Source organism: Caulobacter sp. DWR2-3-1b2 (assembly GCF_049896345.1).
In the GTDB taxonomy this organism is placed as follows: domain Bacteria; phylum Pseudomonadota; class Alphaproteobacteria; order Caulobacterales; family Caulobacteraceae; genus Caulobacter.
Genome location: NZ_JAFCUC010000001.1, coordinates 1 through 55,261, shown reverse-complemented (window position 1 = coordinate 55,261; position 55,261 = coordinate 1). Strand labels below are relative to the sequence as shown.

Annotated in this window: 57 protein-coding genes (1 of these 57 cut by a window edge); 32 read left to right on the top strand and 25 right to left on the bottom strand. The window is 65.9% G+C overall.

Going from position 1 to position 55,261, the window contains the following annotated elements; all coding sequences use genetic code 11:
* On the bottom strand, positions 1–299 hold the beginning of the coding sequence (locus tag ACP694_RS00285) for a LysR substrate-binding domain-containing protein (RefSeq protein WP_426009377.1). 595 nt of this gene lie to the left of the window's left edge; the window shows 299 of its 894 coding nt (coding positions 1–299); it begins with the start codon at positions 297–299; its stop codon lies beyond the left edge, outside the window.
* Positions 300–426: 127 nt separating this feature from the next.
* Between ACP694_RS00285 and ACP694_RS00280 the strand changes: the two genes are divergently transcribed.
* Positions 427–558: a hypothetical protein gene (locus ACP694_RS00280; RefSeq protein WP_426009374.1), complete on the top strand. Its 132-nt coding sequence runs from the start codon at positions 427–429 to the stop codon at positions 556–558.
* A gap of 84 nt (positions 559–642) precedes the next feature.
* Here the strand turns inward: ACP694_RS00280 and ACP694_RS00275 are convergent, their stop codons facing one another.
* A complete protein-coding gene (locus tag ACP694_RS00275) occupies positions 643–1,584 on the bottom strand; it encodes an electron transfer flavoprotein subunit alpha/FixB family protein (RefSeq protein ID WP_426009371.1) in 942 nt (313 codons plus the stop codon).
* Positions 1,584–2,330 carry an electron transfer flavoprotein subunit beta/FixA family protein gene (locus tag ACP694_RS00270; protein ID WP_426009369.1) on the bottom strand — a complete coding sequence of 249 codons (747 nt, stop codon included), beginning with the start codon at positions 2,328–2,330 and terminating at the stop codon, positions 1,584–1,586. Before ACP694_RS00270 ends, ACP694_RS00275 begins: the two co-directional genes overlap by 1 nt.
* Before the next feature lie 253 nt (positions 2,331–2,583).
* On the opposite strand from ACP694_RS00270, the gene ACP694_RS00265 reads away from it, so the two are divergent.
* Positions 2,584–2,847 (top strand): hypothetical protein, encoded by a 264-nt coding sequence (locus ACP694_RS00265; protein ID WP_426009366.1) that lies wholly within the window; start codon positions 2,584–2,586, stop codon positions 2,845–2,847.
* Positions 2,848–2,889: 42 nt separating this feature from the next.
* Here the strand turns inward: ACP694_RS00265 and ACP694_RS00260 are convergent, their stop codons facing one another.
* Entirely contained in the window at positions 2,890–3,468 is a 579-nt protein-coding gene (locus tag ACP694_RS00260) for a cob(I)yrinic acid a,c-diamide adenosyltransferase (protein WP_426009364.1), read from the bottom strand.
* Between the two features lie 110 nt (positions 3,469–3,578).
* Positions 3,579–3,776: a twin transmembrane helix small protein gene (locus tag ACP694_RS00255; RefSeq protein WP_426009361.1), complete on the bottom strand. Its 198-nt coding sequence runs from the start codon at positions 3,774–3,776 to the stop codon at positions 3,579–3,581.
* Between the two features lie 344 nt (positions 3,777–4,120).
* Between ACP694_RS00255 and ACP694_RS00250 the strand changes: the two genes are divergently transcribed.
* The 3 genes from ACP694_RS00250 (at position 4,121) to ACP694_RS00240 (ending at position 5,684) form a co-directional block, all read left to right on the top strand.
* Positions 4,121–4,354, top strand: a complete 234-nt coding sequence (locus ACP694_RS00250) for a hypothetical protein (RefSeq protein WP_426009358.1) — start codon at positions 4,121–4,123, stop codon at positions 4,352–4,354.
* Positions 4,351–4,998 carry a TetR/AcrR family transcriptional regulator gene (locus ACP694_RS00245; RefSeq protein WP_426009356.1) on the top strand — a complete coding sequence of 216 codons (648 nt, stop codon included), beginning with the start codon at positions 4,351–4,353 and terminating at the stop codon, positions 4,996–4,998. The genes ACP694_RS00250 and ACP694_RS00245 overlap by 4 nt, the downstream gene beginning before the upstream one ends.
* A gap of 83 nt (positions 4,999–5,081) precedes the next feature.
* Positions 5,082–5,684: a TetR/AcrR family transcriptional regulator gene (locus tag ACP694_RS00240; protein WP_426009354.1), complete on the top strand. Its 603-nt coding sequence runs from the start codon at positions 5,082–5,084 to the stop codon at positions 5,682–5,684.
* Here the strand turns inward: ACP694_RS00240 and ACP694_RS00235 are convergent.
* Both ACP694_RS00235 and ACP694_RS00230 read right to left on the bottom strand, forming a co-directional pair.
* Positions 5,681–5,866 carry a hypothetical protein gene (locus ACP694_RS00235; protein WP_426009351.1) on the bottom strand — a complete coding sequence of 62 codons (186 nt, stop codon included), beginning with the start codon at positions 5,864–5,866 and terminating at the stop codon, positions 5,681–5,683. The two genes, ACP694_RS00240 and ACP694_RS00235, sit on opposite strands and share 4 nt — an antisense overlap.
* 97 nt (positions 5,867–5,963) lie before the next feature.
* Positions 5,964–7,568 (bottom strand): serine hydrolase, encoded by a 1,605-nt coding sequence (locus ACP694_RS00230; protein ID WP_426009349.1) that lies wholly within the window; start codon positions 7,566–7,568, stop codon positions 5,964–5,966.
* Positions 7,569–7,695: 127 nt separating this feature from the next.
* Between ACP694_RS00230 and ACP694_RS00225 the strand changes: the two genes are divergently transcribed.
* Positions 7,696–8,667, top strand: coding sequence for a sugar phosphate isomerase/epimerase family protein (locus ACP694_RS00225; RefSeq protein WP_426009346.1), 972 nt, complete (start codon positions 7,696–7,698; stop codon positions 8,665–8,667).
* Positions 8,668–8,786: 119 nt separating this feature from the next.
* Here ACP694_RS00225 and ACP694_RS00220 read toward each other — a convergent pair whose 3' ends face one another.
* Both ACP694_RS00220 and ACP694_RS00215 read right to left on the bottom strand, forming a co-directional pair.
* On the bottom strand, positions 8,787–9,629 hold the full coding sequence (locus ACP694_RS00220; protein ID WP_426009343.1) for an alpha/beta hydrolase family protein: 843 nt from the start codon (positions 9,627–9,629) through the stop codon (positions 8,787–8,789).
* A gap of 407 nt (positions 9,630–10,036) precedes the next feature.
* Entirely contained in the window at positions 10,037–11,731 is a 1,695-nt protein-coding gene (locus ACP694_RS00215) for an acyl-CoA dehydrogenase family protein (RefSeq protein WP_426009340.1), read from the bottom strand.
* A 118-nt stretch (positions 11,732–11,849) separates the two neighbouring features.
* Between ACP694_RS00215 and ACP694_RS00210 the strand changes: the two genes are divergently transcribed.
* Positions 11,850–12,476, top strand: coding sequence for a glutathione S-transferase family protein (locus ACP694_RS00210; RefSeq protein ID WP_426009337.1), 627 nt, complete (start codon positions 11,850–11,852; stop codon positions 12,474–12,476).
* 45 nt (positions 12,477–12,521) lie between these two features.
* Here ACP694_RS00210 and ACP694_RS00205 read toward each other — a convergent pair whose 3' ends face one another.
* Positions 12,522–12,743: a hypothetical protein gene (locus ACP694_RS00205; RefSeq protein WP_426009334.1), complete on the bottom strand. Its 222-nt coding sequence runs from the start codon at positions 12,741–12,743 to the stop codon at positions 12,522–12,524.
* A 215-nt stretch (positions 12,744–12,958) separates the two neighbouring features.
* On the opposite strand from ACP694_RS00205, the gene ACP694_RS00200 reads away from it, so the two are divergent.
* A complete protein-coding gene (locus ACP694_RS00200; RefSeq protein WP_426009332.1) occupies positions 12,959–13,549 on the top strand; it encodes an SH3 domain-containing protein in 591 nt (196 codons plus the stop codon).
* Positions 13,550–13,779: 230 nt separating this feature from the next.
* On the opposite strand, the gene ACP694_RS00195 is transcribed toward ACP694_RS00200, so the two are convergent.
* The 4 genes from ACP694_RS00195 to ACP694_RS00180 all read right to left on the bottom strand — a co-directional run bounded on the left by ACP694_RS00195 (position 13,780) and on the right by ACP694_RS00180 (position 17,686).
* The gene (locus ACP694_RS00195; protein ID WP_426009329.1) at positions 13,780–14,268 is read right to left on the bottom strand and encodes a CPBP family glutamic-type intramembrane protease; all 489 of its coding nucleotides are present in this window, start codon (positions 14,266–14,268) and stop codon (positions 13,780–13,782) included.
* The gene (locus tag ACP694_RS00190) at positions 14,265–14,858 is read right to left on the bottom strand and encodes a hypothetical protein (RefSeq protein ID WP_426009327.1); all 594 of its coding nucleotides are present in this window, start codon (positions 14,856–14,858) and stop codon (positions 14,265–14,267) included. The genes ACP694_RS00195 and ACP694_RS00190 overlap by 4 nt, the downstream gene beginning before the upstream one ends.
* 41 nt (positions 14,859–14,899) lie before the next feature.
* A complete protein-coding gene (locus tag ACP694_RS00185; protein WP_426009325.1) occupies positions 14,900–16,009 on the bottom strand; it encodes a Rieske 2Fe-2S domain-containing protein in 1,110 nt (369 codons plus the stop codon).
* Positions 16,010–16,213: 204 nt separating this feature from the next.
* Positions 16,214–17,686 carry a M20 family peptidase gene (locus ACP694_RS00180; RefSeq protein WP_426009322.1) on the bottom strand — a complete coding sequence of 491 codons (1,473 nt, stop codon included), beginning with the start codon at positions 17,684–17,686 and terminating at the stop codon, positions 16,214–16,216.
* A gap of 226 nt (positions 17,687–17,912) precedes the next feature.
* Between ACP694_RS00180 and ACP694_RS00175 the strand changes: the two genes are divergently transcribed.
* The gene (locus ACP694_RS00175; RefSeq protein WP_426009319.1) at positions 17,913–18,878 is read left to right on the top strand and encodes an NAD-dependent epimerase/dehydratase family protein; all 966 of its coding nucleotides are present in this window, start codon (positions 17,913–17,915) and stop codon (positions 18,876–18,878) included.
* A 97-nt stretch (positions 18,879–18,975) separates the two neighbouring features.
* On the opposite strand, the gene ccrA is transcribed toward ACP694_RS00175, so the two are convergent.
* The gene (ccrA, locus tag ACP694_RS00170) at positions 18,976–20,262 is read right to left on the bottom strand and encodes a crotonyl-CoA carboxylase/reductase (RefSeq protein WP_426009316.1); all 1,287 of its coding nucleotides are present in this window, start codon (positions 20,260–20,262) and stop codon (positions 18,976–18,978) included.
* 354 nt (positions 20,263–20,616) lie between these two features.
* On the opposite strand from ccrA, the gene ACP694_RS00165 reads away from it, so the two are divergent.
* The 3 genes from ACP694_RS00165 to ACP694_RS00155 all read left to right on the top strand — a co-directional run bounded on the left by ACP694_RS00165 (position 20,617) and on the right by ACP694_RS00155 (position 22,235).
* Positions 20,617–21,357 (top strand): enoyl-CoA hydratase/isomerase family protein, encoded by a 741-nt coding sequence (locus tag ACP694_RS00165; protein ID WP_426009314.1) that lies wholly within the window; start codon positions 20,617–20,619, stop codon positions 21,355–21,357.
* A 71-nt stretch (positions 21,358–21,428) separates the two neighbouring features.
* On the top strand, positions 21,429–21,605 hold the full coding sequence (locus tag ACP694_RS00160; protein WP_426009311.1) for a hypothetical protein: 177 nt from the start codon (positions 21,429–21,431) through the stop codon (positions 21,603–21,605).
* A 3-nt stretch (positions 21,606–21,608) separates the two neighbouring features.
* Entirely contained in the window at positions 21,609–22,235 is a 627-nt protein-coding gene (locus tag ACP694_RS00155) for a hypothetical protein (RefSeq protein ID WP_426009308.1), read from the top strand.
* A 54-nt stretch (positions 22,236–22,289) separates the two neighbouring features.
* Here the strand turns inward: ACP694_RS00155 and ACP694_RS00150 are convergent, their stop codons facing one another.
* Together ACP694_RS00150 and ACP694_RS00145 are read right to left on the bottom strand one after the other, a co-directional pair.
* Positions 22,290–23,822: a response regulator gene (locus ACP694_RS00150; RefSeq protein ID WP_426009305.1), complete on the bottom strand. Its 1,533-nt coding sequence runs from the start codon at positions 23,820–23,822 to the stop codon at positions 22,290–22,292.
* Between the two features lie 177 nt (positions 23,823–23,999).
* Complete coding sequence (locus ACP694_RS00145; protein ID WP_426009302.1) at positions 24,000–26,828, bottom strand: TonB-dependent receptor; 2,829 nt, start codon at positions 26,826–26,828, stop codon at positions 24,000–24,002.
* Positions 26,829–27,287: 459 nt separating this feature from the next.
* Between ACP694_RS00145 and queC the strand changes: the two genes are divergently transcribed.
* The 6 genes from queC (at position 27,288) to ACP694_RS00115 (ending at position 30,922) form a co-directional block, all read left to right on the top strand.
* Positions 27,288–28,082, top strand: coding sequence for a 7-cyano-7-deazaguanine synthase QueC (gene queC / locus ACP694_RS00140; RefSeq protein ID WP_426009300.1), 795 nt, complete (start codon positions 27,288–27,290; stop codon positions 28,080–28,082).
* 196 nt (positions 28,083–28,278) lie between these two features.
* A complete protein-coding gene (gene queE / locus ACP694_RS00135; RefSeq protein ID WP_426009297.1) occupies positions 28,279–28,911 on the top strand; it encodes a 7-carboxy-7-deazaguanine synthase in 633 nt (210 codons plus the stop codon).
* Positions 28,912–28,985: 74 nt separating this feature from the next.
* The gene (locus tag ACP694_RS00130) at positions 28,986–29,351 is read left to right on the top strand and encodes a 6-pyruvoyl trahydropterin synthase family protein (RefSeq protein ID WP_426009294.1); all 366 of its coding nucleotides are present in this window, start codon (positions 28,986–28,988) and stop codon (positions 29,349–29,351) included.
* Between the two features lie 96 nt (positions 29,352–29,447).
* A complete protein-coding gene (locus ACP694_RS00125) occupies positions 29,448–29,819 on the top strand; it encodes a YciI family protein (protein ID WP_426009292.1) in 372 nt (123 codons plus the stop codon).
* A gap of 117 nt (positions 29,820–29,936) precedes the next feature.
* Positions 29,937–30,389 carry an antitoxin Xre/MbcA/ParS toxin-binding domain-containing protein gene (locus ACP694_RS00120; RefSeq protein ID WP_426009289.1) on the top strand — a complete coding sequence of 151 codons (453 nt, stop codon included), beginning with the start codon at positions 29,937–29,939 and terminating at the stop codon, positions 30,387–30,389.
* On the top strand, positions 30,386–30,922 hold the full coding sequence (locus ACP694_RS00115; protein ID WP_426009287.1) for an RES family NAD+ phosphorylase: 537 nt from the start codon (positions 30,386–30,388) through the stop codon (positions 30,920–30,922). The genes ACP694_RS00120 and ACP694_RS00115 overlap by 4 nt, the downstream gene beginning before the upstream one ends.
* A gap of 30 nt (positions 30,923–30,952) precedes the next feature.
* On the opposite strand, the gene ACP694_RS00110 is transcribed toward ACP694_RS00115, so the two are convergent.
* A complete protein-coding gene (locus tag ACP694_RS00110) occupies positions 30,953–31,180 on the bottom strand; it encodes a hypothetical protein (protein WP_426009284.1) in 228 nt (75 codons plus the stop codon).
* Positions 31,181–31,213: 33 nt separating this feature from the next.
* Positions 31,214–31,534: a hypothetical protein gene (locus ACP694_RS00105; RefSeq protein WP_426009281.1), complete on the bottom strand. Its 321-nt coding sequence runs from the start codon at positions 31,532–31,534 to the stop codon at positions 31,214–31,216.
* Positions 31,535–31,724: 190 nt separating this feature from the next.
* Here ACP694_RS00105 and ACP694_RS00100 point away from each other — a divergent pair, with 190 nt between their 5' ends.
* Positions 31,725–31,943, top strand: coding sequence for a hypothetical protein (locus tag ACP694_RS00100; protein ID WP_426009278.1), 219 nt, complete (start codon positions 31,725–31,727; stop codon positions 31,941–31,943).
* A 100-nt stretch (positions 31,944–32,043) separates the two neighbouring features.
* Here ACP694_RS00100 and aroC read toward each other — a convergent pair whose 3' ends face one another.
* Complete coding sequence (aroC, locus tag ACP694_RS00095; RefSeq protein WP_426009275.1) at positions 32,044–33,165, bottom strand: chorismate synthase; 1,122 nt, start codon at positions 33,163–33,165, stop codon at positions 32,044–32,046.
* 186 nt (positions 33,166–33,351) lie between these two features.
* Here aroC and ACP694_RS00090 point away from each other — a divergent pair, with 186 nt between their 5' ends.
* Positions 33,352–33,804, top strand: a complete 453-nt coding sequence (locus ACP694_RS00090) for a hypothetical protein (protein ID WP_426009272.1) — start codon at positions 33,352–33,354, stop codon at positions 33,802–33,804.
* A 60-nt stretch (positions 33,805–33,864) separates the two neighbouring features.
* On the opposite strand, the gene ACP694_RS00085 is transcribed toward ACP694_RS00090, so the two are convergent.
* Positions 33,865–35,235, bottom strand: coding sequence for a pectate lyase (locus ACP694_RS00085; protein ID WP_426009269.1), 1,371 nt, complete (start codon positions 35,233–35,235; stop codon positions 33,865–33,867).
* 441 nt (positions 35,236–35,676) lie between these two features.
* On the opposite strand from ACP694_RS00085, the gene ACP694_RS00080 reads away from it, so the two are divergent.
* From ACP694_RS00080 to rplL, 3 genes are all read left to right on the top strand, one after another.
* On the top strand, positions 35,677–36,774 hold the full coding sequence (locus ACP694_RS00080) for a methyl-accepting chemotaxis protein (protein WP_426009266.1): 1,098 nt from the start codon (positions 35,677–35,679) through the stop codon (positions 36,772–36,774).
* A gap of 344 nt (positions 36,775–37,118) precedes the next feature.
* The gene (rplJ, locus tag ACP694_RS00075) at positions 37,119–37,637 is read left to right on the top strand and encodes a 50S ribosomal protein L10 (RefSeq protein ID WP_426009264.1); all 519 of its coding nucleotides are present in this window, start codon (positions 37,119–37,121) and stop codon (positions 37,635–37,637) included.
* Positions 37,638–37,682: 45 nt separating this feature from the next.
* Positions 37,683–38,063 (top strand): 50S ribosomal protein L7/L12, encoded by a 381-nt coding sequence (gene rplL, locus ACP694_RS00070; RefSeq protein WP_426009262.1) that lies wholly within the window; start codon positions 37,683–37,685, stop codon positions 38,061–38,063.
* A 129-nt stretch (positions 38,064–38,192) separates the two neighbouring features.
* Here rplL and ACP694_RS00065 read toward each other — a convergent pair whose 3' ends face one another.
* The gene (locus ACP694_RS00065; protein ID WP_426009259.1) at positions 38,193–38,972 is read right to left on the bottom strand and encodes an EAL domain-containing protein; all 780 of its coding nucleotides are present in this window, start codon (positions 38,970–38,972) and stop codon (positions 38,193–38,195) included.
* 133 nt (positions 38,973–39,105) lie between these two features.
* Here ACP694_RS00065 and ACP694_RS00060 point away from each other — a divergent pair, with 133 nt between their 5' ends.
* From ACP694_RS00060 to ACP694_RS00040, 5 genes are all read left to right on the top strand, one after another.
* Complete coding sequence (locus ACP694_RS00060) at positions 39,106–39,264, top strand: hypothetical protein (RefSeq protein WP_426009256.1); 159 nt, start codon at positions 39,106–39,108, stop codon at positions 39,262–39,264.
* Positions 39,265–39,608: 344 nt separating this feature from the next.
* On the top strand, positions 39,609–43,691 hold the full coding sequence (gene rpoB, locus ACP694_RS00055) for a DNA-directed RNA polymerase subunit beta (protein WP_426009254.1): 4,083 nt from the start codon (positions 39,609–39,611) through the stop codon (positions 43,689–43,691).
* Positions 43,692–43,792: 101 nt separating this feature from the next.
* Positions 43,793–47,980, top strand: a complete 4,188-nt coding sequence (rpoC, locus tag ACP694_RS00050) for a DNA-directed RNA polymerase subunit beta' (protein WP_426009251.1) — start codon at positions 43,793–43,795, stop codon at positions 47,978–47,980.
* 193 nt (positions 47,981–48,173) lie between these two features.
* Positions 48,174–48,467 (top strand): hypothetical protein, encoded by a 294-nt coding sequence (locus ACP694_RS00045; protein ID WP_426009248.1) that lies wholly within the window; start codon positions 48,174–48,176, stop codon positions 48,465–48,467.
* A complete protein-coding gene (locus ACP694_RS00040) occupies positions 48,468–48,596 on the top strand; it encodes a hypothetical protein (RefSeq protein ID WP_426009246.1) in 129 nt (42 codons plus the stop codon).
* A 208-nt stretch (positions 48,597–48,804) separates the two neighbouring features.
* Here the strand turns inward: ACP694_RS00040 and ACP694_RS00035 are convergent, their stop codons facing one another.
* The 3 genes from ACP694_RS00035 to ACP694_RS00025 all read right to left on the bottom strand — a co-directional run bounded on the left by ACP694_RS00035 (position 48,805) and on the right by ACP694_RS00025 (position 51,267).
* Positions 48,805–49,581 (bottom strand): hypothetical protein, encoded by a 777-nt coding sequence (locus ACP694_RS00035; protein ID WP_426009244.1) that lies wholly within the window; start codon positions 49,579–49,581, stop codon positions 48,805–48,807.
* A 187-nt stretch (positions 49,582–49,768) separates the two neighbouring features.
* Positions 49,769–50,479 (bottom strand): hypothetical protein, encoded by a 711-nt coding sequence (locus ACP694_RS00030; protein ID WP_426009242.1) that lies wholly within the window; start codon positions 50,477–50,479, stop codon positions 49,769–49,771.
* Positions 50,480–50,607: 128 nt separating this feature from the next.
* On the bottom strand, positions 50,608–51,267 hold the full coding sequence (locus ACP694_RS00025; protein ID WP_426009239.1) for a hypothetical protein: 660 nt from the start codon (positions 51,265–51,267) through the stop codon (positions 50,608–50,610).
* 375 nt (positions 51,268–51,642) lie between these two features.
* Between ACP694_RS00025 and rpsL the strand changes: the two genes are divergently transcribed.
* The 4 genes from rpsL to ACP694_RS00005 all read left to right on the top strand — a co-directional run.
* Positions 51,643–52,014, top strand: coding sequence for a 30S ribosomal protein S12 (rpsL, locus tag ACP694_RS00020; RefSeq protein ID WP_007661566.1), 372 nt, complete (start codon positions 51,643–51,645; stop codon positions 52,012–52,014).
* Between the two features lie 12 nt (positions 52,015–52,026).
* A complete protein-coding gene (gene rpsG, locus ACP694_RS00015) occupies positions 52,027–52,500 on the top strand; it encodes a 30S ribosomal protein S7 (protein WP_426009236.1) in 474 nt (157 codons plus the stop codon).
* Between the two features lie 114 nt (positions 52,501–52,614).
* Positions 52,615–54,693, top strand: coding sequence for an elongation factor G (fusA, locus tag ACP694_RS00010; protein WP_426009233.1), 2,079 nt, complete (start codon positions 52,615–52,617; stop codon positions 54,691–54,693).
* A gap of 77 nt (positions 54,694–54,770) precedes the next feature.
* Positions 54,771–55,261: GTP-binding protein (locus tag ACP694_RS00005; RefSeq protein WP_426009230.1), on the top strand; the 491-nt coding region annotated here is incomplete at its 3' end.

The following is a 55,261-nucleotide window of genomic DNA, read 5'->3' as shown; positions in this document are numbered from 1 at the left end:
GCGGCGCTGCTGCTGATCACCAGAGGACCGCGCGTCGCCTCGCGGGCGTCATCGACCCCGGCGCGCAGAGTGGCCAGCGCCGCTGTGACCTGATCGGCCAGGCGCTGGCCGGTGGCGGTGGGGATCATGGCGTTGCCCCGGCGGACGAACAACTTTGTTCCCAGCTCGTCCTCCAGCTTACGGATCTGCTGGCTGACCGCGCCGTGGGTGACGAACAACTCCCGCGCCGCGCGGCTATAGCTGCGGTGCCGGGCGGCGGCCTCCAAGGCGGTCAAGGTCAGGAACGGCGGCAGGCGCATCGCGGCTCAGGCTTGTTAGTCGGGCTGACAAGTTCGCCCAGATACCGTCGTTCGTAAACCCCGCTTTGTCGGAGCATCTTAGCGGCACAGGCCGACGAGGCTGACATTCTTGCTCACAGGTGCTCCGATGAAACTCCTCCTGATCGCCGCCGTCGCCGTTCTGTCGCTGCTGGTTGCCGCCGGCGACAAGGTCGGCCCGCCGCTGCGGGACGGCGACGCGGTGTGGTCGGCCACCATGCCGATCCACAGCCCGAAGTGAGGGGCCCCGCCTTCATCGCAGCGCCCAAAGAAAAAGGCCCGGGATCGCTCCCGGGCCTTCTCTATTCCGCTATCCGCGAAAGCCTTACTTACCAGCCGCCGTCAGGGCGTCCATCAGTTCGGGTACGACGGTCTTGTAGTCGCCCACCAGGCCGTAGTCGGCGACCTGGAAGATCGGGGCGTCGCTGTCCTTGTTGATGGCGACGATGATCTTGCTGTCCTTCATGCCAGCCAGGTGCTGGATGGCTCCCGAGATGCCGATGGCGATGTACAGCGCCGGGGCGACGACCTTGCCGGTCTGGCCGACCTGGTAGTCGTTCGGCGCATAGCCCGCATCGACTGCCGCACGCGAGGCGCCGACGGCGGCGCCCAGCTTGTCGGCCAGCGGCTCGATGACCTTGGAGAACTCCTCTGCCGACCCCATGGCGCGACCCCCGGAGACCACGATCTTGGCGGCCGCCAGTTCCGGACGGTCGGACTTGACCATCTTTTCGCTGACGAACCGGGCCTGGCCGGCTTCCGCGCCGCCGACGGTTTCCACGGGGGCCGAGCCGCCTTCTTCCGCCGCCGCGAAGGCGGTGGGGCGCACGGTGATCACCTTCTTGGCGTCCGAGGTCTGGACGGTCTCGAGGGCGTTGCCGGCATAGATCGGGCGGGTGAAGGTGTCGGCCGAGACGACCTCGACGATCTCGCTGATCGGGGCAACATCCAGCTTTGCGGCGACGCGCGGCGCGAAGTTCTTGCCGCCCGAGGTGGCGGGCACGAGGATCGCGTCGTAGTTACCCGCCAGGGCCAGCACGGCGTCGGCCTGCGCCTCGGCCAGACCGTGGCCGAGAGCGTCGCTCTGGGCCAGCAGCACCTTGCGCACCCCGGTGATCTTGGCCGCTTGGGCGGCCACGGCGTCGGCGCCCGACCCCAGAACCAGCACGTCCACCTCGGACGACAGTTTCAGGGCGGCGGTGACCGTCTTGTGGGTGCCATCGCGCAGGTGCGCGTTGTCGTTATCGGCGACGACGAGAACGGCCATCAGAGCACCCCCGCGGTTTTCAGCTTGGAAACGAGATCGGCGGCGGTTTCGAGCTTGACGCCCGCCGAACGCTTGGCGGGCTCGGCGACCTTGACCACCTTGAGACGCGGCGCGACATCGACGCCGTAGTCGGCGACGGTCTTGCTGGCGATCTCTTTCTTCTTGGCCTTCATGATGTTGGGCAAGGAGGCGTAGCGCGGCTCGTTGAGGCGCAGGTCGGCGGTGATCACGGCCGGCAGATCGACGTCCAGCACCTGCAGGCCGCCATCGACCTCGCGGGTGACCTTGGCGGTCGAACCGGAAACCTCGACGGCCGAGGCATAGGTGGCTTGCGGCCAGCCCAGCAGGGCCGACAGCATCTGGCCGACGGCGTTGTTGTCGCCGTCGATGGCCTGCTTGCCCATCAGGATCAGGTTCGGCTGTTCCTCGGCGGCGACGGCGGCCAGCAGCTTGGCGACGGCCAGCGGCTCGGGATCGGCGTCGGTGACGATCAGGATGCCGCGATCGCCGCCCATGGCCAGGGCGGTGCGAATGGTTTCCTGCGCCTGTTGCGGACCAATGCTGACAACCACGATCTCGGTGGCGACGCCCTTTTCCTTGAGACGCACGGCTTCCTCGACCGCGATCTCACAGAAGGGGTTCATCGACATCTTGACGTTCGCAAGGTCGACGCCGGTCTGATCGGGCTTCACCCGGACCTTCACATTGTAATCGATAACCCGTTTGACCGGGACCAGAACCTTCATCGGTCTACGCCGCCTCCTGGCTAGTTTTTCCTGCCTGCGCCGACGGAATTAGCGCGTTGCGGCAGGTTTGCAAGTTTCCCCTGACGTAAGCGTAATGCATTATCGGCCGAGGCGTTCAAACAATCGTAGGCCACTTGCGCGGCCGCGTCTGCTGCGCTGCACACCGAAGCTGAGGATTGGCGTGGCGCCGCGCTGGCGCGGGTGTGCGTAGAACCCTCTGGCCACTGGCTCGGCGGGCGATTATGAGGCGTTCATGAAGAGCAACATCATCCAGCTGCAGAAGATCTTCTTCGGCATCTTCCTGGTCTCGTGCGCCAGCGTCTTCGCCTACCACTATTTTTATGTGTGGCCGAAGGAGCGCTGCGGCGAGCGCGGCGGCGCCTGGGCGGAGAAGTGGATGAAGTGCGGCACGGTCTACCCGATCGAGCGCCTGACCATGCGGCCGTCGAACCTTCCGCCGATCAATACCGACCCGCAGAAGATGGAAGGTCCGTCGGTGTCTCGGCCGGCGAAGTAGATAAGACCCTTTCCCTCTGGGAGAGGGTTTCTCGAACGCCCCCTACCGCGTCGCCCCCGGCTTCCACAGCACGTCTGCCGCGCCGTCGTCATTGGCCCGGCGCGAGGCCACGAACAGCAGGTCCGAAAGGCGGTTCAGGTACTTGAGCGCCGGCTCGCTGACGATTTCGCCCTCCACGCTCATCAGCTCCACGACCGAGCGTTCGGCTCGCCGGCAGACAGTGCGGGCCACGTGCAGGGCGGCCGAGGCGGGCGAGCCGGCCGGCAGCACGAACGAGGTCAGGGGCGAGAGTCTGGCGTTGATCATGTCGATCTCGCGCTCCAGCCGCTCGACCTGGCTGTCGACCACCCTAAGCGGCTCCCATTCCGGCTTTTCGTTCTGCTCGGGGGTGGCCAGGTCCGCGCCCAGGTCGAACAGGTCGTTCTGGATGCGCTCAAGCAGGGCGTCGAGTTCGGCGTCTGCCTTCGTGTGCTGGCGCGCCACGCCGATACAGGCGTTGGTCTCGTCGACTCCGCCATAGGCCTCGACCCGTATCGACGCCTTGCTGACCGGCTGTCCGGTCGAAAGCCGGGTCAGACCCTTGTCGCCGGTGCGGGTGTAGATGCAGTTGAGCGTCACCATGGGTCGAAGGTTCCGTGTTGGCCGCGCCAGTGGCAAGGCGCCCTGGGGCAAGATGTCCTAGCGCGAATGGCGCAACCCTCTGGCTTACTCGACCATTAGGGGAGTCTGGTTTAGCGACCGCGCCACCAGAAGGCGGCCATCAAAACCACCACCGCCAGGAACTGCAGCGCCACGCGCAGGCGCATCAGCTTGTTGGAATGGGAACGTCCGAAGTCGCCGCCCTTGAACAGGGCGAAGATGCCGAAGCAGAGCGTGATCAACACGGCGCCAAGGGTGACGGGGACGAGAAGGTCGAACAGTTTGTCCATGGCGGCAAACTAGGCGCTCGCTCCAGGCTTGGCCAGAGCGTCTCGCAGCGCACCGAGAAGGGGAGGGTCCCCGACCGCCGTTTGATCCGGCGTACCGATCCGACACTGCGTTCGTCGACTCTGTTCGTTGAGTGCATTTGTCGCAGTGACGCAGATCTACCGGTACCATACACAGCTCAAACGCTGCTGTTCGGCGATTTTAGTTCAGTTCCGAGTTGCAACCCCTTGAAGCTGAGGGTACACGCGCCAACTTCGAATTTCCGTACGCGTTCGCTGAACATGATCAATTCCTCACCGCAGGTCATGTCAGCGCCATTTCCCAGCGGCGAGGCAGGAGAGACCCGATGGCTCAGAGCGCCCGCAGCGCCGACGCCGCCGCCGATTTTTCCGCGTCCGAGCGCGATGAAGCCATGGTGGAAGTCCGCCAATTGATCACCGACCTGCGCGACGCCGCTCAGGATGGCCGCGCCCTGGCGCTCCGATACGCCGAGGTTCTTCAGAACGTCGTCGATGAATATTGCATTGAATTCGAGAAGCGCGCGGAAGCCGCGCTTGCTCGCCTGGAGTCCGTCGCATGAGTTTTGTTGCTTTGAATCCCGGGTACAACACCGAAACCCCGATCAAGATGACCCGCCGGGCGCTGGCCAAGCAGCACACCCGCGAGCGCGTCCTGTCGGCCGCCCGCCGCCTGTTCACCGAGCGTGGCTATGAGGGGGCGACCATCCGCGATATCGCCCAGGCCGCCGGCATGTCGACGGGCGCCGTCTTCGCCAGCTTCGCCGACAAGAGCGAGTTGTTCGACGAGATCCTGACCGCCGACTACGAGGTCATCTACGCTCAGATGAAGCAGGCTGGCGCCAATGCCGTCAGCGTCGAGGAAGGCGTGATCGGCATGTTCGCCGTCGCCTACGGCTTCCATGTTGAGCAACTGCCCCTGTTGCAGGCCAGCATCGCCGTGTCCTGGACCCGGTCGGAAACCGCCGAGCGCCGTAACCGCGGCCACCTGAAGCACATCTTCACTTTGCTGAGTGACGTGCTGATCCGCGGCGTCGAACGCGGCGAGCTTAAAGCCGCCGCCGACACTAAGCTGCTCGCCGAGATCATCTGGGACGTGTATGTCGCCAACTATCGCCGGGCGATCTTCGACGCCTGGACGGTTGAGGCACTGCTGTCGCGACTTTCGGATCAACTGAAGGTCATTCTGGCGGGCGCGCGCGCTTAAGAACCGACCGGGGGCGGCCGCCCCTTGCCGGAGAGGCCGCTCCCAGATGCATTTGTGACGCAGGCTATCCGGGGGGACGGTGCTTGGGCGTACGGGAAGAGCAGAAACAGGCGACGCGTGAGAAGGTCCTCGAGGCCGCGCGAGACCTGTTCAACGACACGGGCTACGACGAGACGACGATCCGCGCGATCGCCGAACGGGCGGGCGTTTCGGTCGGCAGCGTCTTCACAACCTTCGCCTCCAAGGCCGAGGTGCTGAGCCACGTCATGGAGACGCGACTGGCCGACCTCTACGCCGAGTTCGACCGGGTGGTGCCGTTCCTGCGCGGTGCGACCGCCGACCGTCTGTCCTCGATCTTCGCCATCCACTACGCGTTCGAGACGCGCCGGGTGAAGCTGTTCCTGGCCCACATCGCCGCGTCCTACAGCCCCTCCAACGACCCTGGCGTCACCCCTTACGGCCGCAATGTAAGGCTCAATTCCATGCTCCGCGAGGTGCTGGACGACGGAAAGACGCGCGGCGACGTACGGCTCGATCTTGACTCCGACCTGACCATCAATGTGCTCAAGGCCGCCTATGCCTGGAACTATCGCCTGGCTGCGGCCAACGGGGCCCAGGCCAACGAGCTAGCGGCCGCCATGGACCAGCAGATCGTGTTCATCGCCGAAGGCTGGCGGCCGCGTTAAGACAGCGCGCGGATCAGGGTGTCAAAGGCTTGCCGCGTGGGCTGGACCAGCTTCACGACCCCGGTCCCCTTGAACGCGTAGACCATCACCGCCGTCAGGCTGAGCAACAGTGCGTTTTCCACGGCCGAAGCGGCCCTGGTGTCTTGGGCGAAAGCGCGCAGACGTCGATATGGGCGGGGCATCAGTGTCCTTTTTCGGGATCGAGAATCCTCCAGCCGGCAAGTGTGAGGCCGCACGTCGTGAACCCTCTCCCGCTGGGAGAGGGTTTCAAATTGCAGGCTAAACCTTTGTCAGCCGCAGATCCTGATAGTCATACGAGAAGTCCGCCAGCGGCGAGACCGCCCGCATCGTGGCCCCCACAACCACCCCGGCCTTGACCTCGAACACCATGAACGCGTCCTCTTGCGAGCGGTCCTCGAACCGCGTGCGGAACGTATCCCCATCGAAGGTTTCCAGCGTGCCGCGCAGAGCGGGGGTCTTGTCGAAGGCGATCTTGAGCCCCTTCTTCACCACGCTGACCGTGATCGTGCCGTACCAGGGATCGCGGTAGGTCCCGACATAGGCGGCCAGCGGTAGGCTTGGCTTGACGCCGCCGCCCTTGGGGGTGACGGCCTCGGCGGCGTCCTTGATGGTCTTGGCGTCGGTGGTGGCCTGGACTCGCTTGGACGAGCCGATCCAGTCGAAGTCGGCGCGGCCCTGCAGCCGATCGGGGCCGCCATAGCGCAACGCCCGGAAGAGCGGGGCCTCCTCCGCGTTGGTCATCACCATGATCCCCGACTTCCGGCCCGGCAGCAGACCCGTATAGGAGATGAAGCCGGCCAGACCGCCGGTGTGCGACAGCAGCCGCTCGCCGCGATGGTCCTGGATGAACCAGCCCAGGCCATAGGCCTGCATCGTCGGGCGCACGGGGTTGTCGGCGGTAGGGCCGTCGGCCCAGGCGGTGATGGTGTGGGGCTTCCACATCTCGCGCGACGAGGCCTCGGTCCACAGCTTTAGCCCGCCGGGCGTCGCGCCCAGCCCCAGCTGGACCTGCAGCCACTTGCCGATGTCGCGCGCGGAGGTGTTGAGACCGCCCGCCGCTCCAGCGGCGCCGAAACTGCCGTCGAACGGCAGCACGGTCTGCGGTCCCAGGCCCCGCACCGGCGGACCCATCCGCGCATGCGGCTCGGCCCGCGATCGATCGCCGATCATTGAGGGCAGGGGCACGCTGTCGCTCATGCCCAGGGGATCCAGGATCCGCGTCTGGATGAAGTCTTCCCAGGGCTTGCCGGTGACGGCGGCGATCACCTCGCCGGCCACCACATAGAGCACGTTGTCATAGGCGTAGCCGGTGCGGAAACCCTCGCCCAGCGGCAGGTGCTTCATGCCGGCCACGATGTCGGCGCGGCTGTGGGTGGGGTTGGGCCAGATCATCAGGTCGCCGGCCCCCAGGGTCAGGCCGCTGCGGTGGCACAGCAGGTCGCGCACCGTCATCAGCTTGGTGACCACCGGGTCGCTCATCTCGAAACTGGGCAGATAACGCGTGACCGGCGCATCCCACTCGACCTTGCCGGCCTCGACCAGCATGGCCAAGGCGGCGGCGGTGAAGGCCTTGGTGTTGGACGCCACGCCAAACAGGGTGGAGTCGGTGACCCTGTCGGTCCCGCCCATTCGCTTGACGCCATAGCCCTTGGCCAGGGTGATCTGGCCGTCCTCGACCACGCAGATCCCCAGGCCCGGCTCGTCTGGGAACGCGGCCATCACCTGCTGGGCGTAGAGGTCGATCGCGGCGGCGGCCTGGCCGGTCTCGGCGGCCCGCGCCGAACGCGGCGTGGCGACCAGGGCGCCGGCCCCGACGGTGGCGAAGGCCGACAACAGGGCGGCGCGGCGGGTGGTGGCGATCATGCGGGGTCCTCGTATAGAGGCCGCAGCTAAGCCTGCGTCGGTGTTTGGGGCAAGGCGCGCGGCGCGCGACGGCCATCGACGCGGCGCGGGATCAATGCATAGTCCGAGGAAGATGCAGGAAACGGAAATGCTTGACCTCACGCGACGCGGCCTTGTCGGGGCCATTGGCCTCGGCGCAGTGACCTTGCCCGGCGTCGGCCTGGCCGCCGCCCAGCCGTTCTTCGCCCGCACCGGCCTGCCGATTGGGTTGCAGCTCTACACCCTTGCCGACCAGGCCAAGGCCGATCTGGAGGGCACGCTGCGCGCCGTCGCCGCGATCGGCTTCAAGACCATCGAACTGGCGGGCTATCAGGGCCGCACCCCGGCTCAGCTGCGCGCTGCGATGGACGCCGTGGGGCTGAGCACGCCCAGCGCCCACGTCCAGGTCCAGGCCCAAGGCGGCGAGTCCAGCCTCGACGGCGACCTGTCGCGGCTGGCCGACGAGGCCCACATCCTGGGGGTCAAGCGGATCGTCATGCCGATCTTCTACACGCCCGCGCGCTTCGACCTGAAGCCCCGCTCGGGCGAGGCGTTCGGCCAGGTCCTGGGCCGGATCGGCGGCGCCATGACCGCCGACGACTGGAGCTTCAACGCCGACTTCCTCAACGCCAAGGGCGCGGTGCTGGCCAAGTCCGGGCTGAGGCTGGCCTATCACAATCACAATCCCGAGTTCCGGCTCCTAGCGGACGGCAAGCCCGGCGCACGCACCGGCTACGAGATCCTGCTGGCCCGCACCGATCCGACCCTGGTCGAGTTCGAGATGGACGCCGGCTGGGTCGCCGCGGCGGGCCAGGACCCCTTCGCTCTGCTGAAGGCCCACCCGGGCCGGTTCACGGCCATGCACGTCAAGGACATCAAGGCGACGACCAAGCCCAACTTCGTGTTCGTCCAGGACCCGACCGAGGTGGGCTCCGGCATGATCGACTGGACGCGGTTGCTGCCGGCCGCCTACGCCGCCGGGGTGCGCGACTTCTTCGTCGAGCAGGAACCGCCGTTCGCGCACTCGCGGCTGGAGTCGGTGGGGGTTAGCTATGGGTATCTGGCGGGGTTGAGGGCGTAGGGTCGAGGCACTGTGAATGGGTGTCGGGTTTTGGCGCCCCAGCCTTGGCCCGCTTTCGACCCCATAGCGGACATTTGATCGCAACGGGGTCCTCGCGCTTGAGCCGACGACTAGCTGGGTCAATCGGCAAAGCAGCTCCGTTCAATGAAGCTCTGTGCGGCGGCCGAGGCTTCAGACGGATTATGCCCACCGTCGAACTCGAGGGCCGTAAACGGCGCCTTGGCTGCGCGAAGAGCCTCCACCAGCGGTACATAGTGGTCGGCGAACGGGGCTGCGGGATCGTGACGACCGCCTGCGACGAAGATCGGACGATCCGCCAGATCAGCGGCGCGCTGGGCCAAGCCTGATGTGCCGGACTCCAGGGTAATCGCGTTCATAAAGCCGTCGACGCCATCCGGTCCGAAGCGGGTCGAGGCGGGATCGGCAGCGACGGCGTCCAGATCAGTCTTCCAGGCCGTCCGATAGCTTGCGTCGGAGCCCCAACGCGCACCGATCACGCCCATGTCGGCGGGAACGAGAACCACAGCGCACCGTACGCTGTGGTCTGCCGCCGCCGTCTGCAACGCGACCCAGCCGCCATAGCTAACGCCGAGCACGCCGATCTCAGTCGGATCCACCCCGCTGGCGGCGTCCTGCTTGAGCCAGTTTACGGCGGCGGCCCCGTCCTCGCGCGAGTGTCGCAGGCTGATGGCCCCGCCCGATGACCCCGTGCCCCGATATTGGGGTAGCAACACGGTATAGCCGGCGGCTTGCAGGTCGGTCGCTATGCGAGGGATATTTGGCCCCGCAGGAAAGCCGTTAAACAGGACGATGGCCGGACGCGGCCCTTCACCGACGCCACCCAGAATGCGGGCTGAGAGCGTGGTGTCGCCGGATGAAATCGTCACCTCCCTTACGGGCTGTTGTGCAAAGGCAAGCCCGGGGAGCGCCAGTAGGGCGATGGCGGCGACGAACGATTTCAAGGGATGCCTCGGGCTCAGGAACGCCAGTGCAGATCGCGCCGACCAAGCGTGACCTTAATAGCGGGACCCGCACCATCGCAACTTAAGCTTTTGTCATGACACAGCGTTCATCGACATGTGGCGAGGGATCCGGTGGCTTGGCGACGTCCGCTAACCACCCTTCCCAGTCCTTCGAAAGGTCCGCTTTCTGGCCCCAGCCAGCATCCGCCCCGGATGCGGCCCGCCGTGGCCGGCGGGTGGGAAGGGGCTGGACATGTCCTGCTTGAGGCAGCCAAAAGCAGCTGCCACCCCGGACGAACGCGTAGCGCGCTGATCCGGGACCGGGGCGTGAACGGAGGCGCTTCCGGCGGTCCCGGATCGGCGGCCCCTCGGGCCTTGTCCGGGATGACAGGATGGGAGCGGCGGGGCTAGTTCCCCTCCTCCAGCAGCCGTCTCGCGATCACCTGCGCCTGGATCTCGCCGGCGCCTTCGAAGATGTTGAGAATCCGCGCGTCCGCCAACAACCGGCTCGCCACGTACTCGACGGCGAAGCCGTTGCCGCCGTGGATCTGCAGGGCGTTGTCGGCGGCGGCCCAGGCGACGCGGGCGGCGATCAGCTTGGCCATGCCGGCCTCGAGGTCGCAGCGCTTGCCCTCGTCCTTCTGGCGGGCGGCGAAATAGGTCAGCTGGCGCACGCCCATGATCTCGGCGGCCATCATCGCCAGCTTGTTGTGGACGCGGGGGAACTCGAAGATCGCCTGGCCGAACTGCTGGCGGTCCAGGGCGTAGGCCAGGCCGGTTTCCAGCGCCGCCTGGGCCACGCCGACGGCGCGGGCGGCGGTCTGGATGCGGGCGCTCTCGAAGGTGGCCATCAGCTGCTTGAAGCCCTGGCCGGGCACGCCGCCCAGCAGGTTCTCGGCCTTCACCGTGAAGCCGTCGAAGGCCAGCTCATATTCCTTCATGCCGCGATAGCCGATCACCCCGATCTCGCCGCCGCTCATGCCGTCGGCGGGGAAGGGCGCCTCATCCGTGCCGCGCGGCTTCTCGGCCAGCAGCATTGACAGGCCGCGATAGTCGCTGGTGTCGGCTTCGGTGCGGACCAGCAGGGTCATGACGTCGGCGCGGGCGGCGTGGGTGATCCAGGTCTTGTTCCCGGTCACTAGATAGGCGTCGCCGGTCAGGGTCGCACGGGTGCGCAGGCTGCCCAGGTCCGACCCGGTGTTGGGCTCGGTAAAGACGGCGGTCGGCAGGATCGAGGCGTCGGCGATCTTCGGCAGCCAGTAGTGCTTCTGCGCCTCGGTGCCGCCGGTCAGGATCAGCTCACCGGCGATCTCCGAGCGGGTAGCCAGCGAGCCGACGCCGATCCAGGCTCGCGACAGCTCCTCGGAGACCACGCACATGGCCATCTTGCCCATGCCGGCCCCGCCATATTCCTCGGGGATGGTCAGGCCAAACACCCCCAGGGCGCCCAGTTCCTCGACCAGTTCGATGGGGATCAGCTCGTCCTTCAGGTGCCATTGGTGGGCGAAGGGCGTGACCTTCTCCTCGGCGAAGGCGTGGAACTGGTCGCGGATCATCTCGAAGGTTTCGTCGAGGCCGGTGTTTTCCAGCGTAGGGCGACCTCGGGCCTCGGCCAGTCGCCGGGCGATGCGGGTCTTCACCGCCTGGGTGCCGCCCTCGACCATCAGCTTCATCAGGCCGTTGGAATAGAGCCGGTTCAACACGGCCCGGTCGGTGACCAGATGAGCGGGACGGACGATCTCGCCCTGGTTCATCGGCACGCCGCCGACCAGCTGGGCGCAGTATTCGGAAAACAGCAGTTGGGCCAGCAGGGCCTCGATCTCGCCGAACCGGCCCTCGGCCTCCAGCCGCTCGGCCCAGCCGGCGACCTGGTTCAGCAGCTCGGCATAGGCGGCGTACCAGCCATAGCCGTGCACCTGGTGCTGCTTGTCGTCGGCCAGCTTGCGGTCGATCTTGCCGCCTGCGCCCGTGATCGCGGCCTTCACCGCCGGCTTGGCCTCGGCGACGAACAGCTGGGCGGCGCTGGCGGCTTCGCGCAACAGCACGGTCAGACCCGGCAGGATCAAGCTTTCCGAAGTTTCCTGAACGACCGTATCGGTCATGGCTTGCTCCCGTGCGCCAAACAGTTGTTTTCTTTTACTCTGGAGCCTTTCGCACCTGCGAGCAATGCCGCAGTGCAACATAATGAGGGGCCAAAGGCTAAAAAGGCAGGGAACAAGCATGCTCGTCGTCCATCACCTCAACGAATCGCGCTCGCAGCGGATCCTCTGGCTGCTGGAGGAGCTCTCCCTGCCCTACGAGATCCGGTTCTACGAACGCGACAAGCAGACCCGCTTGGCGCCGCAAGCCCTGCTGCACGTGCACCCGCTGGGCAAGTCGCCGGTGCTGACCGACGGCGACGCCACGATCATCGAGAGCGGGGCGATCACCGACTATGTCATCCGCCGCCACGCCGGCGGCAAGCTGGCGCCCGATCCGGCCTCGGCCGACTACGACGCCTATCAGCAGTGGCTGCACTATGCCGAGGGCTCGGCCATGCTGCCGATGCTGCTGCGGATGTATGTCGGCCGGCTGGGCGAGGCCGGCGCGCCGCTGCACCCGCGCATCGAGAGCGAGATCGCCAATCATCTGGCCTATGTCGAGGGGGCGCTGGAGGGCCGCGACTTCTTCGTCGGCGACGGCTTGACCGGCGCCGACATCCAGATGAGCTTCATCGCCGAGGTCGCCAAGGCGCACGGCAAGCTCGCCGACTATCCGAACCTGGCCGCCTGGATCGAGCGCATGCATACGCGTCCGGCCTGGCAGGCGGCGCTGGAAAAGAGCGGGCCGTACAAGCTGGGGGAATAGGACGCTCTGAAACCCTTTCCCGGACGGAGAGGGTTTCGCAAGTCCTCAACCCACCTGGAAGTAAGCCGTGTCGCTGCCCTCGGAGTGGGCGACCACCATCACATCCATCTCGACCCCGTCGTCGAGGGTCAGGCGGGCGCGGCCGGCGCGGAAGGCTTCGCGCATGGCGTCGGGGTCGCCGGTGACGGCCCCCTTGCCGCCCCGCGAGCCGTTCAGTTCATTGACGAGATGGACGGCGAATTCGACGGGGCGGCTTTCGCGGGCCACGAGGAGCGCGCCGGTACCGATGCGCGCGGGCTTTGAAGGTTTAGGCATGAATGGTGAACGGCCGAGGCGGCGTTTAGCTGCACCACGCCCAACGCGGAAAATTCTTAGATGAACGAAATCTGTCGGCGCCCCGCCCGACGCCGTTCAGCTTCACCTTGTCATGGTGTGTCTCAAGGGGCCGGGACGCTCCGCACCATTCGCAAGGGACCACGACCATGAGCATCATCATCCTGACCAAGAAGATCGGCCTCAAGCAAGTTGGGATGGGCCTGGCCATGACCGCCACCGCCCTGACCCTGGCTGTTGCTCCCACCACCGCCAGCGCCATGTCGCAGAAGCTGGGCGGCGTCATCGGCTGCAACGCCTCGGGCGGCAAGCAGGAAGTCGGCGCCGTGATCGGCGGCCTGCTGGGCGCCGTCGCTGGCAACAGGCTGGCCAAGCATGACCGCAGCACGGGCACCGCCATCGGCGCCGTGGTCGGCGCGGGCGCGGGCTCCTATGCCGGCTGCCAGATGCAGAAGACCCGCGCCGCGGAAAATGCCGGCGGGGCCTACACCAGCGACGGCATCCGCCTCGCCGACTCGGTCGAGGCCGCGCCGATGACCGCGATCAAGGGCAAGTATGTCGCCCGCTCGACCCTGAACCTGCGCGGCGCGGCCTCGACCCGCAGCGCCAAGATCGGCTCGGTCCAGGCCGGCGAAGTGTTCCAGGCCCTGGGCCGCACCGGCGACGGCAAGTGGATCCTGGTCGGCCAGGACGGCGTCGGCGTCGGCTATGTCAGCAGCGCCTACGTCTATCGCGCCTAGGCCCCAACCGGTTCTGGCGGGCCGCGTAGCCTAGAGGCCCGCCCGTGCGGCAAGCCCGTCTGTCCCCCGGCAGGCGGGCTTGTTGGTGCCCTCAGATTCCACTCATCCCGACGAAAGTCGGGACCCAAGCCGAGATTGGGGTTTCGCTCGGACAGGACGGCCCGCGCCGCTTGGGTCCCGACTTTCGTCGGGATGAGCGGAGAGAGGGGGCCTGGTGAGCGATGAAGACCCTACAGCCGCACGCCGCCCAACCAAGTCTGCCACACTATCACGAACCCGCCGTGCAGGATCACCGCCGGCCATAGCGAGCCGGTCCGCCAGCGCATCACGGCGCAGGCCAAGCCCAGGATCGCCGTACAAACGAGGAAATCCGCTCGCAGGAACATCGTCGCCCGGGGCAGGAAGGTCAGCGCCTCCAGCGGGTGCCAAGCGACATAGAGCGCAGTCGAGATCGTGATCGCCGGCCAAGGCCGCTTGGCCTCCGGTCCGGGGACCAGCAACCCGCGAAACGGGATCTCCTCTCCCAGGGCGGGCACGAACAGCACGGTCAGCAGCCGCAGCGGCAGGCCGGGAACGGCGGGGGTCAGGGTGTAGAGGCCGGTGGTGAAGCCGATGGCGGCCATCAGGGCGGCGGTCGCCAGGCCGATCAGCCCGCACAGCGCCCAGCCGCGCGCGGTGGGCAGGGTGGTTAGGGATCGAAGAACACCACGGATGGTCATCGACCGCCGCGCGGCGTCCCCGTAGGGCGCGACACGACAAAGATGACTAGCGCGATTAGCGCGCCCGCTCCCGTGATCCAAGGCCAGGTGAAGGTCATCCTGCCGGATGTAAAGGCGATAGCGAACCCTATGATTCCGATGAAGGCGGCAAGGTTCGGCAGCCGTTTCGTCCATGGCTGACGCTCGCGCGGCGGCGCCACGATCGGCCTACGATCGGCCCCGCGATTGACGCGCTGGACCAGCCGGATGAGTGGGAGCAGGCCAAAGACAAGCAGAGCCACGAACAGGCCCACTGGCGCCAACAGCACGGAGGCGATGATTACGTTATTGCGCAGGGGGCTGGCGGGCCAGATTCCGAGGGCGGCATTTATCAGGACGAACTCAACGAGCGCGATGGCTAGGATTCCGACCACCGTCAAAAGAAAAATTTGCCATAGTACAGGCTTGGCCTTGCGATGGGCCGCCACATAGGCATCGCGTTCCTCGGTCGAGAAGAGCGCCCCGCCCCGCCGCGTGAAGACGATGTAACCGCCCGGATGAGGTTCAAACCTAGCACCGAACGCTCGGTGCTGATCGTCTTGTGCCCGCATGCGGATCCTCACAGCCAAGCCATGAAACTAGCCGCTTGCCCCTAGGTCCGCCACCGCAGCGTCGTCTCTTCCACCGGGTTCTGGAACGGCCGGCGCTCGCGGTGGGCCGCGGCCCATTCGCGTTTGAGCTGGTGGTACCAGCGGCCCTGCTGGTCGGCGTCGCCGACCCACATCAGGGCGGGGTTGTCGCGCAGGCCGCGGGTCTGGGCGGCGACGATCTTGCCGTCCTGGCGCAGGAAGGTCCGGGCCGCCAGGCGGATCACCGGATAGAGCAGGGTGAAGGCCGGGTGGTCGGACCAGATGATCTGGTTCATCCGGGTCTTGCCAGCGTTGATCGGGGTCATGGCCGACAGGGCCAGCACCTGCTTGTCGCCGACCTTCACATGCTCCCAGCGCAGGCCCGGGAGGCGGAAGGTGATCTCGGTCAGGGGCTCGCCGCCGAGGATGGCATAGGCCTTGGAGTTCTTGCTTGGCTCGTGGCGCACCATGGTGAAGCCGGCCTCGCTGGGGGCGAACGTCTTGTGCTTCTCGTGTTGGCTGGCGGCGGTGCGCCACCACCACTGCTGGTGCACGAACGGGCCGTGGGCCGGGTCGATCAGGCCCAGCACCGCGTGGTCGATATGGATGTCGTAGTCCAGGTGATCGACCAGCTTGGGCTTGCCGCCGACGATCCCGGGGATCACCGGGGGCGAGCAGGGCGGCTGGCCGTCGAAATGGACGTCGCCCGACATCCAGATCCACACCAGGCCCTGGCTCTCGACCAGCGGATATTTCCGCACCCGCACCTTGCTGATGTCGAGCGGGTTGTCGGCGGTCAGCGACGGGATCTTGGCGCAGCCGCCATCGGTGTGGAACCGCCAGCCGTGATAGGGGCATTCGACCGTCTCGCGGCCGTCATCCTCGGTCCGCACCTTGCCGGCCGACAGCTTGGCGGCGCGGTGCGGGCAGACATCGCGCAGGGCGTAGACCTCGCCGCCCTTGGTGCGGCCAATGACCACCGGCTCGCCGAGATATTCGCGGCTTTCCATCTTGCCGGGCTTCAGCTCGGGCGACAGGGCCGCGACGTACCAGGCGTCCATCACGAAGCCTTCGCCGAACTTCACGGCTTTCGAAGTTGGCCGCGCGGCCTGCATTTGCGCATCGTCAGCCATGTGTAGCGTCGTCCGACTGTGCAGCCTGTTCACGCAAAATCCGACCCCGCGCGAGGCGGTCCCCGGATCAGATCTCACGGCAAGCTATTCCCAAGGGCGCAATAGGCCCCATCACGACGCTGGCGTCCAGAGCGGCGCGGTATCGCTGCGCGTGAACAATTGGCGACAGTTGCGACCCTCTCCCCTCCGGGGGATGGCTATTTTTCACTTCGCCGCCGTCTCGACCAGCCGCTGATAGAACCGCACCATCCGCTCCACATTGGCCAGGGTCATGTGCTCGTTGGTGCCGTGGATCATCTCGGTGTCCTTCACCGATAGCAGCAGCGGCTGGAAGCGGTAGATGTCGTCGGCGATGGGGCCCATGTAGCGGCTGTCGCTGGCGGCGGTCATCAGGGCCGGCGCGACGGGAGCCTTGCTCTCGTCGCCGGCCAGGGCCGACAGGGTCTTCCAGCCTTCGGACGACGTGGACGACACCTTGCTCGGCTCGTCCGGCGTCTTGACCCAGGCCAGCTTGACCGGCAGGTCGCCGACCGCGCGCTTGGCCCGCGCCATCACGTCGGCCGAGGTGTCGCCGGGGGCGATGCGGTAATTGATCCAGGCCTCGGCGTCCTGCGGCAGAACGTTTTCCTTGGGCGAGCCCTTAAGCATGGTCGGGGCGATGGTGGTGTGCAGCATGGCCGCGCCGGCGGGTGTACGAGACGTCTCTTTCACCAGAAGAGGCGAGAACAGCCAGGTGTTGGCGGCCGCCATCTTGACGGTCGGCGAGGCGTGCGGGGCCAGGCTTTTGAGCATGTCGGCGCCGGGGCCGGAGAACCTCATCGGGAAAGGCTTGTCGGCGATGGCCAGCACCGCCTTGGCCAGGGTGGCGACCCCGGTCTGGGGCGGCGGGGCCGAGGAGTGGCCGCCGACGGCGGGCGCGGTGACGGTCAGGGTCGCGTAGCCCTTCTCGGCCAGGGCGATCAGGGCCACCGGGGCGTGGGTGACCGGGTGGTCGGCGACCACCACCATGCCCTCGTCGAGCACGAACTGCGCCTTGACGCCGCGCGCCTTGAGCAGGGCCGCCGCCGCGCGGGCGCCGCCGCCGCGCACCTCCTCGTCATGGCCGCTGACCAGGATCACCGTTCTACGCGGCGTGAAGCCGGCCTTGGCCAGGCCGTCCAGGGCCTCGAACAGGGTGACCAGCGAGCCCTTGTCATCGATCGAGCCCCGGCCCCAGACCGCGCCGTCGGCGACCGCGCCGTCGAACGGCGGATGGGTCCAGGCGCCCTCGCTGCCCGGCGTCACCGGCACCACGTCCTGGTGGGCCATCAGCACGATCGGCGGCAGGGCCGGGTCGGTTCCTTTCCAGGTGTAGACCAGGGCGTGGCCGTCCACGACCTCGCGGGTCATCACCCGGTGGGCGTCGGGATAGGTCGCCTGCAGCCAGGCGTGCAGCCTGTCCCATTCGGCCGGTTGGTCTTCCGCCTTGTCCTGGTGGCTGACGGTCTGGAAGCGCACGGCCTCACCCAGATGCTGGGCGGCCATGGCCACGTCGACCGGGCGGGGGGGCGCCAGGCGGACGCTCGACAGATCGACCGCCGCCGGGGCCTTGAAGGTGGCGGTGCGCACGGCCACCACCCCGGCCACGACCAGCACCGCGCCCACGGCGGTCAACGCCGCCTTGCTCTTCCAGCCCATGTTTCACTCCCCCGAACACTTGTTGGGGCTGACTGTGCGACGGGTTCCAGCGGTTGCCAATCACCGAATGGGATTGGGGACATGCCCATGGGCATGTCCCCAGCCGGATCCGCCCACGCTCATCCGGAACAGGCTTCAAGACGCCGGCGCAAGCGGCGGCCGATTTGCCTTGAACCCGTGGCTCGCGCATAGGCTGGCGGCGCTGGCAGAGGAGTTCGCGATTGGCATGAGCGTCCTGGTCCTGGGGGGAACAGGTTTCATCGGCGGGCCGCTGGTCGCGCGGCTGCTGGCCGACGGCGTCGAGACCGTGGTGGTTCATCACGGGCGCCGCGCCGTATCGGCCGGCGCGCGCTCGCTGGTGCTCGATCGCGGCGACACGGCCGCCGTGCTGGCGGCCGTGCGCGAGATCGGCGCGACCACGGTCATCGACCTGCTGGCCTACACGGCCGCCGACACCTTGCCGCTGCTCGACGCCCTGGTCGGCCAGGTCGAGCGCTACGTGATGGCCAGCTCGATCGACGTCTACGCCAACTACGAAGGCCTGCACCGCAAGGGTCGGCCGAGCCCGATCTGGGACCGTTTGACCGAGGACGGGGCCTTGCGCGCCTCGCGCCACCCCTACCGCCTGGCCAAGCCCCGCCCGGCCAGCGACCCCCAGGCCTGGATGGACGACTACGACAAGATCCCTCTTGAAGAGGCGGCTCGCGCCGCTGCGGGGCTCGAAGCGACCATCCTGCGCCTGCCGATGGTGTTTGGACCCGGCGACCGCCAGCGGCGGTTTTCCTGGGCGATCCGGCCGATGGTCCAGGGCCGGGCGCGGTTCAACATCACCCACCCCTGGGCGGCGTGGCGGGCGACCTTCGGCTATGTCGACGACGTGGCGGCGGGCATCGCCCTGGCCGCCGTCCACCCGAGGGCCGGCGGCCAGACCTACAATCTGGGCCGCGCCAACACCCCGACCAACCTGGCCTGGGCCGCGACCTTCGCCGAACATCTGGGCTGGCCAGGCGAGGTGGAGCTGGTCCATCCCGACGTCGCGCGCGGCGCCCTGGCGGCGGCCGTGGCGGGGCTGGACCTGAGCTACCCGCTGTTCATCGACAACGCCAAGATCCGGCGACGGCTGGGATTTTCGGAGGTCACCGAACTGGACGACGCGCTGGCGCGAACGGTGGCCGACGAGTTGGGGCGGTAGGGGGGTCAGTCCGCCCGGGGACATGCACTTGTGCGTGTCCCCAAACGCCGCTGGGCCTGTGGGGACACGCACAAGTGCATGTCCCCGACCCTTGCCCTCACAGCCCCTCGCTGATCTCCACCACTTCCTCGAACGTCCGCAGGCCCGGCCGCTGGGCGCAGACCAGCACCGCCATGTTGCCGGGCAGGTGCTGGTTGGCCAGCATCTTCTCGTGGGCGGCGGGGATGTCTTCCCAGGGGAAGACTTCCGACAGGCAGGGATCGACCCGGCGGTCGATGACCAGCTGGTTGGCGGCGCTGGCCTGCATCAGATTGGCGAAGTGGCTGCCCTGGACGCGTTTCTGGCGCATCCACAGGAAGCGGGCGTCCATGGTCAGGTTGAAGCCGCTGGTGCCGGCGCAGATGGCGACCATGCCGCCGCGCTTGACCACGAACACCGAGACCGGGAAGGTCGACTCGCCTGGGTGTTCGAACACCAGGTCGACGTCCTTCTTGCCGGTGATCTGCCACAGCGCCTTACCGAACTTGCGGCTCTCGGCCATGTAGTCGTTGAACTCGGGGCCGTTGACGGTGGGCAGCTGGCCCCAGCAGTTGAATTCCTTGCGGTTCAGCACCGCCTTGGCGCCCATCGACAACACGAAGTCGCGCTTTTCGTCGTCGCTGACCACGCCGATGGCGTTGGCGCCGACGACGGCGGCCAACTGCACGGCGAACACCCCCAGCCCGCCAGAAGCGCCCCAGACCAGCACGTTCTGGCCGGGCTTCAGCTCATGCGGCGTGTGACCAAACAGCATGCGATAGGCGGTGGCCAGGGTCAGGGTGTAGCAGGCGGCCTCCTCCCAGGTCAGGTGCTTGGGGCGCGGCATCAACTGGCGCGACTGCACCCGGCAGAACTGGGCGAAGCTGCCGTCCGGGGTCTCGTAGCCCCAGATGCGCTGGCTGGTCGAGAACATCGGGTCACCGCCGTTGCACTCCTCGTCGTCGCCGTCGTCCTGGTTACAATGGACGACCACCTCGTCGCCGAGCTTCCAGCGCTTGACCTTCTTGCCCACCGCCCAGACGATGCCCGAGGCGTCGGAGCCGGCGATGTGGTAGGGCTGCTTGTGGCCGTCCAGCGGGCTGATCGGCTCGCCAAGGGCGGCCCACACGCCGTTGTAATTGACGCCGGCCGCCATCACCAGAACCAGCACCTCGTCCTCGCCGATCTCCCAGGTGGGCACGACCTCGACCTGCATGGCCTGGGTCGGCTTGCCATGGCGCTCCTTGCGGATGCTCCAGGCGTACATGGTTTTCGGCACATGGTAGGCCGGCGGGATCTCGCCGATCTCGTACAGGTCTTTCAGCGCGGTCTTTTCACCGGCCTCGTCTAGCGTCGCGGTCGTCATGTCACTCCCCGTTCTTCGGCGCTGCAACACAACGCTCAACTAGCTCTCTGCGCTCCGTGGATCGTTCCGCGCGGGTCATTCGCTGCGTCGATCCCTCGTTTTGGGCTCCGTAGCGGAGGTTTCCACCCGGCAGGGCCCTAAGCTGTGACAACTGTTTAAATCTGGCAAGCGGAAAGTTGTTGCGATGCAGCATGGTTGCGCGTGAAACGATAGGTTCTTGTCCCGCCTCTCCCAAACGGCTGTCATCCCGGATCTTCGCGCTGCGCGCTCGTCAAAGATGACAAACCGACTTGAAGGGTTGGGAAGGGAGCGAGGCGCTTTCCAAACCCGCCCCCGTCCGCCACGGTCGCGCCCATGAGCGCCACGATCCACGTCAGCCGCCCCACCGGCTCCATCCTGCTGGTCGAGCTGGACGCCCCGCCAGCCAACGCCCTGGGCCTGCGGGTCCGAGCCGAACTGGTTAGAATCCTCGATGAGATCGCCGCCGCCGACGACGTCCGCGCGGTGGTGCTGACCGGCCGGGGCGGGGTGTTCTGCGCCGGTGATGATCTGCGCGAGGCCTCGGCGCGCCAGGGTCCCGAGGCGCTGGAGGCGGTGCAGGACTTCAACCGGCTGATGGACAGGGTCGAGGCCGTGCGCGCGCCGGTGATCGCCGCCATCGACGGTTGGTGTTTCGGCGGCGGGCTGGAACTGGCCCTGGCCTGCGACATCCGCCTGGCCAGCGACCGGGCGGTGTTCGCGGCGTCTGGCGTCAATATCGGGCTGATGGCCTCGGTCGTGCGCCTGCCCCGGCTGATCGGCGTGGCGCGAGCCAAGGTCCACCTGCTCACGGGCGCCCAGTTCGGCCCCGAGCGGGCCCTGACCGACGGCCTGGTCAACGCCGTCCACGCCCCCGACCGCCTGCTGCCCGAAGCCTTCCGCCTGGCCGAATGGATCGCCTCGCGCGCGCCCCTGGCGGTGGAGGCGACCAAGCGGGTGGTCGACGGCCGGTCCTATGTCGAGGAGGAGCTGCCGGCTCTGGTGGCCAGCGCCGACCACCGAGAAGCGGTGGCGGCGTTCATGGCCAAGCGCGCGGCGGAGTTTCGGCGGGGGTAGGGGCGAACGCGCGCTACAATTATACTCGCCGCAGACTTGCATGGAGCCCGAACGCCACGCACATTGGGCTCATGGCCGCCAAGATCGCATCGTCATCCGCGACGTTCTCCAAGCAGAGCGATACCGTGTTGGGTCGCAGCGCGGCGACGGGTCGTTTTGTGCTCAAGCCAGCTTCGAAGTCGGGGACTATTTCGCTGAAACAGGCCAAGGCGGCGGTGGCCAACGTTCGAAACAATAAAAAGACATAGAGCTTGGCTGGGCGCGACCGCACATCAGCCGACGATGTTTTTATCAACTGTCCCTTTGACGACGACTATGCGCCAACGTTTCGCGGACTGATTTTCACGATCTATGCCTGTGGCTTCAGACCCCGTTCGGCGCGCGAACTAGATGACGCTGGGCAGACACGTATCGATAAACTCTACGCCTTGATCGAGGAATGCCGATACGGGGTTCACGACCTGTCACGAACTGAGCTTGACCCGATTAATCAGCTTCCCAGATTCAACATGCCTCTTGAACTTGGCATTTTCATGGGAGCGAAGCGTTACGGTAGGACCGGGCAAAAGGCCAAGCGCGTGCTTGTCCTTGATACCGAGCAATACCGGTATCAGCGGTTCATCTCCGATTTGGCCGGCATGGATATCCATGAGCATCACGCTGATCCCGTGCGGGCGCTGCGCGTGACACGTGACTGGCTAGCAAACGTCTCTCGTAGGGTACTTCCGAGTGCGGATCGGCTCGCTCGCCTTCACGAAGGCTTTCTCGCTGAGCTACCGGCGGTGGCCACTGCGCTGGAATTTGATCCTGATCAGATCCCGTATGTCGACTACGAGCGGATAGTCGTCGAGTGGCTGCTGCAGGCCGCGCCGCCTTAAGGATCGGCTCGCCAGCAGCCTCATGCGGGTCCAGGACGTCATGCTGAACTCGGCCTAAGCCGCCGCCTCGGCCGTCGCTCCCTCGTCCTCGCCGCCGAGCAGCTTGCTGAGCACCACGGCCAGCCGCTCCGGCTTGATCGGCTTTTCCACCACGTCCTGCATGCCGGCGGCGATGTAGGTGGCGACGTCGGAGGGGTCGGCGTTGGCGGTCAGGGCGACGATCGGGGCGCTGCCGGCCCGGCCCGGCAGGTCGCGGATGGCGCGGGTGGCGGCGACGCCGTCCATGCGCGGCATCTTGATGTCCATCAGGATCAGGTCGAACCGACCGCTGCGCGCGGCCTCGACGGCCTCGACCCCATCGACCACCTGTTCTGAAGTGCAGTCGAACATCTCGCACAGGGCCTCGGCGACCATGCGGTTGGTGGCGTTGTCGTCAACGATCAGGATGTGGGCCGAGCGTGCGTCCATCGTCGGCTCGTCGTGGGTGTCGAGCGCCAGCCAGGCTTCGGGAACGACGATCGCGAAGTGCAGGGTCAGGCCACAGCCGGTGTTGGCCTCGGTCTTCAGCGAGCCGCCCATGGTGCGGGTCAGGCCATGGGCCAGGGCCATCCCCACGCCCAAGGCCAGTTCGCTGCGGTCCTCGATGCGGTCTGCGCCCAATGGGTCGAACACCCGGGCCAGGCGCTCCTGGGGCGAGCCGCTGGTGTTGTCGCGCACACGGCCTTCCAGCCGCAGGCCACCCTCGACGGGGCGGGCCTTGAGGCTGGCCTCGATGACGCCGCGGCCGCTGGCCAGGGCGCTGTCGATCAGGGCGTCAAAGATCTGCAGCACCCGGTCGGCGTCGATCAGGGCGGTGGTTTCGGGGGCGCCGTCATAGGAGAACAGCAGGGTGCTACCGCACTGCGACGCGCGGGCGCTCCAGCGGGCCCCGACGGCGTCCGACAGGTCGCGCAGCAGGGTCGGGGCGGGATTGAGCACCAGGCCGCCGACATTGGCGCGGCGCAGATCCATGGCCCGGCTCAGCACGCCGCTCATATCGCGGCTGGTTTCGCCGATGGCGCGGACATAGGCGCTGGCGTCGGGCGTCAGGCGCGTTTGCTCAAGCCGCTCGGTGAAGGCCATCACGCCTTCCAGATGATGGCTGATATCGGCGGCCATGCGCTCGACCAGGGCCATGGCCTCGCCGGCTTCGCGGTCCTTGCGGCGGTGCGAGGCGACCAACGAGGTCAGGCCGCCGACGCCGATATAGCCCCCGGCCTGATCGACGCCGATATAGGCGCTGCGGAACACGGGGATGGCGCTCTGGGCGATGCGCTCGACGAAGGCGCTGGCCTCGATGGACGCCTCGACCAGGCGCGGTTCGCGGTCCATCACCTCACGCACCGGACGGGCGTTGAGGGCGTCGGCGGCGACGGACATCTGACCCAGCAGCACGTCGCGATAGACCAGGCCCACGGGCCTGCCTCCTTCGACGACGGCCAGGGCGGCGGCGTGCGACTCGGCGAGGAAGATCGCCAGGACGTCCGCGCACGGGGTCTGGGGAGCGATCGGAGCTCGGCGGTCAATAAAGCGAGCGAGCGTGTCCATGCAGCCGTTCGGGCAGGCGTCTATCGGGGATCGCATCATCACCCGCTGGGCGTTGCGGAGTCGTGAATGGACCAAGATTTGATATGGCGGGCCATGCCAAAAGGGCGGCGGATCACTCCGCCGCCCTCCTGGTCGATGTTGCAGCCCCGCGAGGGGCCGCTTTTTTGACGCGCTTGACTAGAACGACTTCTGGATGCTGACGCCGTAGGTGCGCGGCTCCAGGGTGATCAGGTTGGTGAACAGGCCCGAGCTGTCGTCGGTGGTGTAGGCGTCGGTGATCGGGGTGTCGTCCATCAGGTTCTTGACGTAGGCGTCAAACTGCAGACCCCATTCAGGCTTCTCGACCTTGAGGGTGATGTTGGCGTTCTCCCACGACTTCAGACCGTCATAGGCGGTGTTGTAGACGCGGGTGAACTGCTTGCTCTGGCGGTAATAGTCGCCGCGCAGGGTGGCCGACCAGCCGCCCGAGAAGTCCCAGGTATATTGAGCGCCGACCGAGGTGGTCCAGTGCGGCGAGTTGGGCAGATCGTTGCCGCTCAGGTTGGCCGTCGTGCCTTCGATCGAATAGCCCGCGCCGTAGTTGTAGAGGCCGGTGGCGTTGGCCAGGAAGGCCGCCGTGCCCGCCGGCAGGCCCGCGCCGCCCGCAGCGGCGGGGGTCGCCAGGAAGCCCTGGAAGACCGCCGCGCCGCCGCAAGCGAACGGAACGGTCGCCCCGGCCCCGGCGGCGATCAGGGTCGCCACGCCAGCGGTGGTGAGCACGCAGTTGGATCCGACGGCGGCGTTCGGCAGGCCGGGGCCCGCCTTGACCAGGGTGTAGGCCGGGTTGCTCTGGGTGCGGTTCATGGTGTCGATCGACGACACGCCGTCGGCGATCTTGGTGTGCAGATAGCCGATATTGGCGTTGAGCTTCAGATTGTGGATCGGCGACCAGACCGATTCCAGTTCCAGTCCGTAGACCGTGGCGTCGATGTTCTCGTTGACCGAGGTGCGGTTGACGATCTTGGAGATCTGGTAGCCCTTGTAGTCGTAGTAGAAGCCCGTGGCGTTCAGCATCACGCTGCCGCCGGCCAGGGTGTTCTTCGACCCGATTTCGTAGGCGTTGACGAATTCAGGATCGAACTGCGCCTTGACGCTGGCCGAGCCGGTGGCCGCCGGCGGGTTGGAGCCGCCGCCCTTGTAGCCCTTGGAATAGAAGGCGTAGAGCAGGTTATCGTCGGTGAGCTTGTAGTCGAAACCGAAGCGGCCGGTCAGCTCGTCGAAGACCGACTTTGCCGTCGGGGTCGTCGTGCTCTGCTTGAGGCCGATGCCCGGCGACAGCAGCACGGTGTCGAACACGTCCAGGCGCTTGTCGTCGTGGGTGCGGCGCAGGCCCAGGGTGAACTTCAGCTTCTCGTTGGCCTGCCAATACAGTTCGCCGAACAGGGCGTTCGACTTCAGGTGATAGGGCGAGCGGTTGTCATAATAGTTGTGGCCGCTGCCGTCCGGCGTGGCGTTCGGGTCGATGCCGATACAGTTGGTCGGCAGGGTCACGGGGTTGCAGTTGGGATTACCGGTCCTCTGGAAGTTCAGCGCCAGGGCCGACAGGGTCAGCGAGTTGCCGATCACATAGTAGTCGGTGGTGGTCTTATAGTCGAAATAGATGCCGCCGATGTTGAAGTTCAGCGGACCGTCAAATGCCGACTGCAGCCGGAATTCCTGGCTGAACTGCTTGGAGTCGCCCGAGGACACGTCCAAGGTGGTGAACTTGTTGGTCGTGCCGACCTGCGGGTCGGCGAAGACGCCGCCCGGCGTCAACGGCGTGTTGTTGAACGGCACCGTCGACACGTTCCGGTTGTAGTCCAGCTTCGTATAGACATTGCCCTTGCTGTACGAGGTCATGGCCGTGAAGGTCAGCTTGTCGCTCAGGTCATAGGCTAAATTGAATTGGTAGATGTCCGACTTTGATTGGTAGATCGGGTCGAACAGCGTCTCGATTTCGCGAAGGCTTCGGCTGGCGGTGTCGCCGGCGTTGGTGTCGCCGCTGGTGAAGCCGAAGATATTGCCCAGCTCACCGGTCAGGGTGCCCGAGGTGTTGACCGTGCCATAGGCGCTGTTGCCGTACAGCGAGGCGGGCAGGCAGCCCTGGGTCAGGAAGGCGCGGGCCGCGCCGGTGGGCACGCCGCCGACCGTGGCCGGGCCGTTGTCCTTGGTGCAGAGCTGCTTGCCGACGCGGGCGCGGCTGTCGTCCTCGTTGAAGTGCTCCCACATGAAGTTGGTGCGCAGGCTGTCGACCGGGTTGAACATCACCGAGACCCGGGTCGAATACAGATCCCGGTCATCGACCTTGTGGTTGTTGAAGGTGTTGGTGACGAAACCGTCGCGCTTGAGGTAGGCGCCGGCCGCCCGGATCGCCAGCTTGTCGCCGAAGATCGGCAGGTTGATCATGCCGCGCACCTTCTGGGTGCCGAAATTGCCGACCTCGGCCCGGATATTGGCCTCGAATTCGTCGGTGGGCTTGGCTGTGATGATGTTGACCACGCCGCCGGTGGCGTTGCGGCCATACAGCGTGCCCTGCGGGCCGCGCAGCACTTCGACGCGCTCCACGTCGAAGAACTCGGCGTCGAACAGGTTGCCCGACTGCAGGGGGGCGTTGTTCTCGTGAACGCCGACGCCGCCGTCGGTCGAGACGCCGACCGCCTTGTTGCCGATGCCGCGGATGGCGAAGTTGAAGGTGTTGGTGAAGTTGCCCTTGGCGAAGGTGACGTTGGGGATCGCCTGCTGAAGGTTGGGCCCGCCGTCGATCTTCTGCGCTTCGAGGCTGTCCTGGCTGAAGGCGGACACCGCGATCGGCACGTCCTGCAGGGCCTCCTCCTTCTTCTGGGCGGTGACGACCAGCTCTTCCAGCACGTTGCCGCCGGCTTGCGGCGCGGTCTGAGCGAAGGCTGGGGCGGCGGTGGCGACGGCGGCCAGCACGGTCATGGATGCGCCCATGGCCAACAGGCTCCGTATACGCAGAGATTGCGACATTCTAATTCCCTCCCTGGACGTCGCGGATCCTTATGGCGGACCCTGCTGACATCTCGTTGTTTCCTCGGCGCCGCACTTTCATCGACTACGCGGGCGTACGGCCGACCCCTCGCAGCATAAGGGGATTGCATACTTGGGAACTTGGGCTGTCAACCGGTCTTGGCGTAAGTAATCAGCGATAGGTTACACCTTTTCACTTTACCTAGGGTCACATTCACCTGACAGGGGTAAGTTTTCACCGGATTTAGAAAAACCGGTCCGGCGCGTGACGTAGCGTCAAGCGTGGTTTCAGGTCGGGAAACCTTGATCGCCTCTGGGGGCGTGCTTTGAGCATAGTGTCCTATTCGCGCCGAAGGTACAGCTAGAATGTCGTTGTTCCTGAAGATGCCAGCCGGTTGTGGCGTGCGGGACCGGTCTGGACCGTTTCGGGCTGCTCCCGCCTCGTGCTACAGACGGCCGATGTCCACCATCTCCTACTCCACCATCGCGGGCGATCCCGCGCGCGCCAAGACCGCCCTGGTGCTGTTCTCGGGCGGCCAGGACAGCAGCGTCTGCCTGGCCTGGGCGCTGGGACGCTACGACCGCGTCGAGACCGTCGGCTTCGACTATGGCCAGCGCCATGTCATCGAGATGGAGGCGCGCGTCGACGTGCGTCACCAGATCGCCACGCGCTTCCCCCAGTGGGCCGATCGCCTGGGCGAGGACCATGTGCTGGACCTCAAGGGCTTTGGCGCGGTGGCCCAAAGCGCCTTGACCGCTGATGTCGCCATCGAGATGACCGAGCGCGGCCTGCCGTCGACCTTCGTGCCCGGCCGCAATCTGGTGTTCCTGATCTACGCCGCCGCCCTGGCCGACCGCCGGGGCCTGGGCGCCTTGGTGGGCGGCATGTGCGAGACCGACTTCTCCGGCTATCCCGACTGTCGCCGCGACACGCTGGACGCCATGCAACTGGCGCTGAATCTGGGCATGGACCGCGACTTCAGCGTCGAGACACCGCTGATGAAGCTGACCAAGGCGCAGACCTGGGCCCTGGCCAAGACCCTGGGTGGCGAGGCGCTTGTCGACCTGATCGTGGTCGAGAGCCATACCTGCTACCAGGGCGAACGCGGCGAACTGCATGCCTGGGGTCATGGGTGCGGCGAATGCCCGGCCTGCGACCTTCGCCAGAAGGGCTATGAAGAATGGGACGCGGGCGGGCGGATCCCTCTTCCTTCTCCCCTTGCGGGAGAAGATGGCGGCGAAGCCGTCGGATGAGGGGTCTCTCAAACCTCTCCGCCCCGTCGTTCAGCATTTCGCGACTGAACCGACCTTCAACCCCTCACCCGACCCGCTTCGCGGACCACCCTCTCCCGCAAGGCCCAACCCGCTTCGCGGGCCACCCTCTCCCGCAAGGCCCAACCCGCTTCGCGGGCCACCCTCTCCCGCAAGGGGAGAGGGAAGGGCGTTCGTCATGACCTACAGCGTCAAGGAAATCTTCCTCACCTTGCAGGGCGAGGGCGGCCAAGCGGGCAAGGCGGCGGTGTTTTGCCGGTTCGCCGGCTGCAACCTGTGGACCGGCCGTGAACAGGACCGCCACAAGGCCATCTGCACCTTTTGTGACACCGACTTCGTCGGCACGGATGGCGAGGGAGGCGGCAAGTTCGCCACGCCCGAAGCTCTGGTCGCGGCGGTGGAAGCCGCCTGGACCGGCGGCCCCGACGACCGCCTGGTGGTCTGCACGGGCGGCGAGCCTCTGCTGCAGCTGGACAGCCGGCTGATCGACGCCTTCCATGCCCGCAGCTTCATGATCGCCGTCGAGACCAATGGCACTGTCGAGGCGCCCACGGGGATCGATTGGGTGTGTGTCAGCCCCAAGGCCGACGCGCCGGTCGTCCAGACCTCGGGCCAGGAACTGAAGCTGGTCTACCCCCAGGACAAAGCGCTTCCCGAGCGCTTCGCGGCCCTGAATTTCGAGCGCTTCTACCTGCAGCCGATGGACGGCCCCGACCGCGAGCGGAACACGCACTTGGCCGTCGCCTATTGCCTTTCCCACCCTCAATGGCGTTTAAGCGTCCAGACACACAAATATCTCGGCCTGCCCTGACGGATAAGGCGCTCGACCTGGTGACAGGGTCGGGTCGCTAGAGCCTCCCAGGCCTTGTCAAAAGAAGTACCTGTATGAGCCCCGTCTTCGAGATCACGAAGGCCGCGCATTTTGATGCGGCCCACTATATCGAGCAAGGTCCCGCCGACCATCGCTACCGCAAGCTGCACGGCCATTCGTTCAAGGTCGAGGCCAGCGTGCGTGGCGCGATGCAGGAGGCAGGCTGGGTGGCTGACTTGGACGGCCTGGACGGCGCCCTGAAGGCGGTGGCCGCCGAGTTGGACCACGGCCTGCTCAACGATCGCCCGGGGCTGGAAAGTCCGACGCTTGAGCGCCTGTGCCTCTATTTCGCCGAGCGCCTGACGCCGCGGTTTCCCGGCCTGTCGCGCGTGGTGATCTCGCGCCCGACGATCGGCGAGAGCTGCGCGCTGGTGCTGTAAAAGTGTTGGTTTGAAGCTGTTTGAGAACGCCGGTCTTCCAACGCGCGGCGCCTTGCCCTATCCCTGGCGTCCCATGACGCTAGGGAATGGTCGCGAATGCTCTACATGCTGCTGTGCTACAACAACGAAGCAGAGGTCATGGGCTGGACGCCGCAGGAGGACGCCGCCGTGATGGGCCGCCTCACCGTCGTCCACGACAGGCTGGTGGCCGAGGGCAAGCTGGGTCCTTCCGGCCGCCTGCAGGCCACGGGCACGGCCAAGACCCTGATGAAGGGCGACGCGCCCTTCGTGGTCGACGGCCCGTTCGCCGAGACCAAGGAGCAGTTCCTGGGCTTCTACGTCATCGACGTCGCCGACATGGACGCCGCCCTGGACGTGGCCGGTCAGCTGGGCGAGGCCAATCCCAACGGCGCCTACGAGGTGCGGCCGATGCGGCTGTTCCTGCCAGGCGGAGCGGTGGGGGTGTGAGCTCGGCCGTGACGACGGCCTCCCACTGCGGCGCTCAAGCCTCGACGGGATCGCTTAAAGACGATCCCGCTGGGGTCCATATTGCGTCTCACGTGAGATCGGCTGCGGAGAGTCATCGTGACGACCAATCTTGACCCGGTTTCGAAGGTGCTCGGCATCACCGCGCCGGGTCCCTTCAGGCTCAGGCTGATGTCGGCGGTGGAAAAAGGGCTGCCGCTCACCTCGCTGGATCGTGTCGCTCATTTCCTGGCGCCGTCCGACAACAAGTTCGCCTTCCGGATCATTGCCCGGGCGACCCTGGCGCGCCGCCGAAGGGCCTTCGCCACAGCCAAGGATCGCGCCGAGAGCCGGCTGTCGGTCGAAGAGGGCGCGCGCCTGGCCCGGCTGGCCGGCGTCTGGGCGATGGCGGTCGAGGTCTGGGGTGGGGAGGAGGAGGCGCGCCGGTTCATGTTCGAGGCGCACCCGCTCATGCACGGGCGGCGGCCGATTGATGTCGTGCTCGAAAGCGAACTGGGCCGGCCGATCGTGGAAGGCGTCCTGGGCCGTCTGCAGTACGTATCGGCTGTGTGAGCGGGCAGGTCCTGGACCGCGTCCTCACGGCCTATCGGATTGGCGACCCGGCGGGCGATTATCCGATCTTCGACTCGACGGGTTCCAAGCTTTGGCCGGGGCGCTGGAACACCAGTCTCAGCCCGATGATCTATACAAGCGAACACTACAGCGCCGCGATGCTGGAAAAACTCGTCCATGGCGCCGGGCGCATGCCCCCCAACCAGCACTGGATCAGCATCACGATCCCGTCGGGGGTGTCCTACGAGATGTTTTCAACCGCTCACCACCCTGGCTGGGAGGCCGAGGACTGCATCGTTTCCAAGACCTATGGCGAAGCATGGTGGCGGTCGAAACGGTCTCTGTTGCTGATCGTGCCGAGCGTCGTCGCCCGGATGGAGCGGAATATCCTGATCAACGACAACCATCCCGAGGCGCATCGAATCGTCCATGACCTGCACCAGCCGATCTGGTGGGGCGGCCGCCTTTTTTCGCCGCTCGCCGGCGTTTCGCCACCACCAACCGCGTCCCCGAAACGGCGCGCCAAGCCATAGCTGAAACGTCCATCCTGGGCTTTGGCCAGCTTAGCGCCGCGCCTTCTTCCATTCCTTGTATTCCCGCTTCTCCCGATCCTTCTTGCTCTCACCGGGGATGACGGCCTTGCCGGTCCCGACCACGACCTTGCCGGCTGTTCCGACCACGGCCCCGGTTGCCCCCACCACCGCGCCGCCGGCCGCGGCGACCAGGCAGCCCTGGGCGCTCAGGGCGATGGCGGTCAGGGACAGGGCGAGGAGAAAGGGACGCGGGGTCATGAGAGCGCTCACAGGGAAATTGAGGGCCGCCTTCTAGCGCGGCGCGCTCGCACCGTCGCCGTGTCGGATGGCCGCTATGTGTCCATCATCGTCGGAGGCGCTAATATTGACCGTCCACGGCCCCCGGTTCGCCAGAACGCCGATACGGCCCCTTGAACCCGGCTCGGGGCGACGCCGGCGGTCCGGACCGAAATAGTTCTCGCAGCGGATCAACGGGCGGGGATGCTCGATGATCAGGTTGATGGGGTCGATCACCCCGCGCGCCGTCACCGGCTTGGCTAGCAACTCGTTGACCCCCGCGTCGCGCGCCTCGGCCACCCGGCGCATCGTGGAGTGGCCGGTGATCATGATCACCGGGGCAGAGGCCGGCCTGGTGTCTGACGGCAGACGTGAAATGGCTGATCTAGCGCTCACAAGAGTCCGGCGCGCCGGCTTCGCGAGGTTATACTTAACGACAATTTGCCTTGATTACTTTTTGTCAACGAAAAAATAGGAACGAGTCGCGCCACCGAATAGTTGTGTGGGAGAAGGAATTTGTATCGACATGACTTCTCGGGACGATCTCATCAAGCGCGAAGCTCTGGAGCTGTGGAGCCAGATTCACGATGCGCCGGCTCCCGACCTCAGTGGCGCTGAACTGCTTGAGCTGCTCTGCCGAGATCTTGACTTGCAGGCTTATGACCGCGTCCAGTCGCCCTTCCTGCGGCGGACCATGATGATCCGGCCCGAGGAATGGCCGGAAGCGCGCAAGGGAGAGCGCTAGAGCATTTCGCGACCCGACTGCGTCAGGCCGTGAGCTCTAATCTTTTGTTTTGACGCATTTTTCTTCACACGAACCGGAACCACTTCGCTCGAAAAATGCTCTAGACCCGTCCTTCGCCGCCGGGAACAAACGCCCCGCCGCCCGTCTGGGCCCGATGGCGCAGGAAGGCGTCGGCCAGCACGCAAGCCGTCATCGCCTCGACCACCGGTACGCCTCGGATGCCCACACAGGGGTCGTGGCGGCCCTTGGTGCGCAGATCCACCTCGTTGCCGTTCTCGTCAAGGCTCTGGCGAAGGGTCAGGATCGACGAGGTTGGCTTGAAGGCCACGCGCGCCACCACGGGCTGGCCCGTCGACAGGCCGCCCAACACGCCGCCGGCGTGGTTGGACAGGAACATCGGGCCGTCATGGCCCATCCGCATCTCGTCGGCGTTTTCCTCGCCCGACAAGGCGGCCGAGGCGAAGCCCTCGCCGATCTCCACGCCCTTGGCGGCGTTGATCGACATCAGGGCTGCGGCCATCTCGGCGTCCAGCTTGCCGTACAGCGGCGCGCCCCAGCCGGCCGGCACGCCCGTGGCCTCGACCTCGACGACGGCGCCGGTCGAGGACCCAGCCTTGCGGATGGCCTCCAGATGCTCTTCCCAGACGGGGATGATGGCGGCGTCGGGCGCCCAATAGGGGTTCTCGTCGGTCTGGTTCCAGTCCCAGTTGGCGCGGTCGACCTTGTGAGGCCCGATCTGCACCAGGGCGGCGCGCACCGTGACGCCGGGGATCACCAGCCGGGCGATCGCGCCGGCCGCCACCCTTGCGGCGGTCTCTCGGGCCGAGCTGCGCCCGCCGCCGCGATAGTCGCGCACGCCGTACTTGGCGAAATAGGGATAGTCGGCATGACCCGGCCGGAAGGCCTGGGCGATCTCGCCATAGTCCTTGGAGCGCTGGTCGGTGTTGTCGATCATCAGGCTGATCGGCGTGCCGGTGGTGCGCTGGCCGTCGGTGCGGGCGTCCTCGAACACCCCCGACAGGATGCGCACGGCGTCCGGCTCCTGGCGCTGGGTGACGAACTTGCCATTGCCGGGCCGGCGCTTGTCGAGGAAGGCCTGGATCTGCTCGGCGCTGATCGCGATGCCGGGCGGCACGCCATCGACCACGCAGCCCAGGGCCGGGCCGTGGCTTTCGCCCCAGGTGGTGACGCGGAACAGGTGGCCGAAGGTGTTGTGCGACATGGGCGGGGGTTTAGCGGAAAGCGGGCAGGGGGGCAAAGCCAAGCGGAATCCGCTCGTGTCACCTTGGAGTAGAGTGAATGAAAAAAACCCTTTGGAATTGCACGAAGCTTGACCCGAAGATACTGTCGCTGGGCGTCGATCAAGGTGACCGGGCGGGGGCCCGGCCCCAATAGGGATGGAACCAAGATGAGCAGCGGCATAGCAAACTTCAGCGGCGAATGCGGCGAGTGCACCAGCGGCTACTTCACCGCAACCTGCACCGGCGGCATGCAGGTGGGCCAGTCGGCCACCGTGAACGGCAATTCGCCCCAGGCCTGCGTCGTGGCCAATGATGGGGGAACGGTCTTCGCCATCGACCTTCAGACCATCGCCGGCATCTACGACTATCAGGTGCGGGTGGACGCCCAGGGTCCGAGCGGCGCTTTCAGCGGCTCGATGTATCTGGCGTTCGAGGACCAGACGGGCGACATCTACTATCTCAGCGTCTTCTCCTCGACCCGCGAATGGCACGAGGTGTCGTACAACAGCAGCTCGCCGGCCCTCGTGAAAATCTATTGGAGCGACTATTCCTTCACCGTGGGCAGCGGCGACGCCGCCAAGGCCAAGCCGGCCTACAAGGTCGAGAGCGCCATCGCCTAGTTCAGGTTCGCGTCTGACCGGTGGGGGGCGCGCCCTCCACCGGTTTTCGCCGCGCGAGGATCAGGGCGGCGAGACGGCGCCCCGGCGGGCCGCCGCGTCGGCCATGTAGAGCTCGAGGTTGGTCCAGCCCGACCCGGTCTTGGCCAGAGCCGCCCCGTCGGCCTGGGTCGGATTGAGGCCATGGGCCTTCTCCCAGGCGTCCGGCATGCCATCGCCATCGGTGTCGACCGCCGCGACGCCGGTCGGCAGCGCCGGCCAGCCGCCGACCTGGGCCTGGCTGTCGATCTGCTTGCCGGTCTTGTCGCGCACGCCCGCCACGACCCGGGCGTCGACGCTGTCGCGATAGACCGAGGCGCCCGCGTCCTTCAGCACCCGCGCGTAGGCGCTCGCAGCCGGATCGGCCGTCACCGGCGCGACCTCGATCGGTCCCGCCTGGCGATAGCCCGGGGCCTGCAGTCCATCGACCAGGCTCCACGGATCGGCGGGGACCACGCCGTTCATGCTGTTGCCGGCGAACCAGGCCTTGGCCAGGCTGTTGCTCTCGTTGAAGGCGATGGGTTTCCCACTGTCGGGCCCCATCACATAGCTGTTGTCGATGAAGCTGTAGGCCGCCAGGGCAGCCTTGTCGGCGTCGTAGCCGGCATGGCCCTTGCCCCAGTTGTAAAAGACGTTGGAACGGAACTCGAAGAACGCGCCGACCGGATCCTTGTCCGGCCCCTCGTAGTTGCCGGGACGCGGCATGCGGGCCAGGTGGTTGGCCCACAGATTATGGTGGAAGCTGATCTTGGCGCCGGCGCCGCCCCGGATCAGGCTGCCATAGCCGTGGTCGCCCTTGACGTGGATCGAGTGGCGGAGGCTTTCAGCGATGATCGACCACTGGACGGTCAGGTCATAAAAGCCCTGGCCCTCTTCGTCGTAACGGGCGCTGGCCGACAGGGTCTCATCGACCGACCAACTGGCGGAAACGTGGTCGAGGATGATCCTGCGGCCCTTGTTGATCCAGATGGCGTCACCTTCCGTCTTGCTCTCGTCGCCCAGGCGCGAGCGGAGGAAGCGGATCACCACGTCGTCGGCGGCGACGATCAGGGTCTGGTCGCGCAGGGTGATCCCGCCGCCCGGCGCGGTCTGGCCGGCGATCGTGATGTTGGGCTGGCTGATCTTCAGCGGAGTCCTGAGCGCGATCGTGCCGGCCACCTCGAACACCACGGTGCGCGGGCCCTTGGCCTCGATCGCGGCGCGCAGGGATCCAGGTCCGGTGTCGTCCAGATTGGTGACCTTGATCACCGCCCCGCCCCGTCCGCCGACCGACAGCCGTCCGGCCCCCTCGGCGCCAGGGAAGGCAAGGATTTCGCGGGGGGCGGCCTGCGCGGCGGTGACGGCGGCGGCTAGGGCCATGGCGGCTAGGGCGGCGGCCAGTGCGGTGCGGATCATCGTGGTTTCCCCTCCTTCAATTCCGCTCATCCTGACGAAAGTCGGGACCCAAGCCGAGCTTGAAGGGTCTCTCGAGCCACCCCAATGGCGCCGCTTGGGTCCCGACCTTCGTCAGGATGAGCGGAGAGAGAGGGGGCTTGAATGCCTCCATTATCGCGTGTCCCCGAAATCCTGTCCACCGGTGTCATCGCCAACACCCAACGCTTTTCGCGGGTTTTCATGACAGCGTTCGCCACAATCTTGGTTATCGCCTAGGCGGACACGGACAGGCCCTGCCGCGAAGTCGGGCATTCCCGGGTGATCCTGACGGTCGCGGGCCGAAAACGCGCGACCCATCGTCCGGCCCCATCCCCTGAACCTGACCCTGGTGTCATCCTCGCTTGTCTGGCGAGCGATTCGGCTATTCCGGGTCCCGCCGCCGGTTTCGGGGGAAGCTCATCCATGTCAGGTGAAGACGCCAGCCTCCGCCCGGAACGCATCCTGGAACTGTCCGAGCGCCTCAGCGCCGTGGCGGGCGAGAAGATCGGCGAGATCGCCTATGTCAACCGTTCGGCCAAGATGCTGGCGATCAACGCCCTGATCGTCGCCGCCCGCGCCGGCGAGGCTGGTCGCGGCTTCGCGATCGTGGCCGAAGAGTTCAAGACCATCTCCACCCAGATCGACGTGGTGGCCGCCGCCCTGGAAAGCCAGGTGCGCGCCGACCTCAACGAGTTGACCAAGATCGGCGGGGCGATCCTGGGCCGTCTGCGCGGCCAGCGCCTGGCCGATCTGGCCCTCAACGCCATCGAGATCATCGACCGCAACCTCTATGAGCGCACCTGCGACGTGCGCTGGTGGGCCACCGACAGCGCCGTGGTCGATTGCGTCGCCGCCCCGTCGCGCGAAGCCTCCAGCTATGCCAGCCAGCGGCTGAAGGTGATCCTCGACGCCTACACGGTCTATCTCGACCTGTGGGTCGCCGACGCGACCGGCAAGGTCGTGGCCAGCGGCCGCCCCGACAGGTACCCGGCCGCCAAGACCCTGTCGGTGGCCGACGCCGCCTGGTTCAAGGACGCCCTGCGCACCCAGTCGGGCGATGACTTCACCGTCTGCGACATCGCGCGGGTCAGGGCGCTGAACGACGCCCCTGTCGCCACCTACGCCACCGCCATCCGGGCCGGCGGCCAGGCCAATGGCAAGGTGATCGGCGTGCTCGGCGTGCATTTCGACTGGAAGCCCCAGGCCCAGGCCATCGTCGACGGCGTGCGCCTGACCGACGACGAACGCGCTCGCTCAAGGGTCATGCTGCTGGACCAGAACCACCGGGTGCTGGCCTCCTCCGACGGCAAGGGCGTGCTGGAGGAAACCTTCAAGCTCGACACCACCAGCGGCGACATGGGCAGCTATGCCGAGGGCGCCCGCACGGTCGGTTACGCCCTGACGCCAGGGTATGAGACCTATAGGGGCATGGGTTGGTACGGCTGCCTGGTCCAGACCGCGCAAGCCGATAAGCCGGCGGCGACGTTTCGTAGCCCCGTGATCCCAGGCAAGGCGGCTTAGGTCAAAGACCCTGCTCCCACCAGGGAAAGCGGGGGATGCTGCCTGTTGATCTTCCACGCCAAACCGTCTATACGCCGCCCCTTCTCCGTCGGGCTCGCCCGGCGAAGACCTGTTTGTGAACAGCGGGGCGTGGGGTCACCAGCGCCATAATCGAGGAAGAGCCCTTCCTCGCCGTCGGGAGACAGGGATGGACAAGACCACGCCATGCTCGCCTTCGGGATGAGACGCGCGGCTGACTTTCCTTGGAACAGGCTGATGCAACTCGCGTGCGGGAGCGATCCCTCATGCGTCGAGCATTCGGCTGCCGGAATAGTCCGGCCGCTGTCATTGAGTAGGAGACCGCAATGGACCGCGCTCAAAAGCAGGAGTCGATCGAATCGCTGAAAAGCGTTTTCGAAGGCGCCGGCGCTGTCGTCGTGACCCACTACATGGGCATGACCGTTGCGGAAATGACTGAACTGCGTAGCCGCCTCCGCAAGGAATCGGCCACGTTCCAGGTGGTGAAGAACACCCTCGTCCAGAAGGCCCTGAACGGCTCGATCGGTGAAGAGGGCGCCGCCCTGTTCACGGGTCCGGTCGCCATCGCCTTCGGCAAGGATCCTGTCTCCGCCGCCAAGATCGTCACCCAGTACGCCAAGGAAAACGAGAAGCTCAAGCTTGTCGGCGGCATTCTGGGCCAGACGACGGTTCTGGACGAAACGGCCGTGCGCGCTCTCGCCACGCTGCCGTCGCTCGACCAGATCCGTGGCAAGCTTATCGGCCTCATCCAGGCTCCGGCGACCAAGATCGCTGGCGTCCTGCAGGCTCCGGCTGGCCAACTGGCGCGCGTCTTCAACGCCTATGCGACCAAAGACGCCGCGTAACGGTCATCTCCGCACAAATCCCCTCATTCTCTAAGGAAATTGAACATGTCGAAGCTCGAAAAGCTGGTTGAAGAACTGTCCACCCTGTCGGTCCTCGAAGCCGCTGATCTGTCGAAGCTGCTGGAAGAAAAGTGGGGCGTCTCGGCCGCCGCTCCGGTCGCCGCCGCTGGCCCCGCCGCCGCCGCTGGCCCGGTCGAAGAAGCCGAAGTGCAAACCGAGTTCACCGTTGTCCTGACCGCCGGTGGCGAGAAGAAGATCAACGTGATCAAGGAAGTCCGCGGCGTCCGTCCGGACCTCGGCCTGAAGGAAGCCAAGGATCTGGTCGAAGGCGCTCCGCAGAACATCGTCGAAAACGTCTCCAAGCAAGTCGCCGACGAAGTCGCCAAGAAGCTGACCGAAGCCGGCGCCACCGTCGTCGTGAAGTAATTCACGATCCGCGCCTCGGCGCGGGTGGCCGGTGTCAGTTCTCTGACTCCAAGTGAACGGCCCCGGAGGGAAACCTCCGGGGCCGTTTTCTATTGGGGATCAGTCTTGGTGAAAGGGTAGGGGCGCAGGTCAGCCGGCCTTGGCGCGGACGGCTTCCCGGCCAGGCCAGACCGGTGTCGCCAAGGCGTCGAGCGCGGGCTTGGCCAGCAAGTAGCCCTGCATGAGGTCGACGCCGAGCTCGCGCAGCACCTGATACTCGGCGATGGTTTCGACGCCTTCGCAGATCGGCGTGACACCCAGGTCGCGCAGCATGTCCAGGGTCGAACGGACAATGGTCTGCTTGACCGTGCTGGTGTCGATGTCGCGGATCAGGTCCATGTCCAGCTTGACCAGGTCAGGCTGAAATTTCGACAACAGCCCCAGTCCCGCGTAGCCCGCCCCGAAATCGTCGATCGCGGTCTGGAAACCCATGGCGCGGTAGCTGCGCAGGATGTGGAGGATGTGGTCGGTGTCGAGCCGCTCCACCTCGGTGAACTCGAAGATGATCCGGTTCAGCGGAAAGCCCGTGCGCATCGCCGCCGCGAGGGTCAGGCGGATACAGGCCCGGGGCTCATAGACGGCGTTGGGCAGGAAATTGATCGACAGGCTGGCCCCGTCGGCGGCCATGTTGAGGGCGGCGGCCTGCTCGATCGCCGTGACCCGGCAGAGCTGGTCGAAGGCGTAGCGATTGGTTTCCGAGACCTGGGACAGGATGAAGCCCGCGCCTTCGCCCGCAGCCCCGCGCACCAGGGCCTCATGGGCGAACACCGTGCCGGCGTTGGCGTCGACGACCGGCTGGAAGGCCATGATGATCGGCAGGTCGAAACCGGCGCCGTCGCGACAACCGTCGCAGTTGGACTTGGCGGTCATGCGGGAAACTTTCATAACGCGATGAAAATCGAGCATGGCTGCGGAAGCTGAATAATCGGTGTTCATTCGCCTCGCGATTTGCGAGGCTATCGCGGGCCCTGCAACCTTGTGGGCCGAGCGACGTTTCCGACCCATGCTCAAGCTCGCCGCCCTGCTGCTCGTTCTGATGATCGTCTTCGGTCTGCTCAGCTTCGTGTTCCACATCGCCGTTGCCCTGACCAAGATCGCCTTCTTCATCTGCCTGATCGGGCTGGGGATCTCGTTGGTCGGCAGGGTGTTCAAGAAGGTCTGACGCGCGAGCCGGGCCGCGAGAAGATGAGGCGCGACCGGTTCCCGGCGCGCCGTTAGGGTTTTGTGGATAAAGCCCCTTCCCATCCCCACCCGCCTGTCCTATATCCGCCAGTCCACGAAGACATTCGGCGGAACGCGCACGCGCGTGTCTGCATCTAACGCCCCGAGGCGCGGTCAGCTGCCCTCCGACCCGCGCGAAGGGGCGCCCATCAAGCTTCCGGTCCCGGTCGCTCGATAGGGGAATTGCAGCGTCCAGCGTTCTCTCGAGAAGGGAACGGCGAGGGTGGACGCTAAGACAATCGAATTCACGCGCGGACTCCAAGTTCCGCGTCGCAGGGAAAAAACATGGCGCAATCCTTCACCGGCAAGAAGCGGATCCGGAAGTCTTTCGGCCGCATCCCCGAAGCTGTGCAGATGCCGAACCTGATCGAGGTTCAGCGCTCCTCCTACGAACAGTTCCTGCAGCGCGAAGTCCGTCCGGGCGTGCGCAAGGACGAGGGTATCGAGGCGGTCTTCAAGTCGGTGTTCCCGATCAAGGACTTCAACGAGCGCGCGGTGCTCGAATACGTCTCGTACGAATTCGAAGAGCCCAAGTACGACGTTGAGGAATGCATCCAGCGCGACATGACCTTCGCGGCGCCGCTGAAGGTCAAGCTGCGGCTGATCGTCTTTGAAACGGAAGAAGAGACGGGGGCCCGGTCCGTCAAGGACATCAAGGAGCAGGACGTCTACATGGGCGACATCCCGCTCATGACGGAAAAAGGCACCTTCATCGTCAACGGCACCGAGCGGGTCATCGTCTCGCAGATGCACCGCTCGCCCGGCGTGTTCTTCGACCACGACAAGGGCAAGACCCACGCCTCGGGCAAGCTGCTGTTCGCCGCCCGCGTCATCCCCTATCGCGGCTCGTGGCTCGACTTCGAGTTCGACGCCAAGGACGTGGTCTATGTCCGCATCGACCGTCGCCGCAAACTGCCCGCCACCACCTTCCTCTATGCCCTGGGGATGGACGGCGAAGAGATCCTGACGACCTTCTATGACGTGGTGCCCTTCGAGAAGCGCACCACGGCCGGCGCCGAAGGCTGGGCTACCCCGTACAAGGCCGAGCGCTGGCGCGGCGTGAAGCCGGAATTCGCCCTGATCGACGCCGACACCGGCGAGGAAGTGGCCCCGGGCGGTATCAAGATCACCGCCCGCCAAGCCAAGAAGCTGGCCGACGGCGGCTTGAAGACCTTGCTGCTGGCCCCCGAAGCCCTGACCGGCCGCTACCTGGCCCGCGACGCCGTCAACTATGAGAACGGCGAGATCTACGCCGAAGCCGGCGACGAGCTGGACGTCGCCTCGATCGAGGCCCTGGCCGCCCAAGGCTTCAGCACCATCGACGTGCTGGACATCGACCACGTCACGGTCGGCGCCTACATGCGCAACACCCTGCGCGTCGACAAGAACGCCGTCCGCGAGGACGCGCTGTTCGACATCTATCGCGTGATGCGTCCGGGCGAGCCGCCGACCGTGGAAGCGGCCGAAGCGATGTTCAAGTCGCTGTTCTTCGACGCCGAACGCTACGACCTGTCGGCCGTCGGCCGGGTCAAGATGAACATGCGGCTGGAGCTGGACGCTTCGGACGAGATGCGCGTGCTTCGCAAGGAAGACGTGCTGGCGGTCCTCAAGCTGCTGGTCGGCCTGCGCGACGGTCGCGGCGAAATCGACGACATCGACAACCTCGGCAACCGCCGGGTGCGTTCGGTCGGCGAACTGCTGGAAAACCAGTACCGCGTCGGTCTGCTGCGCATGGAGCGCGCCATCAAGGAACGCATGTCGTCCGTCGACATCGACACCGTGATGCCGCACGACCTGATCAACGCCAAGCCGGCCGCGGCCTCGGTGCGTGAATTCTTCGGCTCCTCGCAGCTGTCGCAGTTCATGGACCAGACCAACCCGCTGTCGGAGATCACCCACAAGCGCCGCCTCTCGGCGCTTGGCCCGGGCGGTCTGACCCGCGAGCGCGCCGGCTTCGAAGTCCGCGACGTTCACCCGACCCACTACGGCCGCATCTGCCCGATCGAAACGCCGGAAGGCCCGAACATCGGCCTGATCAACTCGCTGGCCACCCACGCCCGGGTCAACAAGTACGGCTTCATCGAGAGCCCCTACCGTCGCGTCGCCGACGGCAAGCCGCTCGACGAGGTCGTCTACATGTCGGCCATGGAAGAGTCGAAGCACGTCATCGCCCAGTCCAACATCAAGGTGTTGAACGGCGAGATCGTCGACGACCTGGTGCCCGGCCGGATCAATGGCGAACCCACGCTCCTGCAAAAGGAGATGGTCGACCTGATGGACGTGTCGCCGCGCCAAGTGGTTTCGGTGGCCGCGGCCCTGATCCCCTTCCTGGAAAACGATGACGCCAACCGCGCCCTGATGGGCTCGAACATGCAGCGTCAGGCCGTGCCCCTCGTGCAATCCGATGCTCCCCTTGTCGGGACCGGCATGGAAGCCGTGGTCGCCCGTGACTCGGGCGCCGTGGTCATCGCCAAGCGCACCGGCGTGGTGGAGCAGATCGACGGTACGCGTATCGTCGTCCGCGCCACGGAAGAAACCGACGCCGCCCGTTCGGGCGTCGACATCTACCGCCTCAGCAAGTTCCAGCGCTCGAACCAGTCGACCTGCATCAACCAGCGTCCGCTGGTGAAGGTGGGCGACCGGATCAATAGCGGCGACATCATCGCCGACGGTCCCTCGACCGAGCTGGGTGAACTGGCCCTGGGCCGCAACGCGCTCGTCGCGTTCATGCCCTGGAATGGCTACAACTTCGAAGACTCGATCCTGATCTCCGAACGCATCGTCCGCGACGACGTCTTCACCTCGATCCACATCGAGGAATTCGAAGTCATGGCCCGCGATACGAAGCTCGGCCCGGAAGAGATCACCCGCGACATTCCCAATGTCGGCGAGGAAGCCCTGCGCAACCTCGACGAAGCGGGCATCGTGGCGATCGGCGCCGAAGTCCAGCCGGGCGACATCCTGGTCGGCAAGGTCACCCCGAAAGGGGAGTCGCCCATGACGCCGGAAGAAAAGCTCCTGCGCGCCATCTTCGGTGAAAAGGCCTCGGACGTCCGCGACACCAGCCTGCGCCTGCCCCCGGGCGTCGCCGGCACGATCGTCGATGTTCGCGTGTTCAACCGTCACGGCGTCGACAAGGACGAACGCGCCCTGGCCATCGAACGCTCGGAAATCGACCGGCTGGGCAAGGACCGCGACGACGAATTCGCGATTCTGAACCGCAACATCTCGGGCCGTCTGCGCGAGCTGCTGATCGGCAATGTCGCGCTGTCGGGCCCCAAGGGCCTGTCGCGCGGCCAGATCTCGGCCGAGAACCTGTCGGAAGTCCAACCCGGCCTCTGGTGGCAGATCGCCCTGGAAGACGAGAAGGCGATGGGCGAACTGGAAAGCCTGCGCAAGCTGTTCGACGAGAACCGCAAGCGTCTGGACCGCCGCTTCGAGGACAAGGTCGACAAGCTGCAGCGCGGCGACGAACTGCCTCCGGGCGTGATGAAGATGGTCAAGGTCTTCGTGGCCGTGAAGCGCAAGCTTCAGCCCGGCGACAAGATGGCCGGCCGTCACGGCAACAAGGGCGTCATCTCGCGCATCCTGCCGATCGAGGACATGCCGTTCCTCGCCGACGGGACGCATGTGGACGTCGTTCTGAACCCGCTGGGCGTGCCTTCGCGCATGAACGTCGGCCAGATCTTCGAAACCCACCTGGGTTGGGCCTGCGCCGGTCTCGGCAAGCAGATCACCACCCTGCTCGAGGACTGGCAGGCCGGTGGCCAGAAGCAGGCCCTGATCGATCGTCTGACCGAGATCTATGGTCCTGACGAGGAACTGCCGGAAACCGAGGAAGAGCTGGTCGAACTGGCCCGCAACCTCGGAAAGGGCGTTCCGATCGCCACGCCCGTCTTTGACGGCGCGCGGATCGGCGATATCGAGGACCACCTGCGCATGGCGGGTCTCGACCCCTCGGGCCAGTCGATCCTGTTCGACGGCCAGACGGGCGACCAGTTCAAACGTCCGGTCACGGTCGGCTACATCTACATGCTGAAGCTGCACCACTTGGTCGACGACAAGATCCACGCCCGTTCGATCGGTCCGTACTCGCTCGTCACGCAACAGCCGCTGGGGGGTAAGGCCCAGTTCGGCGGTCAGCGCTTCGGGGAAATGGAAGTGTGGGCTCTGGAAGCCTACGGCGCGGCCTACACCCTGCAGGAAATGCTGACGGTGAAGTCTGACGACGTGGCCGGCCGGACCAAGGTCTACGAGTCGATCGTCCGCGGCGACGACACGTTCGAAGCCGGTATCCCGGAAAGCTTCAACGTGCTGGTCAAGGAAATGCGCTCGCTCGGCCTGAACGTCGAGCTGGAGAACAGCTGATCCGAAGAACTTCCCTCTTCGCCCGAAAGGGCGGGGAGGGGTCTTCGATCGCCGCTCTCCGACTTTGAATTTTCGCGGGTAATCCCGCAGAAGGAACCAAGATGAACCAGGAAATCCTGAACATCTTCAATCCGGTCCAGGCCGCTCCGACCTTCGACCAGATCCGCATTTCGCTGGCCTCGCCGGAAAAGATCCGCTCGTGGTCGTTCGGCGAGATCAAGAAGCCCGAAACCATCAACTATCGCACGTTCAAGCCCGAGCGTGACGGCCTGTTCTGCGCCCGTATCTTTGGCCCGACCAAGGACTACGAATGCCTGTGCGGCAAGTACAAGCGCATGAAGTACAAGGGCATCATCTGCGAAAAGTGCGGCGTTGAAGTCACCCTGGCCCGCGTCCGTCGCGAGCGCATGGGTCACATCGAGCTGGCCTCGCCGGTCGCCCACATCTGGTTCCTGAAGAGCTTGCCCTCGCGCATCGCCATGATGCTGGACATGCCTCTGAAGGACATCGAACGCGTCCTGTACTTCGAATATTACATCATCACCGAGCCGGGCCTGACCCCGCTGAAGCAGCACCAGCTGCTCAGCGAGGACGATTTCATGCGCGCCCAGGACGAGTATGGCGATGACAGCTTCACCGCCGAGATCGGCGCCGAAGCCATCCAGAACCTGCTGAAGGCGATCGACCTCGACAAGGAAGCCGAACGCCTGCGCGAAGAGCTGGCCGGCACCGTGTCGGACATGAAGCAAAAGAAGTTCAGCAAGCGCCTGAAGATTCTCGAAGCCTTCTCAGAGTCGGGCAACCGCCCCGAATGGATGGTTCTGACGGTCGTGCCGGTCATTCCGCCGGAACTGCGCCCGCTGGTGCCGCTGGACGGCGGCCGCTTCGCCACCTCCGACCTGAACGACCTCTATCGCCGGGTCATCAACCGCAACAACCGCCTCAAGCGCCTGATCGAACTGCGCGCCCCCGACATCATCATCCGCAACGAAAAGCGGATGCTGCAGGAATCGGTGGATGCGTTGTTCGACAACGGCCGTCGTGGTCGCGTCATCACGGGCGCCAACAAGCGTCCCCTGAAGTCGCTGGCCGACATGCTGAAGGGCAAGCAAGGCCGCTTCCGCCAGAACCTGCTGGGCAAGCGCGTCGACTATTCGGGCCGTTCGGTGATCGTGGTCGGTCCCGACCTGAAACTGCACGAGTGCGGCCTGCCCAAGAAGATGGCGCTCGAGCTGTTCAAGCCGTTCATCTATGCGCGCCTGGACGCCAAGGGCCTTTCGGGCACCGTCAAGCAGTCCAAGCGCATGGTCGAACGCGAACAGCCCCAGGTGTGGGACATCCTCGAAGAGGTGATCCGCGAGCACCCGGTGATGCTGAACCGCGCGCCGACGCTTCACCGCCTGGGCATCCAGGCGTTCGAGCCCAAGCTGATCGAGGGCAAGGCCATCCAGCTGCACCCGCTGGTCTGCGCCGCGTTTAACGCCGACTTCGACGGCGACCAGATGGCTGTCCACGTCCCGCTGAGCCTCGAGGCTCAGCTGGAAGCGCGCGTCCTGATGATGTCGACCAACAACATCCTGTCGCCCGCCAACGGCCGACCGATCATCGTGCCGTCGCAGGACATCGTCCTGGGCCTGTACTATCTGTCGGTCGCTCGCGAGGGTGAACCGGGTGAAGGCAAGATCTTCGCCGACCTGGGCGAGATCGAAGCCGCCATGGACGCCGGCGTCGTCAGCCTGCACGCCAAGATCAAGTCGCGCTTTACCGAAATGGACGCCGACGGCGTCGTGCGTCGCCGGGTGATCGACACTACGCCGGGCCGGATGAAGATCGCCGCCCTTCTGCCGCAGCACACTGCGATCGGTCACCGACTGATCGAGAAAGCGCTGACCAAGAAGGAAATCGGCAATCTGATCGACATCGTCTACCGCCACTGCGGTCAGAAGGCGACGGTGATCTTCGCCGACCAGATCATGGGTCTGGGCTTCAAGGAAGCGGCCAAGGCCGGCATCTCCTTCGGCAAGGACGACATCATCATCCCGAAGCGGAAAGAGGCGATCGTCGCCGAAACCCGCACCCTGGCCGAGGAGTACGAGCAACAGTACGCCGACGGCCTGATCACCAAGGGCGAGAAGTACAACAAGGTCGTCGACGCCTGGGCCAAGGCCACCGATCGCGTCGCCGACGAGATGATGGCCGAGCTTCAGATGAAGCATAAGGACGAGAACGGCCGCGAGAAGGAGATCAACGCTATCTACATGATGGCCCACTCCGGCGCCCGGGGCTCGCAAGCCCAGATGAAGCAACTCGGCGGCATGCGCGGCCTGATGGCCAAGCCCTCCGGCGAGATCATCGAGACCCCGATCGTCTCGAACTTCAAGGAAGGCCTGACCGTTCAGGAATACTTCAACTCGACCCACGGCGCCCGCAAGGGCCTGGCGGACACCGCGCTGAAGACCGCCAACTCCGGCTATCTGACCCGTCGTCTGGTCGACGTGGCGCAGGACTGCATCATCGTCGAGGAAGACTGCGGCACCACGCGGGGCATCACCCTGCGCGCCGTGGTCGAGGGCGGCGACGTCCTCGTCTCGCTGGGCATGCGCGTCCTGGGCCGCTTCTCGGCCGAGGACATCAAGGACCCGGCGACCGGCGAGATCGTCATCCCGGCCGACACTTACCTGACCGAGAACATGGCCGACGCCATCGAGACGGCTGCGGTTCAGTCGGTGAAGGTGCGTTCGGTCCTGACCTGCGAAGCCAAGGTCGGCGTCTGCGGCGCCTGTTACGGCCGTGACCTGGCCCGCGGGACCCCGGTGAACATCGGTGAAGCGGTTGGCGTCATCGCCGCCCAATCCATCGGCGAGCCCGGCACCCAGCTGACGATGCGGACCTTCCACATCGGCGGCACCGCCCAGGTGGCCGAGCAGTCGTTCTTCGAAAGCAGCAACGACGGTACGGTCCGCGTGACCGGCGCCACCGTTGTCGGCACCGAAGGCTTCCTGGTGGTCATGAGCCGCAATACGGCCGTGAGCGTCCTGGTCGACGGCAAGGAACGCGAGAATTACAAGCCGCCGTACGGCGCGCGCCTGAAGATCAAGAACGGCGACAAGGTGAAGCGTGGCCAGCGTCTGGCCGATTGGGACCCCTACACCACCCCGATCATCACCGAAGTGGCCGGCAAGATCCGTGCGGAAGACCTGGTGGACGGCTTCTCCGTCCGCGAGGAAACCGACGAAGCCACCGGCATCGCGCAACGCGTGATCGCCGACTGGCGGACCTCGGCCCGCGCCTCGGACCTGCGTCCGGCCATGGGCGTGCTGGCCGAGGACGGCTCCTATGTTCGCCTGGCCAATGGCGGCGAGGCTCGCTACCTGATGTCGGTCGGCGCCATTCTCTCCGTTGGTGACGGCGACATGGTCAAGCCGGGCGAGGTCATCGCGCGGATCCCCACCGAAGGCGCCAAGACCCGCGACATCACCGGCGGTCTGCCGCGTGTCGCCGAACTCTTCGAAGCCCGCCGTCCCAAGGACTGCGCGGTCATCGCGGAAATGGATGGTCGTGTCGAATTCGGCAAGGATTACAAGAACAAGCGCCGTATCAAGATCACCCCGGAAGTCGACGCAGACGGCAACCAGGGCGAAGCGGTCGAGTTCCTGATCCCCAAGGGCAAGCATATCGCGGTGCACGATGGCGACTTCATCGCGCGCGGCGAGTACATCATCGACGGCAACCCGGATCCGCACGACATCCTGCGCATCCTGGGCGTCGAGGCCCTGGCCAACTTCCTCGTGGACGAAATCCAGGAGGTCTACCGACTGCAGGGCGTGCCGATCAACGACAAGCACATCGAGACGATCGTTCGTCAGATGCTGCAAAAGGTCGAGATCCTCGATCCCGGCGACACCGGCCTGATCAAGGGCGACCACCTCGACAAGCCCGAGTTCTATGTCGAGCAGGACCGTGCGACCGCCCGTGGCGGCCGTGGGGCGACCACTCAGCCGGTTCTGCTGGGCATCACCAAGGCGAGCTTGCAAACCAAGAGCTTCATCTCGGCCGCGTCGTTCCAGGAAACGACCCGCGTCCTGACCGAAGCCTCGGTGCACGGCAAGACCGACACCCTGGAAGGCCTGAAGGAAAACGTCATCGTGGGTCGCCTGATCCCCGCCGGTACGGGTTCCTACCTGCGCAGCCTGCAGCGCGTCGCCGCCAGGCGCGACGAGCAACTGGCCCAGCAGCGCGAAGACGCGATGGAGCCGCTGCCCGCGGTCATCGCCAACGCCGACGCCTAAGCGTCGACCACGGACTGAAGCGGAACGGCCCGGGAGCAATCCCGGGCCGTTTTTTTATTGGGTCACCCATCGGTACGCCACGATCTTCAAATACCGCGACTAAAGCTCTAGGCGGAGTTTGTGTCGTAGCGTTACGAAAGGTTGTGTCGCGGCCCGCCGTTGATGGCAGGCGCGGGGCGGGGCGGGGGCGCCCATGGACAAGGAAATCGTCGATCGCGCCCTGGACGCGCTGGATCGCCTGATGCGGATGTTCCAGGTCGAGCGCTTCGTCTACATGATCCGCGCGATCGTCTCGTTCCTGCTGTTGATCTACGCCGCCTACATCATGTTCGAGACCAAGGGCGTCTCGGTCGCCGAGTTGGGCCTGATCTTCGGGGCCACCGGGCTGACCACGGTGCCCGCCGGGCGGATCACCTACTTCCTCAACAAGTCCTTCAGTCTGATCGAAGCCATCGTGCGCAAGCTTTCCGGGTTGGAGGAGCGTTAGGTGCGGCTCGATCACGACGATCTGGAAGCCCTGGCCCAACTCGAGCGCTTTAGTCGCAAGACCCGGCCATTCCTGCTGATCGGCCTGTTGGCGCCGGCAAGACGGGGAATTGGAGAGCTCACGGCCTGACTGCGTCAGGCCGTGAGCTCTAATCTTCTCTTTTGACGCATTTTTCTTCACGCGAACCAGGACCACTTCGCTCGAAAAATGCTCTCGCCAGCCAACGAAGGCCGTGACCCAGATTCATCCAGAGCGTCTCGTGGGTTTCACCGGGGCCCCGGCCTTCGTCGGGGAGACGGAATATTTGGATGCCGATTCAATCTGAACCAAAGGCGCTTTAGCGCTGCTCGGCGTCCCGCGCGGCCTTCTTCCGCAGCGCCTCGGCCTTGTCGGCGTCCTGCAGATGCTTAAGCCGCTGCTGGGTGGCCGACATCGGGCGGCCCAGGCCGTCCTGCTCGGCCCCGCCGACCCAGGGGATGTCCTTCATCGTGCCGGGACCCTCGCGGCTACGGTGATCGACCCCCACCCCCATCGGCGCGTCGCGCGCCACTTTCTCGGCCTTCTGACGCAAGGCCTGGGCTTCGAAGCCGCGCCGCTTTCCGGCGTCCATCGGCGCTTCATAGACGGGGGCGTTGCGGGCCGCCGCACCCAGGCGCTCGTCGCAGTGCTCGAGTTCACGCCGGTTGAGACCGACGGCCCGCTCATTGGCGCAACCGACGCTGCCGCCACGCAAGGCCGTGCGCAGATCGCCGCGCGGACCTTCGGGCAAGGGGGCGGGGTGGAGATTCTGCATCGTCGGCTTGGCCGGCCCGGCGCGGATCGGCGCAACCAGCGGCGACATGGCCGTGGGCGTGGTCCGTCGAGCGGGCCGAGGTTGGAGCGGCGAGGCGCGCGGCGCGATCTGGTCGGGCGACGGTTGGGGTGGCCAGAGCGTCCGCTCCAGCGTGATCGACAGCGCGTCGTCGTCGTTCGAGCGGTCGGCAAAGGGTATCTCCACAGGCCAGGCCAGGGCCGCCAGCATGGCCCCGTGCAACAGGAGCGAGCCGCCGAGGATCGCGCCGTTCTTCAACCGTTTTCGACGTGCAGCCAGCGAGACCAAGAGCAAACTCGACAAGGAAGAACCGGCGGCCAGACTTTCCACTGGGCGTGGCGAAACCGTGGCCGCTGAACGCGAGATGGGAGGCCTGTGGGTGCGCGCTAGAGCATTTTTCGCGTGAAGTGGTTCCGGTTCGCGTGAAGAAGAATGCGTCAAAACAGAAGATCAGAGCTCACGGCCTGACGCAGTCAGGTCGGGAAATGCTCTAGTATGGCTTGCGGATGTCGCCCTCCGGGGTCAGCGATCCGGTAGGCGCCTGGATGAAGCAAGGCCCGGCCCGCAGAGCGTTTGGCGGTCCCTTGGGCGCCTTGTCGGCGTTCGGACCGAATTTCACCGAGCACCCGACACGGGGGCCATGTCCGGAGTGCACGCTGCGTTCCTCGCCGAAGAGTCCGCCCGACCCGCGCGCGGTCAGCGGGACCATCTGGCCCGGGTCGCGGTAGGCCTCGGCGACGGCGTCGTAATAGGCCCGCTTGGCCGGATCGATCGGCGCGGGCAGGGGCTGGGCGTTTCGCGCCTGCGCGCCCAGTCGCTCGGCGCAACGCTCGCGTTCCTCGCGATTGAGGTCCAGGCCATGGCTGTTGGAACAGCCGAGGCCGCTGCCCCGCAACAACGCCCGCAGGTCGGTCCCGCCCTTGCCGGGGCTGGCCACGGGCCCCGGCGGCGCGGTGGCGACGGGGGCCAGGCCGAACGGATCGGCCTCGACAGGCGCGACAAGTGCGGGACGTGGTCGAGGGGCGGGCTGACCGGCTCCGGTGGTCGCGACTCCCAAGCGCCGGGGCCGTTGCAGCACCAGGTCGATGGCGTCCTCGTCGTTGGAGCGGTCCGGAAAGCTCTCGATCACCGACCAGGCCAGGGCTGTCAAAACCGCAGCGTGGGCCAGTAGCGACACAGCCAGGACGGCGCCGCGACGCATGGGCTTTGCGCGCGCCGCGGCCGTGGCCAGGGACCGGGATTGGGACAAGAGCAACTCGACTGTGACGAACGGCCAAGCCTTGCGACCGCGCATGGCGAAACCGTGGCGGCCAAAGGCCGAACGGGTGACTAGTAAGATTTGCGCAACGTGGTCTCAGGCGTTGGCGGGCCTGTCGCCGGCCGGACAAAGCAGGGTCCCGAGGACGGCGGCTCGGCGTTGGGCCCAAACTTCATGGAACAACCCACGCGCGGGCCGCGGCCAGCGCGAAGCCGATCGTCGGCGCCAAACAGGCCGCTGGCGCCGCGAGCCGCGAGGGGGACGATGGCGCGCCGTGGCGCCTGGGCGCGGGCGACGGCGTCGTAGTCGGCGCGCTTTTCCGGCGTGATCGACGTGAGGCGCAACGGGGTCTTGCGGGCGAGGGCGCCCAGCCGCTCCCGGCAGAGGTCGCGCTCGGCCGCCGACAGTAGGGCCTCGCGCGTGTCCAGGCAGGCCGGGTTGCTGGCGCGCAGAACCGCGCCAAGGTCGCCAAACGAGCGGGGCAGGGCGGTTTCGGCGATCGTGGCGGCCGGCGGGGCCGGCGGTTCGGTCGGCGCGGGCCTTGGTCTTACAACAGGCCTAGGGACGGGAGCGCTGCCGTCTTCGGGCTCGAGCCATGGCGCATCGCGCGCCACCCGCCTGATCTCGACGGCGCTCCGATCGCTTGAACGCTCGCTAAAGCGCGTCACGGTGGGCCGCGCCAGGATCAGCAGGACCAGCCCGCTCAGCCCGAGCAGGCCGGCCAGGACCACGCCGAGTCGCGGCCAATCGCGTTGGGATTCCGGTGAGCTCTAGAGAGGCCTCGTGGCAGAACGAACGGGCCGACAATTGCCGCAAGACGTGACGCAAGCGTGACTGTTAGGGGGTCTTTAACCAACGCAAACGGGCCGATTGACGTACGAGGCGTTCGCGAGTAGTTTCCGCGCTCTTTTCGAGGCGGACCCTGTCCGTCCTGATGAGCGCCCGTCCCTTACCCCGACGGATAGCCCGCCGGAACGCCACTCGCGTCCCGGCGAGTTTCGTGTTTATCAGGTCCCCCTTGGGGGCCGAGAAAGCCGGACGAAAAACAACAAGGACCCGAAGCGCTTCGGCCGACAGGCACACGCTTCCATCAGAGCAGAGACTGAATGCCTACCGTCAACCAGCTCATCCGCAAGCCGCGCCAGCCCAAGCCGGTCCGGAACAAGGTGCCCGCCCTGAAGGGCTGCCCCCAACGTCGCGGTGTTTGCACCCGCGTCTACACGACCACCCCGAAGAAGCCGAACTCGGCGCTTCGTAAGGTCGCCAAGGTCCGTTTGACCACCGGCATCGAAGCCGTGTGCTACATCCCGGGCGAAGGCCACAACCTGCAGGAGCACTCTGTGGTGCTCATCCGCGGCGGCCGCGTCAAGGATTTGCCCGGCGTCCGCTACCACATCCTGCGCGGCGTCCTCGACACCCAAGGTGTCAAGGATCGTAAGCAGCGTCGTTCGCTCTACGGCGCCAAGCGTCCGAAGTAAGGAAAAAGAAGCATGTCACGCCGCCGTCGCGCCGAGAAACGTCAAGTTCTGCCGGACCCGAAGTTCGGAGACCTGATCGTCACGAAATTCATGAACTATGTGATGTACGAGGGCAAAAAAGCCGTCGCTGAAAACATCATCTATGGCGCCTTCGATATCATCGAGACCAAGCGCAAGGACCAGGGCCCCCTGGAAACCTTCCACTCCGCCCTGGACAACGTCGCCCCGGCGATCGAAGTCCGGTCGCGCCGCGTCGGCGGCGCCACCTATCAGGTGCCCGTGGAGGTCCGTCCGGAGCGTCGTCGCGCCCTGGCCATCCGCTGGCTGGTGACCGCCGCGCGCAAGCGTGGCGAAAACACCATGACCGAAAAGCTGGCCGGCGAACTGCTGGACGCTTCCAACAACCGCGGCACCGCGGTGAAGAAGCGTGAAGACACCCACAAGATGGCTGAAGCCAACCGGGCGTTCTCGCACTACCGCTGGTAACCTTTCTCACCAGCACTCTTTCAGGCGCGGGCGGTTTGCGATAAACCGCCCGCGCCGCACGTTTAAATGTCCCCGCTCCAGGTTGGCGCGAGGCAGTCACACAGAGCTAGATCCATGGCCCGCCAGCATAAAATCGAAGACTACCGTAACTTCGGCATCATGGCGCACATCGACGCCGGGAAGACGACGACGACGGAGCGGATCCTGTATTACACAGGTAAGTCGCACAAGATTGGCGAAGTCCACGACGGCGCCGCGACCATGGACTGGATGGACCAGGAACAAGAGCGCGGCATCACCATCACGTCGGCCGCGACGACCGCTTTCTGGAAAGAAAAGCGCCTCAACATCATCGACACCCCAGGCCACGTCGACTTCACGATTGAAGTCGAGCGTTCCTTGCGCGTCCTCGACGGCGCCGTCGCCGTGCTGGACGGTAACGCCGGTGTCGAGCCGCAGACCGAAACCGTCTGGCGCCAGGCCGACAAGTACAACGTGCCGCGTATCGTGTTCGTCAACAAGATGGACAAGATCGGCGCCGACTTCGACAAGTCGGTCGAGTCGATCCGCGACCGCCTGGGCGCCAAGGCCGTGCCGATCCAGTTCCCGATCGGTGCGGAAAACACCCTCAGCGGCCTGGTCGACCTGGTCCGCATGAAGGCCGTCATCTGGGATAATGACGCCTTGGGCGCCAATTTCCGCGACGAGGAAATCCCCGCCGACCTGCTGGCCAAGGCCATCGAAGCCCACGCCTATCTGGTGGAAGCCGCCGTCGAAATGGACGACGAGGCGATGGAAGCCTATCTGGGCGGCGAAGAGCCCTCGGAAGCCGTGCTGAAGAAGTGCATCCGCAAGGCCGTGCTGGAGGGCGCCTTCTATCCGATCCTCTGCGGCTCGGCCTTCAAGAACAAGGGCGTGCAGACGCTGCTGGACGCCGTCGTCGATTACCTGCCGTCGCCGCTGGACATCCCGCCGACCAAGGGCATCGACTTCAAGACCGAAGAAGATATCGTTCGCAAGGCCTCGGACGAAGAGCCGCTGTCGGTTCTGGCGTTCAAGATCATGGACGACCCCTTCGTCGGTTCGCTGACCTTCTGCCGGATCTATTCGGGCAAGCTGGAAACCGGCATGGGCCTGCTGAACTCGACGCGCGACAAGCGCGAGCGGGTGGGCCGGATGCTGCTGATGCACAGCAACAACCGCGAAGACATCAAGGAAGCCTTCGCCGGCGACATCGTCGCCCTGGCCGGCCTCAAGGACACCCGCACCGGAGACACCCTGTGCGATCCTCTGAAGTCGCCGGTCATCCTCGAGCGCATGATCTTCCCGGCTCCGGTCATCGAGATCGCCGTCGAGCCCAAGTCGAAGGCCGACCAGGAAAAGCTGGGCGTCGCCCTGGCCAAGCTGGCCGCCGAGGACCCGTCCTTCACCGTCTCGACCGACTTCGAAAGCGGCCAGACGATCCTGAAGGGCATGGGCGAACTGCACCTGGACATCAAGATCGACATCCTGAAGCGGACCTACAAGGTCGAAGCCAATATCGGCGCGCCGCAGGTGGCCTATCGCGAAAGCCTGGGCCGCAAGGTCGACATCGACTACACCCACAAGAAGCAGACCGGCGGTACGGGCCAGTTCGCCCGCGTCATGATCACGTTCGAACCCGGCGAGCCGGGCTCGGGCTTCGTGTTCGAGAATGACATCGTCGGCGGCGCGGTGCCGAAGGAATATATCCCCGGCGTCGAAAAGGGCCTGCTGTCGGTCAAGGACAACGGTCTGCTGGCCGGCTTCCCGCTGATCGACTTCAAGGCGACCCTGACGGACGGCAAGTACCACGACGTCGACTCCAGCGTGCTGGCGTTCGAAATCGCGTCGCGCGCCGCCTTTAAGGAACTGCGCGAGAAGGGCGCTCCCAAGCTGCTCGAGCCGATCATGGCCGTCGAGGTCGTGACCCCGGAAGAGTATCTGGGTTCGGTCATCGGCGACCTGAACGGTCGTCGCGGGATGATCCAGGGCCAGGACATGCGCGGCAACGCCACGGTGGTGAACGCCTTCGTGCCGCTGGCCAACATGTTCGGCTACGTGAACACCCTGCGCGGCATGAGCCAAGGTCGCGCCCAGTTCACCATGCAATACGATCACTACGAGCCGGTGCCGCAGCATGTCGCCGACGAAGTGATCAAGAAGTACGCCTAAAAGAACCCCAGCAATTCCCATTCAATTTGAGGCCCCCCCACTTTTCTGAGGGGAATGGGGTCCTAAGGTAGAGAAAAATGGCCAAGGAAAAGTTCGAACGTAACAAGCCGCACTGCAACATCGGCACCATCGGTCACGTTGACCATGGCAAGACGACGCTGACGGCCGCGATCACGATCACGCTGGCCAAGCAAGGCGGCGCCAAGGCGATGAACTACGCCGACATCGACGCCGCGCCGGAAGAAAAGGCCCGCGGCATCACGATCAACACCGCGCACGTGGAATATGAGACGAAGAACCGTCACTACGCCCACGTCGACTGCCCCGGCCACGCCGACTATGTGAAGAACATGATCACCGGCGCCGCCCAGATGGACGGCGCGATCCTGGTGGTCTCGGCCGCCGACGGCCCGATGCCCCAGACCCGCGAGCACATCCTGCTGGCCCGGCAGGTCGGCGTGCCGGCCCTGGTCGTCTACATGAACAAGGTCGACCTGGTCGATGACGAAGAGCTGCTCGAGCTGGTCGAGATGGAAGTGCGCGAGCTGCTTTCGTCCTATGACTTCCC

Coding starts and splice junctions, on each gene's coding strand:
- ACP694_RS00280 (WP_426009374.1), top strand. CDS start 427: ATGAAACTCCTCCTGATCGCCGCCGTCGCCGTTCTGTCGCTGCTGGTT.
- ACP694_RS00275 (WP_426009371.1), bottom strand. CDS start 1,584: ATGGCCGTTCTCGTCGTCGCCGATAACGACAACGCGCACCTGCGCGAT.
- ACP694_RS00270 (WP_426009369.1), bottom strand. CDS start 2,330: ATGAAGGTTCTGGTCCCGGTCAAACGGGTTATCGATTACAATGTGAAG.
- ACP694_RS00265 (WP_426009366.1), top strand. CDS start 2,584: ATGAAGAGCAACATCATCCAGCTGCAGAAGATCTTCTTCGGCATCTTC.
- ACP694_RS00260 (WP_426009364.1), bottom strand. CDS start 3,468: ATGGTGACGCTCAACTGCATCTACACCCGCACCGGCGACAAGGGTCTG.
- ACP694_RS00255 (WP_426009361.1), bottom strand. CDS start 3,776: ATGGACAAACTGTTCGACCTTCTCGTCCCCGTCACCCTTGGCGCCGTG.
- ACP694_RS00250 (WP_426009358.1), top strand. CDS start 4,121: ATGGCTCAGAGCGCCCGCAGCGCCGACGCCGCCGCCGATTTTTCCGCG.
- ACP694_RS00245 (WP_426009356.1), top strand. CDS start 4,351: ATGAGTTTTGTTGCTTTGAATCCCGGGTACAACACCGAAACCCCGATC.
- ACP694_RS00235 (WP_426009351.1), bottom strand. CDS start 5,866: ATGCCCCGCCCATATCGACGTCTGCGCGCTTTCGCCCAAGACACCAGG.
- ACP694_RS00230 (WP_426009349.1), bottom strand. CDS start 7,568: ATGATCGCCACCACCCGCCGCGCCGCCCTGTTGTCGGCCTTCGCCACC.
- ACP694_RS00225 (WP_426009346.1), top strand. CDS start 7,696: ATGCTTGACCTCACGCGACGCGGCCTTGTCGGGGCCATTGGCCTCGGC.
- ACP694_RS00215 (WP_426009340.1), bottom strand. CDS start 11,731: ATGACCGATACGGTCGTTCAGGAAACTTCGGAAAGCTTGATCCTGCCG.
- ACP694_RS00210 (WP_426009337.1), top strand. CDS start 11,850: ATGCTCGTCGTCCATCACCTCAACGAATCGCGCTCGCAGCGGATCCTC.
- ACP694_RS00200 (WP_426009332.1), top strand. CDS start 12,959: ATGAGCATCATCATCCTGACCAAGAAGATCGGCCTCAAGCAAGTTGGG.
- ACP694_RS00195 (WP_426009329.1), bottom strand. CDS start 14,268: ATGACCATCCGTGGTGTTCTTCGATCCCTAACCACCCTGCCCACCGCG.
- ACP694_RS00190 (WP_426009327.1), bottom strand. CDS start 14,858: ATGCGGGCACAAGACGATCAGCACCGAGCGTTCGGTGCTAGGTTTGAA.
- ACP694_RS00185 (WP_426009325.1), bottom strand. CDS start 16,009: ATGGCTGACGATGCGCAAATGCAGGCCGCGCGGCCAACTTCGAAAGCC.
- ACP694_RS00180 (WP_426009322.1), bottom strand. CDS start 17,686: ATGGGCTGGAAGAGCAAGGCGGCGTTGACCGCCGTGGGCGCGGTGCTG.
- ACP694_RS00175 (WP_426009319.1), top strand. CDS start 17,913: ATGAGCGTCCTGGTCCTGGGGGGAACAGGTTTCATCGGCGGGCCGCTG.
- ccrA (WP_426009316.1), bottom strand. CDS start 20,262: ATGACGACCGCGACGCTAGACGAGGCCGGTGAAAAGACCGCGCTGAAA.
- ACP694_RS00165 (WP_426009314.1), top strand. CDS start 20,617: ATGAGCGCCACGATCCACGTCAGCCGCCCCACCGGCTCCATCCTGCTG.
- ACP694_RS00160 (WP_426009311.1), top strand. CDS start 21,429: ATGGCCGCCAAGATCGCATCGTCATCCGCGACGTTCTCCAAGCAGAGC.
- ACP694_RS00150 (WP_426009305.1), bottom strand. CDS start 23,822: ATGGACACGCTCGCTCGCTTTATTGACCGCCGAGCTCCGATCGCTCCC.
- ACP694_RS00145 (WP_426009302.1), bottom strand. CDS start 26,828: ATGTCGCAATCTCTGCGTATACGGAGCCTGTTGGCCATGGGCGCATCC.
- queC (WP_426009300.1), top strand. CDS start 27,288: ATGTCCACCATCTCCTACTCCACCATCGCGGGCGATCCCGCGCGCGCC.
- queE (WP_426009297.1), top strand. CDS start 28,279: ATGACCTACAGCGTCAAGGAAATCTTCCTCACCTTGCAGGGCGAGGGC.
- ACP694_RS00130 (WP_426009294.1), top strand. CDS start 28,986: ATGAGCCCCGTCTTCGAGATCACGAAGGCCGCGCATTTTGATGCGGCC.
- ACP694_RS00125 (WP_426009292.1), top strand. CDS start 29,448: ATGCTCTACATGCTGCTGTGCTACAACAACGAAGCAGAGGTCATGGGC.
- ACP694_RS00110 (WP_426009284.1), bottom strand. CDS start 31,180: ATGACCCCGCGTCCCTTTCTCCTCGCCCTGTCCCTGACCGCCATCGCC.
- ACP694_RS00100 (WP_426009278.1), top strand. CDS start 31,725: ATGACTTCTCGGGACGATCTCATCAAGCGCGAAGCTCTGGAGCTGTGG.
- aroC (WP_426009275.1), bottom strand. CDS start 33,165: ATGTCGCACAACACCTTCGGCCACCTGTTCCGCGTCACCACCTGGGGC.
- ACP694_RS00090 (WP_426009272.1), top strand. CDS start 33,352: ATGAGCAGCGGCATAGCAAACTTCAGCGGCGAATGCGGCGAGTGCACC.
- ACP694_RS00085 (WP_426009269.1), bottom strand. CDS start 35,235: ATGATCCGCACCGCACTGGCCGCCGCCCTAGCCGCCATGGCCCTAGCC.
- ACP694_RS00080 (WP_426009266.1), top strand. CDS start 35,677: ATGTCAGGTGAAGACGCCAGCCTCCGCCCGGAACGCATCCTGGAACTG.
- rplJ (WP_426009264.1), top strand. CDS start 37,119: ATGGACCGCGCTCAAAAGCAGGAGTCGATCGAATCGCTGAAAAGCGTT.
- rplL (WP_426009262.1), top strand. CDS start 37,683: ATGTCGAAGCTCGAAAAGCTGGTTGAAGAACTGTCCACCCTGTCGGTC.
- ACP694_RS00065 (WP_426009259.1), bottom strand. CDS start 38,972: ATGACCGCCAAGTCCAACTGCGACGGTTGTCGCGACGGCGCCGGTTTC.
- ACP694_RS00060 (WP_426009256.1), top strand. CDS start 39,106: ATGCTCAAGCTCGCCGCCCTGCTGCTCGTTCTGATGATCGTCTTCGGT.
- rpoB (WP_426009254.1), top strand. CDS start 39,609: ATGGCGCAATCCTTCACCGGCAAGAAGCGGATCCGGAAGTCTTTCGGC.
- rpoC (WP_426009251.1), top strand. CDS start 43,793: ATGAACCAGGAAATCCTGAACATCTTCAATCCGGTCCAGGCCGCTCCG.
- ACP694_RS00045 (WP_426009248.1), top strand. CDS start 48,174: ATGGACAAGGAAATCGTCGATCGCGCCCTGGACGCGCTGGATCGCCTG.
- ACP694_RS00030 (WP_426009242.1), bottom strand. CDS start 50,479: ATGCGTCGCGGCGCCGTCCTGGCTGTGTCGCTACTGGCCCACGCTGCG.
- rpsL (WP_007661566.1), top strand. CDS start 51,643: ATGCCTACCGTCAACCAGCTCATCCGCAAGCCGCGCCAGCCCAAGCCG.
- rpsG (WP_426009236.1), top strand. CDS start 52,027: ATGTCACGCCGCCGTCGCGCCGAGAAACGTCAAGTTCTGCCGGACCCG.
- fusA (WP_426009233.1), top strand. CDS start 52,615: ATGGCCCGCCAGCATAAAATCGAAGACTACCGTAACTTCGGCATCATG.